This window comes from Pseudomonas chlororaphis subsp. chlororaphis (genome assembly GCF_003945765.1).
Lineage (GTDB): Bacteria > Pseudomonadota > Gammaproteobacteria > Pseudomonadales > Pseudomonadaceae > Aquipseudomonas > Aquipseudomonas chlororaphis.
Window position 1 is genome coordinate 5,413,611 of record NZ_CP027712.1, and the last position, 56,685, is coordinate 5,470,295.

Genomic DNA, 56,685 nt, shown 5'->3' on the forward strand with positions numbered 1-56,685 from the left:
GCGGCCAGGTGCAGGCCCGACAGACCGTCCTGGGCGCAGTCCACGGTGTAGCCTTTAAGCCCCAGGTAGTCGGCCAGGTTGGCCAGAATATCGCGGTTGTCTTCAACCAGTAGAATTCGCATGGGCACTCTCTCCGCACACAGTTACGGCCGTCTTGGCTCGCGCAGCTTAAGGCCAAGCGTGGCTGACGGCTAGGGTTGTTCAAGCCCCCGCGGCGAATGCCGTCGCAGGGTTCCAGGGCCTTGACGAGTTTTTCACCCAGGGTTCACACGCTGACGACAAGGGCCGCTCCAGACTCCGCGGGAACCCGCGACCGCAACGCTTCCCTCGAAGGACTTTCCATGGCTTTGACCCTCGCCCGCCCCGCCTCCAGAGCGCTGAACTGGTGGATCTGCCTGGGCATACCCGCCCTGGCTGCCGTCATCCTGCTGCTGCTTGAACTGACCACCCTGGACATGGACCTGGCCCGGTACTTTTATGACCCCGCCGCTGGCGGTTTCATCGGCGGCCATAGTTATTTCCTGGAAAATATCCTGCATGACCGGGCCAAGCAGCTGGTCATCGTCTTTTCAGTGCTGGCCATTGTCGGCTTCATCGGCGCCTTCTTCGTCCAGCGTCTCAAGCCGTTCAAGCGCGAGCTGGGTTGCCTGGTGCTGTCCCTGGGCCTGGCCACCGCCTTTGTCACCCCGGTCAAGGCGGTCACCGCCGTGCAGTGCCCGTGGAGTCTGAAAGAGTTCGGCGGCAAGGAAACCTACAGCGAACTGCTCAGCCCCCGGCCAGCGACCGACAAGCCTGGTCGCTGCTGGCCAGGCGGCCATGCCGCCACCGGTTTCACCCTGTTCGCGCTGTTTTTTGTCCTGCGTGATCGCCGCCCGCGCCTGGCGCGCAAGGCGCTGGTGTTCGCCTTTGCCCTCGGCACGGTGTTCTCGGTCGGGCGCATGCTGCAGGGCGCGCACTTCTTCTCCCACAACGTCTGGACCGCGATCTTCTGCTGGCTGATCTGCCTGGGGGCGTACTACTTCATTCTCTATCGACCGGCAGCCAAGGCCGAGCCGGTGATGGAGACGGAAGCGGTGAAGGCCTGAGGTCTTTTCGCGAGCGAGCCCTCCCTACAAAACCACGCACACCTGTAGGAGCACGCTTGCTCGCGGCGATGGCCCAGGCAAAAACTCCCACCCATAAAAAAGCCCCGCCGGCTTTCGCCGGCGGGGCTTTTTCGTACAGGGGTAAGGCTGGCTTACATCATGCCGCCCATGCCACCCATGCCGCCCATGTCTGGCATGCCGCCAGCCGCAGGCTTGTCTTCAACGATTTCAGCAACAGCCGCTTCGGTGGTCAGGATCAGACCGCCGATGGAGGATGCCGCTTGCAGCGCCGAACGGGTCACCTTGGTTGGGTCCAAGATGCCCATTTCGATCATGTCGCCGTATTCGCTGGTAGCAGCGTTGTAACCGTAGTTACCTTCACCCTGCTTGACCTTGTCGACCACTACGCTTGGCTCGTCGCCGGAGTTGGCAACGATCTGGCGCAGAGGTGCTTCGACAGCGCGACGCAGAACAGCGATACCCACGTCCTGGTCGGCGTTGTCGCCTTTCAGGCCGCTGATCGATTGCAGGGCACGGATCAGGGCTACGCCACCGCCAGGTACCACGCCTTCTTCAACGGCTGCACGGGTAGCGTGCAGGGCGTCTTCAACGCGGGCTTTCTTCTCTTTCATTTCAACTTCGGAACCGGCGCCAACCTTGATCACCGCAACGCCGCCGGACAGCTTGGCCAGACGCTCTTGCAGTTTTTCACGGTCGTAGTCGGACGAAGTGTCGGCCACTTGTTGACGGATCTGGGTCACACGAGCCTGGATGTCCGCTTCAACGCCAGCACCGTCGATGATGGTGGTGTTTTCTTTGGACAGGATCACGCGCTTGGCGTTACCCAGGTGCTCCAGGGTGGTGCTTTCCAGGCTCAGGCCGATCTCTTCGGAGATGACGGTACCGCCGGTCAGGACGGCGATGTCCTGCAGCATGGCCTTGCGACGGTCGCCGAAGCCTGGTGCCTTGACGGCAGCGACTTTGACGATGCCACGCATGTTGTTCACAACCAGAGTCGCCAGGGCTTCGCCTTCAACGTCTTCAGCCACGATCAGCAGTGGGCGGCCGGCTTTGGCAACGGCTTCCAGCACTGGCAGCATTTCGCGGATGTTGGAGATCTTCTTGTCCACCAGCAGGATCAGCGGGCCGTCCAGCTCGGCGACCATGGTGTCCGGCTTGTTGATGAAGTAAGGGGACAGGTAGCCACGGTCGAACTGCATGCCTTCAACGACAGACAGTTCGTTTTCCAGGCCCGAGCCTTCTTCAACGGTGATCACGCCTTCTTTACCAACTTTTTCCATGGCTTCGGCAATGATGTCGCCGATGGAGTTGTCGGAGTTGGCGGAGATGGTGCCGACCTGAGCGATGGCCTTGGAATCGGCGCATGGCTTGGACAGACCTTTGAGCTCTTTGACGATGGCGATGGTCGCCTTGTCGATGCCGCGTTTCAGGTCCATCGGGTTCATGCCGGCAGCGACGGCTTTCAGGCCTTCGTTGACGATCGACTGAGCCAGTACGGTGGCGGTGGTGGTACCGTCGCCGGCGTCATCGTTGGCACGGGAAGCAACGTCTTTTACCAGCTGCGCGCCCATGTTTTCGAAGCGATCTTTCAGCTCGATTTCTTTGGCGACGGAAACGCCGTCCTTGGTGATGGTCGGAGCGCCGAAGCTCTTCTCGATGATCACGTTACGGCCTTTCGGGCCCAGGGTCGCTTTTACCGCGTCAGCCAGGACGTTAACGCCGGTGAGCATTTTCTTGCGGGCGGAGTCGCCGAATTTAACTTCTTTAGCAGCCATGATCGATATTCCTTAAATACTTTGTAGTAACGGGAAAATGAGCGGGTAATCAGCCTTCGATAACGGCGAGAATTTCGTTCTCAGCCATTACCAGCAGGTCTTCGCCGTCTACCTTCACAGTGTTGCTGCCGGAGTAAGGGCCGAACACAACCTTGTCACCCACTTTCACGGCCAGCGCACGTACTTCACCGTTTTCCAGAGCGCGGCCTGGACCTACAGCAAGAACTTCACCGGTGTTGGCTTTTTCAGCAGCCGAACCTGGCAGAACGATACCGCCAGCGGTTTTCTTCTCTTCTTCGCTGCGACGGATAACGACGCGGTCATGCAGAGGACGAAGCTTCATTGTCGATCTCTCCTAATTATGGTTTTCAGCGGCCGGTGTCGTTACCGGCGGGTTAACAAATCCGGCGTGGCCGGTTGCGGCTCGACGAGCGAGACGCGGAAGTCTGTCTGGTGTCGCCACCAGAAACCTTGCGGTGACCGATACATGTGGGCGCATATGCTTATTACAAGGGCTGCCCAGTGAATTTTTTTAGATTTTCAGTCGGGCAAAACGAACACGGCACCCGAAGGTGCCGTGTCGATCATTGAGAGACTCAGGAATCGCGGTGCTCGAACTCGCCTTCGATCACATTCGGCTCACGCCCCAAAGGGCGCTGCGGCGCGGGTCCGCCACGGGCGGCCTGCATGTCGTCGGCAAAGGCACGCTGACGAATGGCCTGTTCTTCGGCACGCTGGCGCATCTTGTTGGCCAGCAGGCGACGGGTGATCGGCAACAGCATGAAGAGGCCGAATACGTCACTGATGAAGCCAGGCAGGATCAACAGGCCGCCCGCCAGGGCCAGCATCAGGCCTTCGAGCATGGTCTGGGCCGGCAGCTCGCCGCGGTTCAGGCTTTCACGGGCACGCAATGCCGTGGCCAGCCCCGCGACGCGCAGGACCAGCACACCCAGCATCGAGCCCAGGATGATCAGCAGCAGTGCCGGGAAAAACCCGATCGCACCGCTGACTTTGACGAAGACGAACAGCTCTAGCACCGGGAACAGCAGAAAGAGCAACAGAAAAGGGCGCATCAAATGGTTTCCTCTACGGAAGAATGCCTTCCAGTAGACCCTAGATGACGTCGGCAATTCGTGAATTCAAGCCTCGGCCCCGGCATTTTTCGGCCATTGCTCGGCGTGAGCCAGAAAAACCAAGGCCTCGCGTACTTGTGTCGGCGTATTACAAGGGCTTGGGAACGGCAGCCAGTACACCCCCTGGCCGATCCGCAGGTGCATGCCTTCGGTATCGATGCCAGCCAGTTGCGCCGCAGCAGTTTTCGGCAGGCCGGCCAGGTCCACGTAATGGGCGATCGCCTTGGCGTGATCGCTGTTCATGTGCTCGACCATGCTCAGCTCGGCCTTGCCGGCGAACGGGTTGGCCAGCGTCACCTGGTCGATCCAGTGGATCGCGCCAAAGCCGCCGATGTAGCGATGACGTACCGGCTTGAGCCGCCAGAAATCGAAATCGTGGGCCTTGTGGTAGTTCTGCGACTCCGGGAAATAGCGGTAGTAACGTTCGGCCGCCGCCTCGATCGCCGCGGCGTCTTCGAGCTTTTCGGCTTCAGCCAGATAGGTCAGGCGCCCCACTGCCTGGACGTCCTCGGCTTCGCGCTCGCCCACCAGCAGCGAACACTTGGGATCCTTCTGCAGGTTATGGGTGTGCTGGGCAATGCGGCTGATCAGGATCAGCGGCTGCCCCTGCTCGTCCAGGCAATAGGGAACCACCGAGCCAAAGGGAAAACCCGGCATGGCCTTGGAGTGCGTCGACAGCACGCCACGGTATTCCTTGAGCAGTAATTCTCGTGCATGCTTCGCAGCTTCAACGCTCAATTTATGACTCCTTATATAGAATCCGTCTAAAACGGACGGGCGTCTGGAGCAAAGTTCCAGCGACGCCATCGGGGCAATTCTCAATCTGCAGCCAGGCCATGCCCGACGCACAAGAGAGGCGCCTTGAAAGACACCACTCCAGTTCTGCTTTCGGAGCATGCGAATGCAACTCAATGACAAAGTAATCATTATCACCGGCGGTTGCCAGGGTCTGGGCCGCTCCATGGCGGAGTATTTCGCCAGCAAAGGCGCCAGGCTGGCGCTGGTCGACCTGAACCAGGAAAAGCTCGACCAGGCCGTTGCCGCCTGCCAGGCCGCGGGAGTCGAAGCCCGCGCCTACCTGTGCAACGTTGCCAATGAAGAGCAGGTGGAACACATGGTCGCCCAGGTCGCCGAAGACTTCGGCGCCATTCACGGCCTGATCAACAACGCCGGCATCCTGCGCGACGGCCTGCTGCTCAAGGTCAAGGACGGCCAGATGAGCAAGATGAGCCTGGCCCAGTGGCAGTCGGTGATCGACGTCAACCTGACCGGCGTGTTCCTCTGCACCCGCGAAGTCGCGGCGAAGATGGTCGAGCTGAAAACCAGTGGCGCGATCATCAATATTTCCTCGATTTCCCGTGCCGGCAATATCGGCCAGACCAACTACTCCGCCGCCAAGGCCGGGGTCGCCGCGGCGACCGTGACCTGGGCCAAGGAGCTGGCGCGCTACGGCATTCGCGTGGCCGGCATCGCACCGGGCTTCATCGAAACCGAAATGACCCTGGGCATGAAACCCGAAGCCCTGGAGAAAATGACCTCCGGCATTCCGCTCAAGCGCATGGGCAAACCGGAAGAGATCGCTCATTCGGCGGCCTACATCTTCGAGAACGACTATTACACCGGCCGGATCCTCGAGCTGGACGGCGGCCTGCGGATCTGAAACCCGCCCATGAAATGCTCATAAAAAAGCCCGGTGCAGCGCACCGGGCTTTTTTGTTGGCCCAACCGGCTCAGTCGTCGCTGACGGTGATGTTCGGCATCGCCGGTGCCGCGGCTTCCTGCAGCACGATGCGCGCGCCGACATGGCGGGCCAGTTCCTGGTAGACCATGGCGATCTGGCTTTCCGGCTCGGCGATCACGGTCGGCTTGCCACCGTCGGCCTGCTCGCGAATCAGCATCGACAGCGGCAGCGAGGCCAGCAGCTCGACACCGTACTGGGTCGCCAGCTTCTCGCCACCGCCCTCGCCGAACAGATGCTCGGCATGGCCGCAATTGGAGCAGATATGCACGGCCATGTTTTCCACCACGCCCAGCACCGGGATGTTGACCTTGCGGAACATCTCCACGCCCTTGCGCGCGTCCAGCAACGCCAGGTCCTGCGGGGTGGTGACAATGACCGCGCCGGCCACCGGGACTTTCTGCGCCAGGGTCAGCTGGATATCGCCGGTGCCCGGCGGCATGTCGATCACCAGATAATCCAGGTCGCCCCAGGCGGTCTGGGTCACCAGTTGCAGCAGGGCGCCGGAGACCATCGGCCCGCGCCAGACCATCGGCGTGTTGTCGTCGGTCAGGAAGGCCATGGACATGACCTCGACACCGTGGGACTTGATCGGCACGAACCATTTCTGGTCCTTGACCTGCGGCCGGGTACCCTCGGCGATGCCGAACATGATGCCCTGGCTCGGGCCATAGATGTCGGCATCGAGAATCCCCACCTTGGCGCCTTCGCGGGCCAGGGCCAGGGCCAGGTTGGCCGCGGTGGTGGACTTGCCCACGCCGCCCTTGCCGGAGGCCACCGCCACCACGTTCTTGACGTTGGCCAGGCCCGGAATCTGCGCCTGGGCCTTGTGCGCGGCAATCACGCTGGTGACATTGACGCGAGCGATGACCACGCCGTCCATGTTTTCGATGGCCAGCTTCAGCAACTGGGCCCAGCCGCTCTTGAACAGACCGGCGGCATAACCGATCTCCAGTTCGACACGCACCTCGTCGCCCTGGATGTCGATGGAACGGACACAACCGGCGCTGACCGGGTCCTGGTTCAGGTAGGGGTCGGTGTATTGGCGAAGAACGGCTTCCACCGCTGCGCGATTGACGGCGCTCATGGGCAACTCCGATAACAAGACGGGAAAATCAGGCGGCTATCCTACCTGTTCCGTGGCGTGCGCGGGATGCCAAAGCATCACATAGCACGCCCGCCGATGGCTACGACGGCCGTGGAAAACCGGGCTCACGGGGTGAAATATATTTCTCGGCGCTTTATAGTGGCCGACCTCCGTTTCATCAAGTAGCCGAGCCCCATGTCCGAGCCACGCAAGATCCTCGTCACCAGCGCCCTGCCCTATGCCAATGGTTCCATCCATCTTGGCCATATGCTTGAGTACATCCAGACCGATATGTGGGTGCGCTTCCAGAAGCATCGCGGCAACCAATGCATCTATGTCTGCGCGGACGACGCTCACGGCTCGGCCATCATGCTGCGCGCGGAAAAGGAAGGCATCACCCCGGAACAACTGATCGCCAACGTCCAGGCCGAACACAGCGCCGACTTTGCCGACTTCCTGGTGGACTTCGACAATTTCCACTCGACCCACGCCGAAGAAAACCGTGAGCTGTCGAGCCAGATCTACCTGAAACTGCGCGACGCCGGGCACATCGCCACGCGCTCGATCACTCAGTATTTCGACCCGGAAAAACAAATGTTCCTGGCCGACCGCTTCATCAAGGGCACCTGCCCGAAATGCGGCACCGAGGACCAGTACGGCGACAACTGCGAAAAATGCGGTGCCACCTACGCGCCGACCGACCTGAAGGATCCGAAGTCGGCGATTTCCGGCGCCACCCCGGTGCTCAAGGATTCCCAGCACTTCTTCTTCAAGCTGCCGGACTTCCAGCAGATGCTGCAGCAATGGACCCGCAGCGGCACCCTGCAAGACGCCGTGGCGAACAAGATCGCCGAATGGCTGGATGTCGGCCTGCAGCAGTGGGATATCTCCCGCGATGCGCCGTATTTCGGCTTCGAGATCCCCGACGAGCCAGGCAAGTACTTCTACGTCTGGCTGGACGCGCCGATCGGCTACATGGCCAGCTTCAAGAACCTGTGCAACCGCGCGCCGGAGCTGGACTTCGATGCGTTCTGGGGCAAGGACTCGACCGCCGAGCTGTACCACTTCATCGGCAAGGACATCGTCAACTTCCACGCGCTGTTCTGGCCCGCCATGCTCGAAGGCGCCGGCTACCGCAAGCCGACCGGCATCAACGTGCACGGCTACCTGACCGTCAACGGCCAGAAGATGTCCAAGTCCCGCGGCACCTTCATCAAGGCCCGGACCTACCTCGACCACCTGTCGCCGGAATACCTGCGTTACTACTACGCGGCCAAGCTGGGCCGCGGCGTCGACGACCTGGACCTGAACCTCGAAGACTTCGTGCAGAAGGTCAACTCCGACCTGGTAGGCAAGGTGGTGAACATTGCCAGCCGTTGCGCCGGCTTCATCCACAAAGGCAACGCCGGCGTGCTGGTGGACCAGAACGCCGCGCCGGAGCTGACCGACGCCTTCCTGGCGGCCGCGCCGAGCATCGCCGACGCTTATGAGGCCCGTGACTTCGCCCGCGCCATGCGTGAAATCATGGCCCTGGCCGACCGCGCCAACGCCTGGATCGCCGACAAGGCGCCGTGGTCGTTGAACAAGCAGGAAGGCAAGCAGGATGAGGTCCAGGCCATCTGCGCCACCGGCGTCAACCTGTTCCGCCAGCTGGTGATTTTCCTCAAGCCGGTGCTGCCGCTGCTGGCCGCCGACGCCGAGGCGTTCCTCAATGTCGCCCCGCTGACCTGGAACGACCACCAGCACCTGCTGAGCAACCACCAGCTGAACGCATTCAAGCCGCTGATGACGCGGATCGACCCTGTGAAAGTACAAGCCATGACCGATGCCTCGAAAGAAGACCTGACTGTCAGCCAGACCGACACCGGTGAAGCCAAGCCTGCGGGCAACGGCGAGCTGGCCAAGGATCCGCTGTCGCCGGAAATCGACTTCGACACTTTTGCCGCCGTCGACCTGCGCGTGGCGTTGATCGTCAAGGCCGAGCATGTGGAAGGCGCCGACAAGCTGCTGCGCCTGACCCTGGATATCGGCGACGAGCAACGCAACGTGTTCTCTGGGATCAAGAGCGCTTACCCGGATCCGTCCAAGCTCGACGGTCGCCTGACCATGATGATCGCCAACCTCAAGCCACGGAAAATGAAATTCGGCATCTCCGAAGGCATGGTGATGGCGGCCGGCCCTGGCGGCGAAGAGATCTACCTGCTGAGCCCGGACAGCGGCGCCAAGCCGGGCCAGCGGATCAAGTAACTCCGCTTGCGGGATCGATCCCCCCGTCGCGCCGCTGCGTGGCGGGGGGATTTTCATATCTGGATGGGCCTGCGCCCTTGCCGGATAATTGCCTAGTCTTCAGGTATCCGCCCGCCCTCACCGGCCACGAACATGACCGAGATTGTCCTCAAGCTCATCAGCGCTGCCCTGATCAACAACTTCGTGTTGCAGTGGCCGCTGGGCGTCGATCCGCTGTTGCAGGCCAGTGCCGAGCCGCAGGTTGCGCGGCGGCGGATCCATGCCCTGGGGATCGCCACCAGTTGCCTGATGCTGCTCTGCAGCCTGCTGGGCTACGGGCTTTATCAGGCGCTGCTGGTGCCACTGGGCCTGACCTCGCTGCAACTGTTCGTATTCCTGCCGCTGGGCGTGCTGCTGATCGCACCGCTGCTCAAGCTGCTGACCCGGATGTTGCCCGGGCTGCCATTCGACGGCCTCTGGCCGCTGCTGCTGGGCAATGCCGGTGTACTCGGCGCGTTGCTACTGGCGGTCCAGGCCAATCGCGGGCTCGGTCATGGCCTCGCCCTGGGCCTGGGTGCGGGCCTCGGTTTCTGGCTGGTATTGAGCCTGTTCAGCGACCTGCGCCAGCGCATTATCAACAACGATGTGCCCCTGCCCTTTCGCGGCCTGCCGATCGACCTGATCAGCGCCGGCCTGATGGCGGTGGCATTTCTCGGTTTCAACGGACTGCTCAACCCATGAGTCTGATTCAACGCATCGACGCCCTGCTGCCGCAGACCCAATGCGGCAAGTGTGGCCACCCCGGATGCAAGCCCTACGCCGAAGGCATCGCCAACGGCGAGGCGATCAACAAGTGCCCGCCCGGCGGCGACGAAACCATTGCCGGCCTGGCCAGGCTGCTGAATGTCCCGGTCGTGGAACTGGACATCAGTCGCGGCCCGGCGCCGGCCCAGGTGGCCTTTATCCGCGAAGCCGAATGCATCGGCTGCACCAAGTGCATCCAGGCCTGCCCGGTGGATGCCATAGTCGGCGCGGCCAAGCAGATGCACACGGTGCTGATCGACGAATGCACCGGCTGCGATCTCTGCGTGGCGCCGTGCCCGGTGGACTGTATCGAGATGCATCCGCTGCCGCTGAATGACGTATTGCCGATCGTCGGCGGCCTGGCTACCGGTCCCGAAGAACTGCGCGCCCGGACCGCCAAGCGCGATCACGCGCGCCAGCGCTTCGAGCGCCGCAATGCCCGGCTGCAACGCGAAGAACAGCACAAGCAGGCCGAACGGGCCGCCCGCGTGCAACGTGCCGCGCAGCCCAGTGAAACCAGCCTGGACCCGGTGCAGGCGGCCATCGAGCGGGTGCGCGCACAAAAGGCGGCCGCCGCCGATGCCGCGGTGAAAAAAGCCAAGATCGAGCTGGCGATGAGCCGGGCCCAGTTGAACAAATCGCTGAAAGCTTTCGGCCATCCGCCGACCTTCGAGCAACAGTCGCAACTGATCGTCCTGCAGCGCCAGTTCGAGGCCGCCGAGCAAGCCCTCGCGCAGTTGGAAGGCGCTGTCGAAACCACCGTCGAAACCGTGGCCTCAGCGCCCCCGGCCAAAGACGCCGAGCTCAAGCGCGCGAAAATCCAGCTGGCGATGCGCCGCGCGGAACTGAAAAAGGCCCAGGCCAACCAGGCGCCTGCCGAGCAACTGGCCAGTCTGCAGCAGGCACTGAAAGACGCAGAACAGGCCTTGCACGCAACCGAAGAAGCCAGCGGGCAACCGGCGCCCAATCTGGTGCGAGTCGAAAAACGCCCGATCGACACCCGCCTGCGGCAACTGAAAACCGAACTGGCTTACGCGCGAGCAGAAGTCAGCAGGCTGGAGCGTCACAGCGACACCCCGCCGCCACTGTTGGCCAAGGCCCGCGAGCGACTGGCCAAAGCCGAGCGCCAGGTACAAGCCCATGACGCCCCTTGAGCAACCGGACGAACGCCTGCGACAAGCCATGCAGCGCGTACTTCTGGCGGCCCTGCCGGGGCTGCTGGCGCTCTTCTGGCTGTTTGGCTGGGGGATTCTGATCAACCTGCTGCTGGCCTGTGCCAGCGCTCTTGCCGTCGAAGCCGCGGTGCTGCGATTGCGCCAGTGGCCATTGCGTCCTTTCCTTGGCGATGGCAGTGCCCTGGTCAGCGCCACCTTGCTGGCCCTGGCCTTGCCACCGTATTGCCCGTGGTGGCTGACAGTCAGCGCGGCCGCTTGTGCCTTGCTGTTCGGCAAGCACCTGTATGGTGGCGTCGGCAAGAATCCGTTCAACCCGGCGATGCTCGGTTATGCCCTGGTGCTGGTCTCTTTCCCCCAGCAGATGACTCATTGGCCGGCCTCCCATGGCCTGGACCTGCTGGGCGGCCTGCAGCAGATCTTCGGCATAGCCCTCGACAGCACGGCGCCCGATGCCTGGGCCCAGGCCACGGCACTCGACAGCCTGCGCATCAACAAGAGCCTGACCATCGATGAACTGTTCGCCGGCAATGCCGCCTTCGGCCATTTCGGCGGCAAGGGCGTGGAATGGGTCAACCTGGCCTTTCTCGCCGGCGGCGCCTTTTTGCTGCAGCAACGGGTGTTCAGCTGGCACGCCCCGGCCGGCATGCTCGGCAGCCTGTTCGTCATCAGCCTGCTGTGCTGGAACGGTTCCGGGTCGGACTCCCACGGCTCGCCGTTTTTCCACCTGCTGAGCGGCGCGACCATGCTTGGCGCCTTTTTTATCGTCACCGAGCCGGTCTCCGGCCCGAGGAACACAAAGGCACGCCTGCTGTTCGGGGTCGGCGTCGGCCTGCTGACTTACCTGATCCGCACCTGGGGCGGTTACCCGGACGGTGTCGCCTTCGCCGTACTGCTGATGAACCTCGCCGTCCCCGCCCTGGAGCGCCTGGCTACTCCGCCTCCCGAGCCTTCCCTGCCATGAACCGCGCAACGAGTCTGGGAGTGTTGGCACTGCTGGCGGCTGTCGGCGCCACTGGCACTTTCTTCGTCCAGCAGACGACGGCTCCCCGCATCGAGCGCGAACAGCGCGCCATCCAGGCACGCAATCTGCTGGATCTCCTGCCCGTCGACAGCTACGACAATCAGCCGCTGGATCAGCCGCTGGCCATCGATAACATCCAGCTCAGCCACAGCACCCTGCTCGCCGGTTATCGCGCCACGCGCAACGGCCAACCCAGCGCTGTGCTGCTGCGCAGCCAGGTCAGCGGTTATGGCGGCCCGATCGAGCTGCTGATCGGCGTCGCCGCCAACGGCAAACTGCTGGGCAGCAAGGCTCTGCGGCATTCGGAAACGCCCGGGCTGGGCGCGCGCATCGCCGAGCGCCCGAATACCTGGCTGCCGGGTTTTATCGGCAAGTCACTGGGTGATCCGAGCGACGCCGGCTGGGCGCTGAAAAAAGACAATGGCCAATTCGACCAGATGGCCGGGGCCACCATCACCTCACGGGCGGTGGTCGAGGGGATTCACGACAGCCTGCGCTACTTCGACGAGCACCGCGAACAACTGCTGGGAAGTCCCGCCCATGAATAAATCCTCGACCCTGCAGAACGCCCTGATGCTCGCGCCACTGATCGGCGCCAGCGACTCATTGGTCAAGGCCCTCGGCCTGGCCTTGGTATTTCTCTGTGTGAGCGCGGTATTCGGCTTATGCATGAATGCCCTGCGCCCGCGCCTGGCTGGCCAGGGCCGCCTGGGCGCCAGTATCCTGCTCAGCGCCACGCTCACCAGTTGTGCCATGCTGGCCGCGCAAGCCTGGGCGTTCGAACTGCAACAACAGTTGGCCCTCTACCTGGGCCTGATTGCCGTGCAATGCGTAGTGCTGGAGTACCAGGATTTTTTCCAGCGTCCCGTGCGCTTGCGTTTCGCCGGCCTGTTCTGCCTGCTGCTGATTATCCTGGGTGCACTGCGCGAAGCCTTCGGCAGTGGCTCGATCGGCAATCATCTGCAATGGCTGCTGGGGACGAACGACGTCGACTGGCCAGGCTGGGTTCTGACCGCCCAGGGTGGCTTGCACCTGCTTACACTCGCACCTGGCGGTTTTATCCTGCTGGGGCTGTTGCTGGCCGCCAGGCAAGCCTGGGCCGCTTCTACGACCTCACACCGACCGCCTTCAAGGAAATGACTCACCCATGAATGCCGCAAAACGCCTGGAAATTTTCCGCAGGCTGCACGAAGACAATCCGGAACCGAAAACCGAACTGGCCTATTCGTCGCCCTTCGAGCTGCTGATTGCCGTGATCCTTTCGGCCCAGTCCACCGATGTCGGGGTCAACAAGGCGACGGCCAAGCTCTTCCCCGTGGCCAATACGCCGGCCGCCATCTATGCCCTGGGCGTCGAAGGCCTGTCCGAGTACATCAAGACCATCGGCCTGTACAACAGCAAGGCCAAAAACGTGATCGAGACCTGCCGCCTGCTGGTGGAACGGCACAACAGCGAAGTCCCGCAGACCCGCGAAGAGCTCGAAGCCCTGCCAGGCGTCGGCAGGAAGACCGCCAACGTGGTACTCAACACGGCTTTCCGCCAACTGACCATGGCCGTCGATACGCACATCTTCCGGGTCAGCAACCGCACAGGGCTGGCCCCTGGAAAGAATGTCGTGGAGGTCGAAAAGAAACTGATGAAATTCGTGCCCAAGGAGTATCTCCTCGACTCCCATCACTGGCTGATCCTCCATGGCCGCTATGTGTGCCTGGCCCGCAAGCCGCGCTGTGGAAGCTGCCGGATCGAGGACCTGTGCGAATACAAGCACAAGACCTCTGACGATTGAGCAATCATTGATTTTGATGATAGGTCGATTGAAAAAATCTTTTTTACCAGTCCCGAGAATATCGATATAAGGAGCGCCAATGGCAGTCTTAGCCTGGAGTTAACCTTATGAGTACTGGCAAAGAACAACTGGACGTAGAAGACGACTTCACCCCTGTTGAAACAGAAGATGCAGAGCCTGTGGTAGAGGTGGCCAAGACCAACTTGAGCAAACGTCGGACCATCGACAACCTTCTGGAAGAGCGGCGCTTGCAAAAGCAACTGGCCGATTACGACTTTGATCTTTAGTAACAAAAAGCCTCCTTTGACGGAGGCTTTTTTGTTACACAGCCAACATTTCAAGTCGCTTCTTTTCAAACCACGCCATGCGCGGCTGAGGGATCCAACATCGCCGACAGACCGGCAAGCCCGCAACGCAATGAACGCTCGCAAAAGCCGCTGTTTTTCCCTCCCGTGCCTTGTTGTAGCGCCTCAACCTTCATACCAGCTGATGGCGCTTGGCAAACTCGATCAGGTCCACCAGCGAGCGGGCGTTGAGTTTCCCCAACAGCCGCCTTTTGTAGGTGCTCACCGTTTTACTGCTCAAGCACAGGCCCTCGGCAATCTCCTTGTTGGTCTGCCCACCAGCGAGTTGCTTCAGGACCATCAACTCTCGACCCGACAGGCTGGACAACATCCCCTCCTCGCTGGCGATGCCCAGGCTTGAGCGCAGGGTATGCAAGGCTTCGTTGGGAAAATAACTGTAGCCGGCCAGGACTGCCCTGACGGCACTGATCAATTCAGTGATGTCCTGCTGCTTGCACACATAACCCGCCGCACCAGCCTGCATGCAGCGCATGGAGAAAGGGCCAGGTACTTGCAGGCTCAATACCAGCACTTTGGTCGACATGGCTTTTGACGAAAGTCTGGCGATAACTTCCAGGCCATCGAGTTTGGGAATACCAATATCAAGAATAAGGATGTCTGGAACATGTTCATAAGACAGTTTCAGGGCATCCATGCCATTGTCCGCCTCGGCAACTACTTCAAAGCCGTGCCGCTCCATCAGCATGCGCACAGCCAGACGAGTGACGGGATGATCATCTACGATCAAAACTTTCTTCATGGGTAAGTCCAGAGTCCGCTATTGGTTTTTCAAGCAAACACCATAACCCAGTCATTTGGCCCGTGGCATGGCCATGCCCTGGGCCAGCATCGCCCCGAGAAGTTCCTTACAAACAATACGGATTTGCCCTACAAGGAAAAATTGAACGTCGCCCCCTATATATAACTACTCCTGACTTTCCTACACTTCGTATTGAAAAGAACAGACTGAAAGATAGTCGAGATCCCATTGAAACAATGGCCAGTGGAAACTTTTAGTTATGGTCTCCAGACACCCACTTTGATCGATTAAAACATCAGGCATAAAAAAGCCCCGCTCATGGCGGGGCTCTTTTAAAACGACTCAAGGCATCAGAACAGAGTCCGCCCCTTGTTGGCCGCAATACGCATGCGCAGGGCATTGAGCTTGATGAAGCCAGCCGCATCCGCCTGGTTGTAGGCGCCGCCGTCTTCTTCGAAGGTCGCAATGTTGGCATCGAACAGCGACTCATCGGACTTGCGACCGGTGACGATCACATTGCCCTTGTACAGCTTCAGGCGAACCACGCCGTTCACGTGGGCCTGGGAGGCGTCGATCATCTGTTGCAGCATCAGACGCTCAGGGCTCCACCAGTAGCCGGTGTAGATCAGGCTGGCGTACTTGGGCATCAGCTCGTCTTTCAAGTGAGCGACTTCACGATCCAGGGTGATCGATTCGATCGCCCGGTGAGCGCGCAGCATGATGGTGCCGCCAGGGGTTTCGTAGCAGCCGCGGGACTTCATGCCGACATAGCGGTTTTCCACGATGTCCAGACGACCGATGCCGTTTTCACCGCCGATGCGGTTCAGGGTCGCCAGCACGGTGGCCGGGGTCATCTCGACGCCGTCGATCGCCACGATGTCGCCGTTGCGGTAGGTCAGCTCGATGTAGGTCGGGGTGTTGGGAGCCTTCTCCGGGGAGACGGTCCAGCGCCACATGTCTTCTTCGTGCTCGGTCCAGGTGTCTTCCAGCACGCCGCCTTCATAGGAGATGTGCAGCAGGTTGGCATCCATCGAGTACGGGGATTTCTTCTTGCCGTGACGTTCGATCGGGATCGCGTGCTTCTCGGCATAGTCCATCAGCTTCTCGCGGGACAGCAGGTCCCACTCACGCCAAGGAGCAATCACTTTCACCCCTGGTTTCAAAGCGTAGGCGCCCAGTTCGAAACGAACCTGGTCGTTGCCCTTGCCGGTAGCGCCGTGGGAAATGGCGTCGGCACCGGTTTCGTTGGCGATCTCGATCAGGCGCTTGGCGATCAACGGACGAGCGATGGAGGTACCCAGCAGGTACTCACCTTCGTAAACGGTGTTGGCGCGGAACATCGGGAAAACGAAATCGCGGACGAACTCTTCGCGCAGATCGTCGATGTAGATCTCTTTCACGCCCATGGCTTGCGCCTTGGCACGTGCAGGTTCGACCTCTTCGCCCTGACCCAGGTCAGCGGTGAACGTCACCACTTCACAGTTATAAGTATCCTGCAGCCACTTGAGGATCACCGAAGTGTCCAGGCCGCCGGAATACGCCAGAACGACCTTGTTTACGTCCGCCATGCCATCACTCCACGGGGTTCTACGGAAAGCCGTCAAGTCTACCGATCAACGCGGATAATTTACAGAGGCGCGACAGCTTATGACGACGAAGCGACAGATTATGTCGAGCGGGCGACGACGACAGCCGTTTCAGGAAGTCGCCGCGGCATTGGCGGGGGCAGCGGCCTGGGGTGCCGGTTTTTCCGCGACCGGGACACGTTGCAGCTGTACGTTGACCCGACGATTCTTGGCCCGGTTCGCCGCATTGGTGTTGGGCGCCAACGGGTAGCGCTCACCGTGGAAACGCATCTCGATCTGCGACTCGGGAATGCCATTGGCCTTGAAGAACTCCATCACCGCCAGCGCCCGGCGCCGCGACAGGTCACGGTTGGTCAAGCGGTTGCCGCTATTGTCCGAGTGGCCATCGAGCTGGATGTGATTGACCGTCGGATCGGCCTTGAGAAACTCGAGCATCACCTGCAGCCTGGCCTTGGCTTTGGCGTCCAGGTCGATGCCGCCCCCGGGGAAGCCGACCTCGGATTGCCTGACCTGATCGAAATTCTTCGGCAGCAACTTGGCGACACAGCGTTGGTAGTCGCCATACGCCTTGCTGAACTTGACCGGCAACAAGCGCACCTCGGACACCCCACCCTCGCGGGAGTAGTGGCGAACCACCGGGCTGCGCCCATCCATCAATCCACCGATCAGTCGCCCGGCCTGCAGTTGCGAGCTGTTGAACAGCACATCGCCGCTGCCGAGCCGTACCGAACCCAGGTTGATGTCGCCCCGTCCCGGCTGCCACGGCGCGGCCGCTGCGAGCAGCATGGCCGAACCGCCAGCGAGCATCGGGTTGTAGGCCTTGAGGCGAAAGGTCGCCTGCTCGCCGGCGCGACGCACGAACTCCCCGGAACCGAAATCGGTGATCGGCTGGCTCAGACGGCACTCGAATTTATCGCCTTCGACCGTCCACTCAATGCTCTCCAGACGGGTCTGGAAAGTCAGCGCCATCGCGGGAAGGCAGGCGAACACACTGAGCAAGGCTAGATAACGCTGGCGCACGGGAGGCTCCACTGACTTGTACATCACGAAAATCGAAATGCCTGTTTACGGCATACCTTCGGGATATCGGAAGCTTCACGCAAAACTTGATAGCGAGTGCCTGGAAGAGTCTTTTCCGGTAGCATTCACTGGAGTTTGACCCGCCTGGAATCCCCAATGTCCGACCGCCTGACCCTGCTGCGTCCCGACGACTGGCATATTCATCTTCGCGATGGTGCCGTGTTGACCAATACTGTCGCGGATGTCGCGCGCACCTTTGGCCGCGCCATCATCATGCCTAACCTGGTACCTCCAGTGCGCAACGCCGCTGAAGCCGATGCCTATCGCCAGCGCATTCTCGCTGCGCGGCCGGCCGGCAGCCGCTTCGAGCCGCTGATGGTGCTCTACCTTACCGATCGCACCCAGCCCGAAGAAATTCGCGCGGCCAAGGCCAGTGGTTTCGTCCATGCCGCCAAGCTCTACCCGGCCGGTGCGACCACCAACTCGGACTCGGGCGTCACCAGCATCGACAAGATCTTCCCGGCGCTGGAGGCCATGGCCGAAGTCGGCCTGCCGCTGCTGATCCACGGTGAAGTCACCCGCGGTGAAGTCGACGTGTTCGACCGCGAGAAGCTGTTCATCGACGAGCACATGCGCCGTGTCGTCGAGCGATTCCCGACGCTCAAGGTGGTGTTCGAACACATCACCACCCGTGACGCCGTGCAGTTCGTCAATGAGGCCTCGGCCAACGTTGGCGCGACCATCACCGCCCATCACCTGCTGTACAACCGCAACCACATGCTGGTTGGCGGCATTCGCCCGCACTTTTATTGCCTGCCGATTCTCAAGCGCAACGTGCACCAGGAAGCGCTGCTCGACGCCGCCGCCAGCGGCAGCCAGAAGTTCTTCCTTGGCACCGACTCCGCGCCCCACGCCCAGCATGCCAAAGAAGCGGCCTGCGGCTGTGCCGGCTGCTACACCGCCTATGCCGCGATCGAGTTGTACGCCGAAGCCTTCGAACAGCGCAACGTGCTGGACAAGCTGGAAGCCTTTGCCAGCCTCAACGGCCCACGCTTCTATGGCCTGCCGGCCAACACCGATCGCATCACCCTGGTTCGTGAAGAATGGACCGCCCCTGCCAGCCTGCCTTTCGGCGAGCTGACCGTCATCCCGCTGCGCGCCGGTGAAAAACTGCGCTGGCGCCTGCTGGAGGAACACGCGTGAGTGAAGACCATTTCGACGACGAGCAGGACGGTCACAACGGTGGTGGCTCGCGTCATCCAATGGCGGCACGCTTTCGTGGTTACCTGCCGGTAGTCGTCGACGTTGAAACCGGTGGTTTCAACTCGGCCACCGACGCCTTGCTGGAAATTGCCGCGACCATCATCGGCATGGACGAAAAGGGCTTCGTGTTCCCCGAACACACCCTGTTTTTCCGCGTAGAGCCTTTCGAAGGCGCCAACATCGAAGCCGCGGCGCTGGAGTTCACCGGGATCAAGCTCGACCATCCGCTGCGCATGGCCGTCAGTGAAGAAAGCGCGCTGAACGATATCTTCCGCAGCGTGCGCAAGGCCCTGAAGGCCAACGGCTGCAAGCGCGCGATCCTGGTCGGGCACAACAGCAGCTTCGACCTGGGCTTCCTCAACGCGGCTGTCGCGCGCCTGGACATGAAGCGCAACCCGTTTCATCCGTTCTCCAGCTTCGACACCGCGACGCTTGCCGGCCTGGCTTATGGCCAAACCGTGCTGGCCAAGGCGTGCCAGGCTGCCGATATCGACTTCGATGGCCGTGAGGCGCACTCCGCCCGCTACGACACCGAGAAGACTGCCGACCTGTTCTGCGGCATCGTCAATCGCTGGAAGGAAATGGGCGGCTGGCAAGACTTCAACGACTGATACCGTCACTGAACGACCGCGCATAAAAAAACCGGCCCTGGGGCCGGTTTTTTTATGAGTGAAGCGCGGCTTACAGCTTGCCGGCGTTCTCGCTCAGGTAAGCAGCAACGCCTTCTGGCGAAGCAGTCATACCCTTGTCGCCTTTCTTCCAGTTGGCCGGGCAGACTTCGCCGTGCTCTTCGTGGAACTGCAGAGCGTCGACCAGACGGATCAGCTCTTCCATGTTACGGCCCAGCGGCAGGTCGTTAACGATCTGCGAACGAACGACACCTTTGTCGTCGATCAGGAACGCGCCACGGAAAGCCACGCCGCCTTCGGACTCAACGTCGTAGGCCTTGGCGATGTCGTGCTTCATGTCGGCAGCCATGATGTACTGGACCTGACCGATGCCACCGGCATTGATCGGGGTATTGCGCCAGGCGTTGTGGGTGAAGTGCGAGTCGATCGAAACAGCGATCACTTCAACGTTGCGTGCCTTGAAGTCAGCCATGCGGTGGTCCAGGGCGATCAGCTCGGACGGGCAGACGAAGGTGAAGTCCAGCGGGTAGAAGAACACCAGGCCGTATTTGCCTTTGATGGCCGAGGACAGGGTGAAGCTGTCGACGATTTCGCCATTGCCGAGAACGGCGGGAACGGTGAAGTCAGGGGCTTGTTTGCCTACGAGTACGCTCATTGGATATCTCCTGGTGTGATCGAATGAAGAATGAGATCCAGCCCAGTTTGCCGCCGCCAAGCGACAGCCCTGTGACTCGATCCCGCTTCGTAAGGACCGCACATCATACACCGCGTTTTTGAGCTGTCCTTAGTGGTTTTTCCATCCCCTGGGTTCAGGCCGCAAAAAAGCCGCCCTGCTGGACAGCTCGTCACCCGTGCTAGAAAAAACCGTTCGTCTGCCAGATACGCATCTGGCAAAAAGCCCCAGGAAACCACTTTGACAATCATTCTCGTTAACATTAAGATCCGTCGCATTGAGCCATAACCAACGACGGTTCTCACCTTATGTATGTCTGCCTCTGCACTGGCGTCACCGACGGACAAATCCGCGATGCAATCTACGACGGTTGCTGCAGCTATCGTGAAGTACGCCAAGCGACCGGCGTGGCCAGTCAATGTGGCAAATGTGCCTGCCTCGCCAAGCAGGTGGTACGTGAAACCCTGACCGAACTGCAAAGCAGCCAGCCAGCGATTCCTTACCCAGTAGAATTTAATGTTGCGTAATTAACGCCATTTAAAAGAGCCGGACTTCATGTCCGGCTTTTTTATGCCTGTAATTCAATCGCTTAGCATCAAAACGCGGAACACAAACATTCTTATTCCGATTAATTTTCATATATTATTCAATAACTTAGGTTTGACACTAATCATCGTGCGGCTCAGACTCTGCCTTATATACCGCTAATTACAGGGCAGGACCCCATCATGAAAGGCGACGTCACAGTCATCCAGCATCTCAACAAGATCCTTGCCAATGAACTGGTCGCGATCAATCAGTACTTCCTGCACGCACGCATGTATGAAGACTGGGGCCTGAACAAGCTGGGCAAGCACGAATACCACGAGTCCATCGACGAGATGAAGCATGCGGACAAGCTGATCAAGCGCATCCTCTTCCTCGAAGGCCTGCCGAACGTCCAGGACCTGGGCAAGCTGCAGATCGGCGAACACACCAAGGAAATGCTCGAGTGCGACCTGCGCATCGAGCGTACCGGCCACGCCGACCTGAAAGCCGCCATCGCCCATTGCGAATCGGTTGGCGACTTCGGTAGCCGCGAGCTGCTGGAAGACATCCTGGAATCGGAAGAAGAACATATCGACTGGCTGGAAACCCAACTGGGCCTGATCGATAAAGTCGGCCTGGAGAACTACCTGCAATCGCAGATGGGCGACGAGTAACTCCCCTCAAGGTTCAGCCCATGAAAAAGCCCCGCCTCTCTCATGAGGGCGGGGCTTTTTATTGTGTGGACAAACCCACACAACTTGCAGGAGCGAACTTGTCGCTCCTGCAAGGGGCAAATCAGGCTTCGGTCTTGGCAGCAGCTTTTTCGGCGGCGGCCTTGATCAGGGTCTGCAACTCACCATTGGCAAACATCTCAGCCATGATGTCGCTGCCGCCGACCAGCTCGCCGGCTACCCACAGTTGCGGGAAAGTAGGCCAGTTGGCGTATTTAGGCAGGTTGGCGCGGATTTCCGGGTTCTGCAGGATGTCCACGTAAGCGAACTTCTCACCACACCCCATCACGGCCTGAGCGGCTTTCGCGGAGAAGCCACACTGCGGGGCATTCGGCGAGCCTTTCATGTAAAGCAGAATGGTGTTGTTGGCAATCTGCTCTTTAATAGTTTCGATGATATCCATGGAGCACCTCGGCTGAACTTTCCGACTCTGTTGTCGACACGGTGGCGCATTGTAACGGAAAGCCGAGCGCCATGCTCGGCCTCTCCGACAGACTCCTCAGGCCGCCTCCACCGTCACCGGCACGCCATTGAGCGCCGCATTGCCCGATAGCTCGTCCAACTGACGCTCGTCGGTCAGGTCATTGGCACTCGACCCGGGTTGGGCCGTGGCGATGCTCATCTGCACCCCCGGCCGACCATGCCCCCAGCCATGGGGCAGGCTGACCACCCCGGGCATCATCTCGCTGCTGGCAAGGACTTCCACCTCGATCGCCCCGACCCGCGAACTGACCCGCACGCGCTGTCCGTCAGTCAGCCCTCGCCGGGCCAGATCAGCGGGATTCATCAGCAACTGGTGTCGCGGCTTGCCCTTCACCAACCGATGGTAGTTGTGCATCCACGAATTATTACTGCGTACATGGCGCCGGCCGATCATCACCAGCTCATCCGCTGCCGGAGCCTGCAACGCGGCAAAGCGCTCGAGGTCCGCCATGATCGCCGCGGGAGCGGCCTGTACCCGACGGTTCTCGGTTTTCAGGCGTGCTGCCAGGTTGGGCTTGAGCGGCCCCAGGTCGATCCCGTGGGGGTGGTCGGCCAGCGTCGCCATCGACAGATTGAACCCGGACGCCTCGCCATACCGCCCCGCTCGTAGCCCCCTGTCGATCATCTGTGCCGGCGGCACGGTCGGCTTGAGCTCCTTGCCGGTCCGCGCGGCGAAGGCCCTGGCCAGGCCGACGAAGATTTCCCAGTCATGCAGCGCGCCTTCCGGCTTGGGCAGGATCGCCCGATTGAAGCGGCTGACATTGCGCACCGCGAACATATTGAACGTGGTGTCGTAGTGATCGTTCTCCAGGGCCGAGGTCGATGGCAGGATCAGGTCCGCATAACGGGTGGTTTCGTTGATGTACAGGTCGATACTGAGCATGAACTCCAGGCCCTCCAGCGCCTGCTCCAACTGCCGTCCATTGGGAGTGGAGAGCACCGGATTGCCGGCCACCGTGATCAGCGCCCGCACCTGCCCTTCGCCTGCGGTCAGCATTTCTTCGGCCAGGGCCGAGACCGGCAGTTCGCCGCCATATTCAGGGCGTCCGGAAACCCGGCTTTGCCAAGCATTGAAGTGCCCGCCCGAAGTCGCCGCCACCAGATCCACCGCCGGCTCGGTGCACAGAGCACCGCCGACCCGGTCGAGGTTGCCGGTCACCAGGTTGAGCAGTTGCACCAGCCAATGGCAGAGGGTACCGAACGACTGGGTGGACACGCCCATCCGGCCATAACACACCGCCCTGTCCGCTGCGGCGAAGTCGCGCGCCAACTGGCGGATCCGCTGCGCCGGCACCGAACACAAAGGACTCATGGCTTCGGCACTGAAACGGGAAATGGCCTCACGCACCTCGGCCAGGCCGTCCACCGGCAGATGGCTGTCACGCGTCAGCCCCTGCGCGAAAATCGTATGCAGCATACCGAATAGCAGCGCCACATCCCCGCCGGGACGGACAAACACATGCTGGTCGGCCATGACCGCCGTCTCGCTGCGCCGTGGGTCGACCACCACCACTTTGCCGCCTCGTGCCTGGATCGCCTTCAGGCGCTTCTCCACGTCCGGCACGGTCATGATGCTGCCGTTGGACGCCAGCGGGTTGCCGCCCAGGATCAGCATGAAATCGGTGTTATCGATATCCGGGATCGGCAGCAGCAACCCATGGCCATACATCAGGTAGCTGCTCAAGTGCTGCGGTAATTGGTCCACCGAGGTGGCGGAAAAGCGGTTCTGGGTTTTCAGCAGGCCGAGGAAATAGTTGCTGTGGGTCATCAACCCATAGTTGTGCACGCTGGGATTGCCCTGATAGACCGCCACTGCATTGTTGCCGTGCCGCTCCTGGATCGCCGCCAGGTGCTCGGCCACCAGCGTAAAGGCCTCGTCCCACTCGATCGCCTGCCAATCGCCGCCGACCCTGCGCATGGGCTGGCGCAGCCGATCCGGGTCGTTCTGGATGTCCTGCAGCGCCACCGCCTTGGGGCAGATATGGCCGCGGCTGAAACTGTCCTGGGCATCGCCCTTGATCGAGGTGATCTGCGGGCCGGCGCCGTCGACTTCAGTGGTTTCGATGGTCAAGCCGCAGATGGCTTCACACAGGTGGCAGGCACGGTGATGGAGAGTCTTGGTCATGGCCAGTCTCTATTTTATTCGGGGCGGCCAGCGTCAGGCCGCGGGAACAAAACTATGGTGCCAGACCGGCATCAGCACCAGAGACGTTCGTCTTGTGAATCGGCAAGCATCAAGCCAGCCGATGACTCAGTTGGAGGGCAGCCTCGGTGGATCGTCCTGTCGGGCGATCGGCGTCATGCCGTCCATCGGCGCCTCACCGCCCTGCACCCCGCTGAATTCGGCAAGCAGCCGCCAATGCTCATCGAGATTGCTGCTGATGGTCAGCATGCGCTCGATCATCTGTCGCGCGGCGTTGCGCGTGGTGCTGTCCTCGCTGCGTAGCAACTCGAATGACATCGAGGTGATCGATGCCGTCAGGTCGGTCAGGGTTCGCGTCGTCAACCCCAACAGTGTCTTCAGTTGCTGTTCTTTCGAATCCATTCCAAGCACTTCCCTGTTGCCGGTGCGCATTTATAACCCCAGCCCTTTGCCTGAGGAAATATTTCTGCCGAGATCCCCTGCCGCGAACCTTTCCATTTCCCGCCCGGCTCGAAGTACCCAAGAGCCAGGTAGAGAAAAACCCAGCCCGCGCCAGCCATATGCCTGATAGCGGCATGCGCCACGAGGCGCGTTGCAAAGCGGCCAAGGCGCAGTGTACAAATGCTGCTGCGGACCTATGCAAAGTGGATTGACTCCACATCCGACTGGGCCCATCTGAACATGCTGTAAAACGTCACGAATGGCCCACTTTTTGGCCCAGGCCACTCGCTGCAAGTGGTGAAAGCCTTAGAAACCAAGCCTGCTATTGGTAAGACGCGACATTTAATTATAAGATCGCGCCTTCCCCTATTTCGTCGCCCCGTGCGGCTTTCGCCGCAGGTCTCGCCCGTTTCTCGATAAGACAAGGCTTTGAGTATCTGCGGTCTGTTGCAAAAAGGTAGTTAATGATGAGCGCAAGGCACTTTCTCTCCCTGATGGATTGCACGCCCGAAGAGCTGGTCAGCGTGATTCGTCGAGGCATCGAGCTGAAGGACCTGCGTAACCGCGGCGTACTCTTCGAGCCCCTGAAAAACCGCGTTCTCGGGATGATTTTCGAGAAGTCGTCTACCCGCACCCGCCTGTCCTTCGAAGCCGGCATGATCCAGCTCGGCGGCCAGGCAATCTTCCTGTCCCCGCGCGACACCCAACTGGGTCGCGGCGAGCCGATCAGCGACTGCGCCATCGTCATGTCGCGCATGCTCGACGCGGTGATGATCCGTACCTTTGCCCACAGCACCCTGACCGAGTTCGCGGCCAACTCCCGCGTACCGGTGATCAACGGCCTGTCCGACGACCTGCACCCGTGCCAGTTACTGGCCGACATGCAAACCTTCCTCGAGCACCGCGGCTCGATCCAGGGCAAGACCGTGGCCTGGATCGGCGACGGCAACAACATGTGCAACAGCTATATAGAAGCGGCGATCCAGTTCGACTTCCAGCTGCGCATCGCCTGCCCCGAAGGCTACGACCCCAACCCTGAATTCGTCGCCCGCGCCGGCGACCGGGTGAGCATCGTGCGCGATCCGCAAGACGCGGTGATCGGCGCCCATCTGGTGAGCACCGATGTCTGGACCTCCATGGGCCAGGAAGAAGAAACCGCCCTGCGTCTCAAGCTGTTCGCGCCGTTCCAGGTCAATCGCGCGCTGCTCGACCTGGCCGCCGAAGACGTGCTGTTCATGCACTGCCTGCCCGCCCACCGCGGCGAAGAAATCAGCCTCGACCTGCTGGACGACCCGCGCTCCGTGGCGTGGGACCAGGCAGAAAACCGTCTCCACGCACAAAAGGCCCTGCTCGAGTTTCTGGTCGAGCCGGCGTACCACCACGCATGAGCCAGCCATTACTGCTTAACCTGCGCAATCTCGCCTGCGGCTACCAGGACCAACGGGTCGTGCAGAACCTCAACCTGCACCTCAACGCCGGCGATATCGGTTGCCTGCTCGGTTCCTCCGGCTGCGGCAAGACCACCACCCTGCGCGCGATTGCCGGTTTCGAGCCGGTGCACGAAGGTGAAATCCAGCTGGCCGGCGAAACCATCTCCAGCGCCGGCTTCACCCTGGCGCCGGAGCGCCGGCGGATCGGCATGGTGTTCCAGGACTACGCCCTGTTCCCGCACCTGAGCGTGGCGGACAACATTGCCTTCGGCATCCGCAAGCACCCGCAGAAGAACCGGGTGGTCGAGGAACTGCTGGAACTGGTCAACTTGAAGAACCTCGGCAAGCGTTTCCCTCATGAGCTGTCCGGCGGCCAGCAACAGCGCGTCGCACTGGCCCGGGCCCTGGCGCCGGAGCCGCAGTTGCTGCTGCTCGACGAACCCTTCTCCAACCTCGATGGCGAACTGCGGCGCAAGCTCAGTCACGAAGTGCGCGACATCCTCAAGGCGCGGGGCACCAGTGCGATCCTGGTGACCCACGACCAGGAAGAAGCCTTCGCCGTCAGCGATCACGTAGGCGTGTTCAAGGAAGGTCGCCTGGAGCAATGGGACACGCCGTACAACCTCTATCACGAACCGCTGACACCGTTCGTGGCGAGCTTTATCGGCCAGGGCTATTTCATCCGTGGCCAGCTGGACAGCCCGGAATCGGTGCAGACCGAACTCGGTGTACTGCGCGGCAACCGTGCCTACACCTGGCCCCCTGGCGGCGCGGTGGATGTACTGCTACGCCCGGACGACATCGTTTATGCACCAGACAGCGACCTCAAGGCGCGGATCGTCGGCAAGAGTTTCCAGGGCGCGTCGACCCTGTACCGCCTGCAACTGCCGACCGGCAGCCAGCTCGAGTCGATCTTCCCAAGCCATGCCGATCATCTGATAGGCGCTGACGTCGGAATCCGCGTCGCCGCCGAACACCTGGTGCTGTTCCAGGCCTCCGGCAGCACCGCGGCGCAACTGCCACAGTCTGAATCGGGCGTCCGCCGCTACAGCAGCGCCCACTGATCCAGCGGATACCGCAGGCGCCGCTCAACCGGCGCCTGCGGTTTCAATCCAGGAACAGCTTGCCACTGGCCACCAGCGTCGCCTGGCCGCCAATCTTCACCCGCGCCCCTTCCAGCCGACAGAACAACGCCCCTCCGCGCTTCGAGCATTGATAGGCCGTCAGGCTCGTCTTATCCAAGCGTTCGGCCCAGTACGGAATCAGGGCGCAGTGGGTTGACCCGGTGACCGGGTCTTCGTTGACGCCAATGGCCGGCGCGAAATAGCGCGAGACAAAATCATGCTGGCTGCCCTGCGCGGTCACGATCGCGCCAGGCCAGGGCAGCTTGGCCAGCGCCGCCATGTCCGGCTGACAGTCGAGCACCGCCTGCTCGGACTCCAGCACCGCGAACAACTCGTTGGCCCCCAGTAACGCCACGACCCTCGTGCCCAAAACGCGCTCCAGCTGTTCGCGGCCGTCGATCGCGCGCGGTGCGCGAACCGGGAAATCCAGCCAAATCTGCGCATCTTCGCGACTGACGCTCAAGGGGCCTGACTGGCAGACGAAGTCGATACGCGGCCCCGGCTCGCCATATACCTCGAACAGCACATGGGCGCTGGCAAGGGTGGCATGGCCGCACAAGGCGATTTCAGTGGTCGGGGTAAACCAGCGGATACGCCAGTCTTGAGGCTCGCGCACGACAAAAGCGGTCTCCGCCAGGTTGTGCTCGGCGGCAATGTTCTGCATCAACTCATCGGCCGGCCAGGCCGGCAGTCGATAGACCATCGCCGGGTTGCCGCTGAACGGACGATCGCTGAACGCGTCGACCTGATGAAACTCAAGCTGCATAAACATTTCTCCTTGAACATGCCGCGCAAGCATGGGGCTGCCCGTCCAGGCGCCGACAGCCACAGAGAAAGTTATTTTTTGCCATACAGCGCCGATACTTATCGGCGCACTGGCGGTCAGTCGCGCCCGATATCGGCGAATGCCGCCTGGGTGTGCTCGGCCAGCACGGCGGCCGAGAGTTCGACCTCAAGCCCACGCCGACCGGCGCTGACGAAGATGCTGGGAAAAGGTTGCGCGCTGTTATCGATGAAGGTGCGCAAGCGCTTTTTCTGGCCCAAGGGGCTGATCCCGCCCAGCAGGTAACCGGTCGCTCGCTGCGCCGCAGCCGGGTCGGCCATCTCGGTTTTTTTCACCCCCGCCGCGTGCGCCAGGGCCTTGAGGTCGAGACTTCCGACGACCGGCACCACGGCCACCAGCAATTCGCCCTTTTCACTGCTGGCCAGCAGCGTCTTGAACACCTGAGCCGGGTCGAGGCCGAGCTTTTCCGCCGCCTCCAGACCATAGGAGGCCGCCTTCGGGTCGTGTTCATAACTGTGCACCCGATGTTCGGCGCGAACTTTTTTCAGCAGATCCAGTGCAGGGGTCATGGCAACTCCATAGGCAGGGAAAAGAACACCGGCGATTCTAGGATATCCACTAATAAAAGGCTCTATTCCAAGGCCCATCCCCCAGCACAAGCAGCCGCCGGCACCAGGCTGGCCGCGCCTTTTGCGCAAAACCCATGCGCTTCCCGCAGGATCATTCACACGACTGATAGTTATAAAATGACTAACGGTTCACTTTCGACCTTTGACAGTAATGTTTCTTGTCTATATTTTTTCGTTTGCGAATATCATGTGGTAGATCCAACAGCCGTACCCAGCAGTAAGCCGCGTCCAGGATGGGGATCCTGCCGACGGTGAAAATCGCGCTCGGCGCCCTTCACGCCAGTGCCAGACAACAACAAAAACCGAGGTTTTCCATGACAACTGCGTTACAACAACCGTCACTCTCCGGCCAGTGCATGGCCGAGTTCCTGGGTACAGCCTTGTTGATCTTCTTCGGCACCGGTTGCGTCGCCGCGCTCAAGGTCGCGGGTGCCAGCTTCGGCCTGTGGGAAATCAGCGTCATCTGGGGGATCGGCGTGAGCATGGCGATCTATCTCACCGCCGGCGTTTCCGGCGCGCACCTCAACCCCGCGGTCAGCATCGCGCTGTGCATCTTTGCCGACTTCGAGAAACGCAAACTGCCGTTCTACATCGTCTCCCAGATCGCCGGCGCCTTCTGCGCGGCGCTGCTGGTCTACACGCTGTACAGCAACCTGTTCTTCGATTACGAACAAGCCCACCAGATGGTCCGCGGCTCCCAGGCCAGCCTTGAACTGGCGTCGGTATTCTCCACCTATCCCAACCCGGCGCTGTCCACCGCCCAGGCGTTCCTGGTCGAAGTGGTGATTACCGCGATCCTGATGGGCGTGATCATGTCCCTGACTGACGACAACAACGGCTTGCCGCGCGGCCCGATGGCGCCACTGCTGATCGGCCTGCTGATCGCCGTGATCGGCAGCGCGATGGGGCCGCTGACTGGTTTCGCGATGAACCCGGCGCGGGATTTTGGCCCTAAACTGATGACATTCTTCATGGGTTGGGGCGAGGTTTCCTTTACCGGCGGCCGCGACATTCCGTACTTCCTGGTTCCGATCTTCGCGCCGATTATCGGTGCCTGCCTCGGCGCCGTGGCTTACCGCGGGCTGATTGCCCGCCACCTGCCAACCGTCGCCCCAGCTCCAACGGATGCCGAAAAAGCCATTGACGGCAAAGTAAGAACTTCTTGAAACCGGCGGCGCAAGGTCCTGCCCAACCCCGACCTGCGCCTCTTGCCCACTTCCTTATTTTTGTCCAAGGCAATCGACATGACCGACATTCAGAATAAGAACTACATCATTGCCCTCGATCAGGGTACGACCAGCTCGCGCGCGATCATTTTCGATCGCGACGCCAACGTCGTGTGCACCGCCCAGCGCGAATTCGTCCAGCATTACCCGCAAGCCGGCTGGGTCGAACACGACCCGATGGAAATCTTCGCCACCCAGAGCGCGGTGATGGTCGAGGCCCTGGCGCAAGCCGGCCTGCACCATGACCAGGTCGCCGCCATCGGCATCACCAACCAGCGTGAAACCACCGTGGTCTGGGACAAGACCACCGGCCGGCCGATCTACAACGCCATCGTCTGGCAGTGCCGCCGCAGTACCGAGATCTGCCAGCAGCTCAAGCGTGACGGCCTGGAAGAGTACATCCGCGACACCACCGGCCTGGTCACCGACCCGTATTTCTCCGGCACCAAACTGAAGTGGATCCTCGACAACGTCGAAGGCAGCCGCGAACGCGCGCGCAACGGCGAACTGCTGTTCGGCACCGTCGACAGCTGGCTGATCTGGAAATTCACCGGCGGCAAGACCCACGTCACCGACTACACCAACGCCTCGCGCACCATGCTCTTCAACATCCACACCCTGGAGTGGGATGCGAAGATGCTGGAAGTGCTGGATATCCCGCGGGAAATGCTGCCGCAAGTGAAGTCGTCCTCGGAAATCTACGGCCGCACCAAAAGCGGCATCGCCATCGGCGGTATCGCCGGCGACCAGCAGGCGGCGCTGTTCGGCCAGATGTGCGTCGAGCCGGGCCAGGCGAAGAACACCTACGGCACTGGCTGCTTCCTGCTGATGAACACCGGCGACAAGGCGGTCAAGTCCAAGCACGGCATGCTCACCACCATCGCCTGCGGCCCTCGCGGCGAAGTGGCTTATGCCCTGGAAGGCGCGGTGTTCAACGGCGGTTCCACCGTGCAGTGGCTGCGGGACGAACTGAAGATCATCAACGACGCCCACGACACCGAATACTTCGCCAGCAAGGTCAAGGACAGCAACGGCGTGTACCTGGTCCCGGCCTTCACCGGCCTGGGCGCTCCGTACTGGGACCCCTACGCCCGTGGCGCGCTGTTCGGCCTGACCCGTGGCGTGCGCGTGGACCACATCATCCGCGCCGCGCTGGAGTCGATCGCCTACCAGACCCGCGACGTCCTCGACGCCATGCAGCAGGACTCCGGCGAACGCCTCAAGGCCCTGCGCGTGGACGGCGGTGCGGTGGCCAACAACTTCCTCATGCAGTTCCAGGCCGACATCCTCGGCACCCAGGTCGAGCGCCCGCAAATGCGCGAAACCACGGCCCTGGGCGCGGCCTACCTGGCAGGCCTGGCCTGCGGTTTCTGGGGCAGTCTGGAAGAGCTGCGCGGCAAGGCGGTGATCGAGCGCGAGTTCGAACCACAGCTGGCCGAAACCGAGAAGGAAAAGCTCTACGCCGGCTGGAAAAAAGCCGTCAGCCGCACCCGCGACTGGGAACCGCACGAAGGCGCTGAATAAGCCAAGTCGCGGATTCGTATCGGGTTGTAACTGGTCGGGAGCGGATTCCTGCGGCATCATGGGCAAATTTTGCATGGCAGCCCAAAGGAAGCCCCATGAATCTGCCTCCCCGTCAGCAGCAAATCCTCGAACTGGTCCGCGAACGCGGCTATGTCAGCATCGAGGAAATGGCCCAGCTGTTCGTCGTTACACCGCAAACCATCCGCCGCGATATCAACCAACTGGCGGAAGTGAACCTGTTGCGCCGCTACCATGGCGGCGCAGCCTACGACTCCAGTGTCGAAAACACCGCCTACGCCATGCGCGCCGACCAGATGCGCGATGAGAAACAACGCATCGGCGAAGCCATCGCCGCGCAGATCCCCGATCACGCCTCGCTGTTCATCAATATCGGTACCACCACCGAATCCATTGCCCGGGCGCTGCTCAATCACAGCCACCTGAAGATCATCACCAACAACCTGCACGTGGCTTCCATGCTCAGCGCCAAGGACGACTTCGACGTGCTGCTGACCGGCGGCAACGTGCGTCGCGATGGCGGTGTGGTCGGCCAGGCCAGCGTCGACTTCATCAACCAGTTCAAGGTCGACTTTGCCCTGGTCGGCATCAGCGGTATCGACGAAGACGGCAGCCTGCTGGACTTCGACTACCAGGAAGTGCGGGTGTCCCAGGCGATCATCGCCAATGCCCGGCAGGTGATCCTGGCCGCCGACTCCAGCAAGTTCGGGCGCAATGCCATGATCCGCCTCGGCCCCATCAGCCTGATCGATTGCCTGGTCACCGACCAGCAGCCGGTTCCGGCGCTGACCCAGTTGCTGCAACAGCACAAGATTCGCCTGGAAGTTGTCTGATCCCTCCCCTGTAGCCGCTGCCGCAGGCTGCGATAAGGCCGAAGGCCTTCAGCGAACTGGAGATCCTGCGCCCCCTTCGGGCGCGATCGCAGCCTTCGGTAGCGGCTACAGATCCCCCTTACGCAAGCCGCGGACACCTCGCGTCCGACAATGTTCGTAAATTTTCCTTTCCCTGCCTTTCGATGAGTTTTTTCAATCGAATCCCGCTGGCTGTCGGCGTGTTTCTGCGCTAGTATTTTCGCAAATGAACATTAATGTTCGATTTCAAATACCAGAAGAACACGAGGCCAGTCGATGCCCACTTCCACCTTGCCCGCGCCCCCTCTCGCCGAGATTTATGACATTGCCGTGATCGGTGGTGGGATCAATGGTGTCGGCATCGCCGCCGATGCCGCCGGGCGTGGCCTGTCCGTGTTCCTTTGCGAAAAAGACGACCTGGCCAGCCATACCTCCTCGGCCAGCAGCAAGCTGATCCACGGTGGCCTGCGCTACCTCGAACATTACGAATTCCGTCTGGTGCGCGAAGCCCTGGCCGAACGCGAAGTGCTGCTGGCCAAGGCCCCGCATATCGTCAAGCCCATGCGTTTCGTCCTGCCGCACCGCCCGCACCTGCGTCCGGCGTGGATGATCCGCGCCGGCCTGTTCCTTTATGACCACCTGGGCAAGCGGGAAAAACTCGCCGGTTCCAAGAGCCTCAAGTTCGGTGCCGACAGCCCGCTGAAAGCCGAGATCACCAAAGGCTTCGAATACTCCGACTGCTGGGTCGACGACGCCCGCCTGGTGGTGTTGAACGCCATGGCCGCCCGCGAAAAAGGCGCCCACGTGCACACCCAGACCCGCTGCATCAGCGCCCGCCGCAGCAAGGGCATGTGGCACCTGCACCTGGAGCGCGCCGACGGCAGCCTGTTCTCGATTCAAGCCAAGGCCCTGGTGAACGCCGCCGGCCCATGGGTCGCCAAGTTCATCAAGGACGACCTGAAGCTGGATTCGCCTTACGGCATCCGCCTGATCCAGGGCAGCCACCTGATCGTGCCGAAGCTGTACGAAGGCGAACATGCGCACATCCTGCAGAACGAAGACCAGCGCATCGTCTTCACCATTCCGTACCTGAACCACTTCACCCTGATCGGCACCACCGACCGCGAGTACACCGGTGACCCGGCGAAGGTGGCGATTACCGAAGGCGAAACCGACTACATCCTGAAAGTGGTCAACGCCCATTTCAAGAAGCAGCTGAGCCGCCAGGACATCGTGCACACCTACTCCGGCGTGCGCCCGCTGTGCAACGACGAATCCGACAACCCGTCGGCCGTGACCCGCGACTACACCCTGGCGCTGTCCGGTAATGCCGACGAAGCGCCGCTGCTGTCGGTGTTCGGCGGCAAGCTGACCACCTACCGCAAGCTGGCCGAATCGGCCATGGCCCAGCTGACGCCGTTCTTCAAGGGCATCAAGCCGAGCTGGACCGCCCACTCGACCCTGCCCGGCGGCGAAGACATGACCACCCCGCAGGCACTGGCCGAAGCGATTCGCCAGAAGTTCGACTGGGTACCCAGCGAAATCGCCCGCCGCTGGGCCACCAGCTACGGCAGCCGCACCTGGCGCCTGCTGGAAGGCGTACACAGCCTGAGCGACCTGGGCGAGCACCTGGGTGGAGGCCTGTACACCCGTGAAGTCGATTACCTGTGCAGCGAAGAATGGGCGGTCAATGCCCAGGACATCCTGTGGCGCCGCAGCAAGCTGGGGCTGTTCACGACCCCGGCAGAGCAGGAAAAACTGCAGCACTACCTGCAGAAGGTCGAGCAGAACCGGGCGAAGATCGAGGCCGCCTGATCGCCCGTCCTATAAAGAAGCCCCCGCGCCACACGGCCCGGGGGCTTTTTCATGGCCGCGGCGTCTGTAGGAGCAAGGCTTGCCCGCGATCCGCGCAACGCGGTGCAACAGGATCAGCGCGGTGATGCCATCGTGGGCAAGCCTCGCTCCTACGGGGATGAGCCCGGCCCTGCAGGGCATTCGGTTTTCCGAACGCGACTTTCGGGTCAATTCGGATAACCGGATAAAGACCGCCGACAATATCCACCATAAATATTTAATAGCCTTTCAAATCAAGGTCTTGATACGGATCAGCTGGCCTGGCACGACTCATGCTCTACACTCTTCGACGAATGCCTGATGGGCCAACACACATCAGGAGCCGTCAAGGCATTCGCTGTATAAGAGAGCCGTCGAACTGGCTTCATAAAAAAAACAAATGTCGAGGAAATATTGATGCGCATCGTTCCCCATCTGTTGGGCGCAGCCATTGCTGCTGCTCTGATTAGCACTCCAGTGGTCGCCGCCGAACTCACCGGCACGCTGAAGAAAATCAAAGACTCCGGCACCATCACCCTCGGACATCGCGACGCTTCCATTCCGTTCTCCTACATCGCGGATGCATCCGGCGTTCCAGTCGGCTACTCCCACGACATCCAGCTGAAAATCGTCGAAGCCATCAAGAAAGACCTCGACATGCCGGATCTCAAGGTCAAATACAACCTGGTTACCTCGCAGACCCGTATCCCGCTGGTGCAGAACGGCACCGTGGACGTCGAGTGCGGTTCCACCACCAACAACGTCGAGCGTCAGCAGCAGGTCGACTTCTCCGTCGGCATCTTCGAGATCGGCACCCGCCTGCTGTCCAAGAAGGATTCGCCTTACAAGGACTTCGCCGACCTGAAGGGCAAGAACGTCGTGACCACCGCCGGCACCACGTCCGAGCGCATCCTCAAGGCGATGAACGCCGACAAGCAGATGGGCATGAACGTGATCTCGGCCAAGGACCATGGCGAGTCCTTCAACATGCTCGAAGGCGGCCGCGCCGTGGCCTTCATGATGGACGACGCGCTGCTGGCCGGTGAAATGGCCAAGGCTCGCAAACCGACCGACTGGGCCGTGACCGGTACCGCGCAATCCTACGAAATCTACGGCTGCATGGTCCGCAAGGGCGACGCCCCGTTCAAGAAGGCCGTGGACGACGCCATCGTCGCCACCTTCAAGTCGGGCGAGATCAACAAGATCTACGACAAATGGTTCCAGTCGCCGATTCCACCAAAAGGCCTGAACCTGATGTTCCCGATGAGCGACGAGCTCAAGGCCCTGATCGCCAACCCGACCGACAAAGCGGCTGACGATAAAAAGTCCTGATTCCTGACTAACCTTGTCTCCTGAAAGGGCGCGGCCCTTTCAGGAGCCTGTCACTACCTGCTGGCTTTTTTTGGAAACACTCGAACCGGTGGTTGTCGAGCCGATCGCGTGTGCCTGGGCGTCATCCAGGCGGGAACGGATTTCCCCAAGCGGGTGCTTGTACATCGATCGATCAGAGGGGAGACCCTAATGAATTACAACTGGGACTGGGGCGTGTTCTTCAAGTCCACCGGCGTGGGCAGCGAGACCTATCTCGACTGGTACATCGCGGGCCTGGGCTGGACCATCGCCATCGCCGTGGTGGCCTGGATCGTCGCGCTGCTGCTGGGCTCGATCCTGGGCGTCATGCGTACCGTGCCGAACCGCCTGGTGTCGGGCATCGCCACCGTCTACGTGGAGATTTTCCGTAACGTACCGCTGCTGGTTCAGCTGTTCATCTGGTACTTCCTGGTGCCGGACCTGCTGCCGCAAAACCTGCAGGACTGGTACAAGCAGGACCTCAACCCGACCACCTCGGCCTACCTGAGCGTCGTCGTGTGCCTGGGCCTGTTCACCGCCGCCCGTGTCTGCGAACAGGTGCGCACCGGCATCCAGGCGCTGCCACGCGGCCAGGAATCCGCGGCCCGCGCCATGGGCTTCAAGCTGCCGCAGATCTACTGGAACGTGCTGCTGCCCCAGGCCTACCGGATCATCATTCCGCCGCTTACCTCGGAATTCCTCAACGTCTTCAAGAACTCCTCCGTGGCCTCGCTGATCGGCCTGATGGAGTTGCTGGCGCAGACCAAGCAGACCGCCGAATTCTCGGCCAACCTGTTTGAAGCCTTCACCCTGGCCACGCTGATCTACTTCACCCTGAACATGAGCCTGATGTTGCTGATGCGCATGGTCGAGAAGAAAGTCGCGGTGCCCGGCCTGATCTCCGTGGGGGGCAAATAATGGAATTCGATTTCACTGGCGTCGTCCCGGCCATTCCCGGCCTGTGGAACGGCATGCTGATGACCCTCAAGCTGATGGCCCTGGGCGTCGTCGGCGGGATCGTCCTCGGCACCATCCTGGCGCTGATGCGCTTGTCCCACAGCAAGCTGCTGTCGAACATCGCCGGCGTCTACGTCAACTACTTCCGCTCCATCCCACTGCTGCTGGTGATCACCTGGTTCTACCTGGCGGTGCCCTTCGTGCTGCGCTGGATCACCGGCGAAGACACCCCGATCGGCGCGTTCGGCTCGTGCATCGTGGCCTTCATGATGTTCGAAGCGGCGTACTTCTGTGAAATCGTCCGCGCCGGCGTGCAGTCGATCCCCAAGGGCCAGATGGGCGCCGCCCAGGCACTGGGCATGAGCTATGGCCAGATGATGCGCCTGATCATCCTGCCCCAGGCGTTCCGCAAGATGACCCCGCTGCTGCTGCAGCAGAGCATCATCCTGTTCCAGGACACCTCGCTGGTGTACACCGTGGGCCTGGTGGACTTCCTCAATGCTTCGCGCTCCAGCGGCGACATCATCGGCCGCTCCAATGAGTTCCTGATCGTTGCCGGTCTGGTGTATTTCACAATCAGCTTTGCCGCCTCGCTGCTGGTCAAGCGTCTGCAAAAAAGGTTTGCCGTATGATCTCTATCAAGAACATCAACAAGTGGTATGGGGACTTCCAGGTGCTGACCGATTGCAGCACCGAGGTCAAGAAAGGCGAAGTGATCGTGGTGTGCGGACCGTCCGGCTCCGGCAAATCCACCCTGATCAAATGCGTCAACGCCCTCGAGCCGTTCCAGAAAGGTGACATCGTGGTCGACGGCACCTCCATCGCCGACCCGAAGACCAACCTGCCGAAACTGCGCTCGCGCGTGGGCATGGTGTTCCAGCACTTCGAGCTGTTCCCACACCTGACCATCACCGAAAACCTGACCATCGCGCAGATCAAGGTGCTGGGCCGCAGCAAGGAAGAAGCCACCAAGAAAGGCCTGCAGTTGCTGGAGCGCGTCGGCTTGTCCGCCCACGCCCACAAGCACCCGGGCCAGTTGTCCGGCGGCCAGCAGCAGCGTGTGGCGATCGCCCGCGCGCTGGCGATGGACCCGATCGTCATGCTGTTCGACGAACCGACTTCCGCGCTCGACCCGGAAATGGTCAACGAAGTGCTGGACGTGATGGTGCAACTGGCTCACGAAGGCATGACCATGATGTGCGTGACCCACGAAATGGGCTTCGCCCGCAAGGTCGCGGACCGGGTGATCTTCATGGACGCCGGCAAAATCATCGAAGACTGCCCGAAAGAGGAATTCTTCGGCGACATCAACGCCCGCTCCGAGCGTGCGCAGCATTTCCTCGAGAAAATCCTGCAGCACTAAAGCACAGCCTGTAGCCGCTGCCGCAGGCTGCGATCGGCTCCGAAGGAGACGTGCTCTTCGGATCCGAAGAAGGTCCTGCGGACCTTATCGCAGCCCACGGCAGCGGCTACAGGAATCGTGCAGTGGTTGACCCAAGGCATCTGTGATGAAATGCGACCCCACTCTCTATCGCGCCGCGCCGCCATCACTCGCCGTGAAACCCCGTCTGATCCGCCACCTGTTCCTGCCGCCACTGGTCATCGCGCTGATGATCGGCCTGGGCTACATCGGCTTCTGGATCAGCGAGCACTACGGCATCCGCAGCCTCAGCGAGAACGGCGAACGCCAGCTGGAACTGCACGCCCACGCGGTCGAAAGCGAGATCAGCAAATACACCTACCTGCCCAGCCTGCTGGAACTCGAATCCAGTGTGTCGCTGCTGCTCAACGACCCGACGCCGGAGCACCGGCAGACCGTCAACAATTACCTCGAAGGCCTGAACCGGCGCAGCCGCAGTCGGGCCATTTACGTGATGGACACCACCGGTCGCGTGCTGGCCACCAGCAACTGGCGCGACGTCGACAGCTACCTGGGTGAAGACCTGTCGTTCCGGGCCTATTTCCAGAATGCCGTGCGCGGCCAGCCCGGGCGCTTCTACGGCATCGGCAGCACCAACGGCGAACCCGGCTACTACCTGGCCCACGGCCTGGAAGAACAGGGCAAGATCATCGGCGTGGCGGTGGTCAAGGTACGCCTGGAGGCCCTGGAAGAACGCTGGCAACGCGCCCGCCTGGAAGGCTTCGTCAGCGACGAGAACGGCATCATCATCCTCTCCAGCGACCCGGCCCGGCGCCTCCGCTCGGTACGCCCGCTGAGCGACGACACCAAGGAACGCCTGGCGCGCAGCCTGCAATATTACTGGTTCACCCTCAACGAACTGGAGCCGCTGGCCCGCGAACGCCTGGCCGAAGGCGTGGAGAAGCTGACCTTCCCGGCCAACACCGAGCTGGTGTCCGACGACAAGGAAATCAGCTACCTGTCCCAGACCCGGCCCCTGAGCGATACGCCCTGGAACTTCACCCTGCTGACCCCGCTCAAGGACCTGCGCCGCGAAGCCATCAACCAGGGCATCCTGGTGGCCGTGGCCTTCGCCCTGGTGGCTTTCCTGCTGATTGCCTGGAACGAGCGGCGCAAGGTCATCGCCACCCGCCTCGCCGCCCGCGAAGCCCTGCAGGAAGCCAACAACCAGCTGGAACGGCGGATCGCCGAACGCACCAGCGACCTGCGCGCCAGCAACGAACGGCTCAAGGGCCAGATCCGCGAACGCCGCCAGGCCGAGGAAACCCTGCGCCGCGCCCAGGACGAACTGGTCCAGGCCGGCAAGCTCGCCGCCATCGGCCAGATGTCCACCAGCATCGCCCATGAACTGAACCAGCCGCTGGCCGCCCTGCGCACCCTGTCCGGCAACACCGTGCGTTTCCTCGAGCGCGGCGCCCTGGATACCGCCAGCACCAACCTCAAGACCATCAACGAACTGATCGACCGCATGGGCCGCATCACCGCCAGCCTGCGTTCCTTCGCCCGTCGTGGCGAGGACCAGGGCGAAGCCAGCCTCGGCAAGGCCGTGGACGCCGCCCTGCAGCTGCTCAACGCGCGCCTGGAAAACCTGCCGCTGCAATTGCACCGCGACTTCAGCGAAGTCCAGGTACGGATCGACCAGACCCGACTGGAGCAGATCCTGGTCAACCTGATCGGCAACGCCCTGGACGCCATGCAGGCCCAGCCGCGACCGGAGCTGTGGCTGGAAGGCGAAAGCGTCGAAGGCAAATACCGCCTGCGGGTGCGCGACAACGGCCATGGCATCGACGCCGAGGCGCGCAAGCATCTGTTCGAACCCTTCTTCACCACCAAACCCGGCGAGCAGGGCCTGGGCCTCGGCCTGACCCTGTCCGCCAGCCTGGCCGCCGCCACGGGTGGCAACCTGGGCGTCGAGCACCCGGCCGACGGCGGTACCGCCTTCGTCCTCAGCCTGCCCCTGGTCAGCCCTACACAAGCCGAGCTGCTATGAACAACGACCTTACCGTCCTGATCGTCGAAGACGACCCCCATGTCCTGCTCGGCTGCCAGCAGGCCCTGGCCCTGGAAGACATTCCCTGCGTCGGCGTCGGCAGCGCCGAAGAAGCCCTGGAGCGGGTCGGCGACAACTTCGCCGGGATCGTCATCAGCGATATCCGCCTGCCGGGCATCGACGGCCTGGAGCTGCTGACCCGCCTCAAGGCCCGTGATCGCAGCCTGCCGGTGGTGCTGATCACCGGCCACGGCGATATCTCCATGGCCGTCGGCGCGATGCAGAAAGGCGCCTATGACTTCATGGAAAAGCCCTTCTCCCCCGAGCGCCTGGTGGACGTCGCCCGGCGCGCCCTGGAGCAGCGCGGGCTGGCCCGGGAAGTGTCGTCGCTGCGCCGCCAGCTGGCCGAGCGCGATTCCCTCGAAGGACGGATCATCGGCCGTTCGCCGGCCATGCAGCACCTGCGGGAGCTGATCGCCAACGTCGCCGACACCTCGGCCAACGTGCTGATCGAAGGCGAGACCGGTACCGGCAAGGAACTGGTCGCCCGTTGCCTGCATGATTTCAGCCGCCGGCACACCCACCAGTTCGTCGCCCTCAACTGCGGCGGCCTGCCGGAAAACCTGTTCGAAAGCGAGATCTTCGGCCACGAGGCCAACGCCTTCACCGGCGCCGGCAAGCGGCGCATCGGCAAGATCGAGCACGCCCACGAAGGCACGCTGTTCCTCGACGAAGTGGAAAGCATGCCGATGAACCTGCAGATCAAACTGCTGCGGGTGTTGCAGGAGCGCACCCTGGAGCGCCTCGGTTCGAACCAGAGCGTGGCGGTGGATTGCCGGGTGATCGCGGCGACCAAGTCCGACCTCGACGAACTGGGGCGCGCCAACCAGTTCCGCAGCGACCTGTATTACCGCCTGAACGTGGTGACCCTGGAGCTGCCACCGTTGCGCGAACGTCGCGAGGACATCCTGCAGCTGTTCGAACACTTCCTGCAGCAATCGTCCCTGCGCTTCGACCGCGCCGCGCCGGAGCTGGACAACCAGACCCTGTCGAACCTGATGAGCCATGACTGGCCAGGCAACGTGCGCGAGTTGCGCAACGTCGCCGAACGTTTTGCCCTGGGCCTGCCGGCGTTCAAGAAGTCCAGCGGCAACGCTGCGCAGGGCCTGGGCTTTGCCGAGGCGGTCGAGGCCTTCGAGCGCAACCTGCTGGGCGACGCCTTGCAACGCAGCGGCGGCAACCTGACCCAGGCCAGCCAGGAACTGGGCATGGCCAAGACCACGCTGTTCGACAAGGTCAAGAAATACGGCCTGAGCCACTAACCAGACTGCGAGAAGTACCGTGGATTTATTGCTCAAAGCCTGCCTGGGCGCCGCCGTGGTGGTGATCCTCGCCGCCCTGGCCAAGACCCGGAATTACTACATCGCCGGCCTGGTGCCGCTGTTCCCGACCTTCGCCCTGATCGCCCACTACATCGTCGGCAAGGGCCGCTCCATCGACGACCTGAAGACCACAATCCTGTTCGGCATGTGGTCGATCATTCCCTACTTCGTGTACCTGGCGACCCTCTACGTGGTGGTCGACCGCCTGCGCCTGGAAACCTCCCTGGCAGTGGCCGCGGTGGCCTGGCTGATGGCCGCCACCGTGCTGGTCAGCGTCTGGGTCCGCGTCCACGCCTGACTCCCCTGTAGCCGCTGCCGCGGGCGGCGATAAGGCCGAAGGTCTTCAGCGATCTCAAGACCTCTGCGGCCCCTGCGGGGGCGATCGCAGCCTCGCGGGCTCGGCAGCGGCTACAGGTGCCGTTCAGCGCCCTGGCCCGTCCCTTGCATTTACCCTGTAAAGCCCGCTCTGCCTGCGTCCGCAACCTGTGACGCAGGCTTTTCCGAGGGGCGCTGCCATGGGTAAATCCTGCTTTGAACATTCTCGATCTCGACCACAGCCTGACCGCCCAGGAGCCTGTCCAGCGCCGGCTGCGCAGCGGCCAGGCGCGACGCCTGGACCTGCTGGACCTGGGCCCGAAACTGCGGCTCTGGTCCACCGAACGCACCTACCGCCACTTCACCGAGCGCCTGCGGCAAAGGCCCGCCCACAGCGGCCCGCAGCCGGAAATCTTCTTTGTCGGCTCCGGTGACTACCACCACCTGACCCCGGCCTTCCTCGCCGACCTGCAACAGCCGGTCAGCCTGATCCACTTCGACAACCACCCCGACTGGGTGCGCTTCGCGCCGCGCCGCCACTGCGGTTCCTGGGTCAACCGGGCGCTGCAGCTGCCGCACATCCAGCGCATCGTCACCCTCGGGCCGTGCAGCGACGACCTGCACAACCCGCAGCTGCGCGGCGGCAACCTCGGCGCGCTGCGCCACGGCAAGCTGCAGCTGTTTCCCTGGGAGCACGCGCCCTCCAAGGTCTGGGGCCGGGTCGGCGACGGCGCCGGGCACCAGCAGCAGGAAAACCACCTGCACTGGCGCAACCTGGCCGGGCTCGACTGGCCAGCCTTCCTCGACCAGTTGATCGCCAGCCTGCCCACCCAGGCGATCTGGATCACCATCGACAAGGACGTGCTGGCCAGCGCCGACGCCGCGACCAACTGGGACCAGGGCGGCATGCGCCTGAGCCACCTGCTGCAGGCCCTGCGCAGCCTGGCGGCGGGCAAGCGCATCCTCGGTATCGACATCTGCGGCGAGTTCGCCGCGCCGGCCTTCAGCAATGCCTTCAAGCGCTGGGAAGCACGCTCCGACCAACCGCCGGCCGAACGCTGGAGCGCGGCCGACCTGCTGCGCAATTCGACCACCAACGAAGCCCTGATGGCGCTGTTCGAGGAGCTGTTCCCGTGACCCTGACCGTTGTCTTGCTGGTGGCGTTTTCCATTGTCCTGGACGTGATCGGCCAGCTCTGTTTCAAGCTCGGCCTGGACCGCCTGCCGGAGCTGGAAGGCGGTTTTCGCCTGAATGCCTTCTGGGGCCAGGTGTTCAACGCGCCGCTGCTGTGGTGCGGCATCGGCGCCTATGTGATCGAGTTTTTCGTCTGGCTCGAAGCCCTGTCCCGCGCGCCGCTGAGCCTGCTGTTTCCGGCGGCGGCCCTGGCCTATTGCGGCGTGGTCCTGGCCGGCAAGCTGATTCTCGGCGAGCACGTCAGCCGCCGACGCTGGCTGGGCACCCTGGTCATCACCCTCGGCGTGATGCTGGTGTGCGTCGCCAGCACCTGAGCCCCCTCAACGCTTCACAAGGAAAGATTTCATGACTGCACAGACTCACGGCTGGCTCCACGGGCGCCTTGGCACCCTGGTGCTCTGGGCCCTGCTGATCGGCTTCGAAAGCGCCGGCCAGATCGCCACCAAGGTCGGCGGCGACCAGCTGGGCCAGATGGATTTCAACCTGCAATGGCTGGCCGCGGTGGCGGTCAACCCGGGGGTACTGCTAGCGATTGCCTGCTACATCGGCGCGTTCTTCGTGTGGATGCTGATCCTGCGGCGCAGCAGCCTGTCCCTGGCCTTCCCCCTGAGCTCGCTGGTGTTCGTGGTGGTGTTGCTCGGCTCCTGGCTGGGCCTGGGCGAGCAGATCAGCCTGCTGCACTGGGTCGGCGTGCTGGTGATAGTCAGCGGGATCGCCCTGCTGGCCGAGGGCGAAGAAGCCTAGGATATGGGGGCGCATAACGCCCCTGTAGCCGCTGCCGAGCCCGCGAGGCTGCGATAAGGCCCGCAGGGCCTTGGTTCCCAATCTCCCGCCGAGCCTTTCGCGGTCTTCTGAACGCCACGACCGTACCGGTCGATCGCAGCCTGCGGCAGCGGCTACAGGTGCGCGGGTGTCAGCGCTTGGGGTGTTTCAGCAGAAAGCCCAGGCCATGGGCCAGCGGAATCACCTTCACCCCTGCCGCCCGCTGCTGTTCGCGGATCTCGCGGTGGAAGGCCTTGACCCGGGTCCAGTGCATCTTCGGCCGGTAGTGGTGTTCGGCGTGGTAGCCGTTGTTCATCCAGATCAGGTTGTAGAGCCAGCTGTAGGAACTCACGCCCCAGGCGATCGGCAGGTCCGGGTTGCCGCCCAGGTGTTCGTAATAGCCGTTGAGCGAGGACAGCGACTGTCCCAGGTACCAGAACGGCAGCAGCACCAGCAGCGCATGCCAGTCGTATAGCGCCAGCGCCACGTAGGCCAATACCGTCACGCCGATTTCCACCTTGACCCAACGTGCGTCCGCCGGGCGCTTGCGCTGCATTTCCTGGTAGATGGCCTTGGGGTCGTCGCGGAAAAAACTCAGGAAGGTATAGGCCCAGACATTGTCCGGCTGGCCGTTGCGGCCATGCAGGTAGATCGACAGCGGGTCGATCGTGGTGCTGTCCGGCCCGGGCCGATCCGAGTTGCCACGGTGATGGCGGTTGTGGATATCGCGGTACAGGGTCTGGGAAAAACCGATGGTCACCGACAGCAGCAGATCGAATCCGCGGTTCAGCCACGGCAGGCTGAAATAGGCGTTGTGGATCTGGTTGTGGGAAATGCTGTTGATGCTCCACGACAGGCTGAGCGCATACAACGACGCCGCCGGCAGGATCACCCACCAGGACAGGCTGTGAAAGGCCAGCACCAGCCACAGGACGAAGGAAAAATGCGCCAGGGCCATCAGGATCGGGACGATGTCCCACAGCGAATGGGCGAGCAGGCGATAAGCGGGACGAGCCATGAAGAACTTCCTGAAAAGTGGGTTCATGGCGGTGATTGCAAAGGCCGGACCAGCCTTGCTTTGTGTAGCCGCTGCCGCAGGCTGCGATAAGGCCCGAAGGGCCTTCGGAGGCCCTCAAGAGCACCCCCTGCTGCGTCGGAGTGCCGCCCAAGTCGATCGCAGCCTCCGGCAGCGGCTACAGGGGCGACGGATTCAACAGGGCCGGCCTCAGAACTGGTAGCTGAGGGCGGTCTGGACCTGGCCCTGGTTCACTTCGCCGCGCTCGCGCACCAGGGTGCTGTCGGCCGCCGAGCCTGTCAGGTGAATCCAGCTGGCGCTGGTCATCCACGACCAGTTGCCGCCCAGGGGCACCTGCAGGTTCTGGGTCAGGGTCAGGTTCTGCAAACCGCCGCCGGCGCTGTAGCGGCCGATGCCCGTGGCCTGGGCCTCGGCGTCGCTGATGCCAAAGAAGGTCTGGGTCTGCCGGGCGTCGGCGAAATGCGCGGTGAGGTTGCTGCTGCCGATGATCCCCAGGCCCAGGGGATAACCGATTTCGCCGCCGACCTTGCCCAGCAGGCCGCCCTGGCCCTCGCCCGCGGCCACCGCGCTGCCGAGGGAGGCGAACAGGCGCCAGAAGTCGTCCGGCGCGTATTGGATGTAGCCGCCGACATCGGCCATGTTCGGCACATCCCGCAGGCCGCGCAGCGAGCCGTTGGCGTTGCGTCCCGGCAAGTAGTTGATATAGGGCCCGGCGCTGAAACCCTTGGCCTTGAAGGCGTCCCAGGTCAGGCCGTCGTCGGTGTCGAGGCTGACATCGCCCCACTCCAGATCGACATAGGGCAAGGGCACGGTGTCATGCCGGCTGCCGCTGGGGTCATGGGGCTGGTAACCGATGCCCAGGCCCAGCGCGCCGCTCAGACCATCCTGGCCTCCGTCCTCGGCGAAAGCCCCGCAGACAGCCCCCAGAGACAGCAGGGCGGCGAGCAGGGTGGAGCGTGTGAAGCTGAACATGGCGCGGGGTTCCTTAAGTGAAGATGCGCGCATCAATCACCACCGTGCCCCCTCCCTGCAAGCACTGATGTTGTTTGTAGCGAGCTACAAAATTTGTAGCTCCAACCCGCCCATCCAACGCCTTGTTCCCGCGCAAAGCCCGGCCCGCCTGGGCTTGAGCCACTTGGCACAGTCCCTGCTCCAGTACCTGGCATGCGCAAAGTGCGCTCCTCTACAACAGGTAACTGCAGATGATGCACTGGCATATCGTGTGTGACTTCGACGGGACCATCACCCGCACCGACGTGATCGACAACGTCCTCCAACGCTTCGCCGACCCGAGCTGGGAAGACATCGAGCAGCAATGGCTGGACGGCCATATCGGCTCCCGGGAATGCCTCAGCCGCCAACTGGCGCTGGTCAAGGCCTCGCCCGCCGAATTGCTGGCCTGCTTCGACAGCGTCGAGATCGATCCCGACTTCCCCGACTTCGTCGATCACGTGATCGGCCTGGGCGCGTCCCTGGAAGTGGTCAGCGACGGCATCGAGCAAGGCATCGCGCGAATCCTCGCGCGCCACTACGTGAGCCTGCTGCCGATCCTCGCCAACCGTCTGCGCCAGGTCGACCAACGCAGCTGGCGCATCGACTTCCCGCATTCCAGCGACGCCTGCCGCGCCGCGTCCGGCAACTGCAAATGCAAATCCACGCCCAAGGGCAAGCGGGTGCTGGTGATCGGCGACGGCCAGTCCGACATGTGCGTGGCCGCCAGCGCCGACTTCGTGTTCGCCAAGGGCCGCCTGGCCGAGTACTGCCAACGCCACGCCATTCCCCACGCAACCTTCGACTCCTTCGCCGAACTGCCGGCACTGCTGGCGCTGTTGCCCAACGAAGCGGCCAACGCCGGCACCTTCACCCTCGACAACACCACCGAACACTCCGTACACACTCAGGAACTCTTCCACCATGTCTGACATTCGTATCGCGACCGCAGAAGACCAGGTGCTTCTGGAAAAAGAAGCCAAGTACTGCTCCTACGGCGACACCGTCCACTACATCGAACCGCCACGGATCTTCAGCCGCTGCGAGGGCTCCTACGTCTGGGACACCAGCGACCAGGCTTACCTCGACCTGCAGATGTGGTACTCGGCGGTGAACTTCGGTTATGCCAACCCACGCCTGAACAATGCTCTCAAGCAACAGATCGACAGCCTGCCGCAGATCGCCAGCCAGTACCTGCACAAGGGCAAGATCGAGCTCTCGGAAATGATCGCGGTCGATGCCAAGAAGAAATTCGGCCTCGACGGCCGCGTGCACTTCAACGTCGGCGGCTCGCAGTCCATCGAGGACTCGCTGAAAGTCGTGCGCAACGCCACCAACGGCAAGAGCCTGATGTTCGCCTTCGAGGGCGGCTACCACGGCCGCACCCTCGGTGCCTCGTCGATCACCTCCAGCTACCGCTACCGTCGCCGCTACGGCCACTTCGGCGAGCGCGCCAACTTCATTCCCTTCCCCTACCACTTCCGCGGCCCCAAGGGCATGACCAAGGAAGAGTACGGCAGCCACTGCGTGCAGCAGTTCGCCCGACTGTTCGAGACCGAATACAACGGCGTGTGGGACCCGAAAGTCGGCCAGAGCGAATACGCCGCCTTCTACGTCGAGCCGATCCAGGGCACCGGCGGCTACGTGATCCCGCCGATGAACTTCTACAGCGAGCTCAAGCATGTGCTCGACCAGCACGGCATCCTGATGGTGGTCGACGAGATCCAGATGGGCTTCTACCGCACCGGCAAGCTGTGGTCGATCGAGCACTTCGACGTCAAGCCGGACGTGATCGTCTTCGGCAAGGCCCTGACCAACGGCCTCAATCCCCTAGGCGGCATCTGGGCCCGCGAAGAACTGATCAACCCCAAGGTGTTCCCGCCGGGTTCGACCCACTCGACCTTCGCCTCCAACCCGCTGGGTACCGCGGTGGGCCTGGAAATGTTCAAGATGACCAGCGAGACCGACTACGGCGCCATGGTCATGGAGAAGGGCAAGTACTTCCTGGAAGGCCTCAAGGACCTGCAGAAGCGCTACCCGATCATCGGCGACGTCGACGGCCTGGGCCTGGCGCTGCGCTGCGAGATCTGCACCAGCGACGGTTTCACGCCGGACAAGGCGACCCTGGACTACATGGTCGAGGAAGGCATGAAGGGCGACATCGAAATCAACGGCCAGCGCCTGGGGCTGATTCTCGATGTGGGCGGCTACTACAAGAACGTCATCACCCTGGCCCCCTCGCTGGAAATCAGCTACGCGGAGATCGACCTCGGCATCGCCCTGCTCGACCGTCTGCTGGACCGGGCCATGAAGCGATGAGCGCACCGATCGATCTGGACGAAGGCATCGACCTGGGCCAGGGCGATGCCGGGTTCGTGCTCGGCAGTGGCGAGGTCGCGGTGTTGTTGATCCACGGCCTCACCGGCACCCCGACGGAACTGCGTCGGGTGGCCGTCGGCCTGGCCAACGCGGGGTGCACGGTGTACGTGCCGACCCTGGCCGGACACTGCGGCAACAACGCCGACCTGCAGGCCACCGGCTGGCAGGACTGGTACGAGGGCGTGCGCCGGACCTTCGTCGGCATCCGTCGCCGCCACCGGCAGGTGTTCGTCGGCGGCCTGTCGATGGGCGCCGTCATGTCCATGTACCTGGCCTCGGAACACCCGGGCCAGGTCAGCGGCCTGCTGATGTATTCGACCACCCTCAAGTACGACGGCTGGAGCATCAACAAGCTGGCGTTCCTCACCCCGCTGCTGATGAAGATTCCGTTCGGCGTGCACATCTGCAGCTTCGAGGAGAAGCCGCCGTACGGCATCAAGAACGAGCGCCTGCGGGCGGTGGTCGAGCGGCAGATGAAGGCCGGCGAAAGCAGCAGTGCCGGCCTGCTGACCATGGAAGGGGTGACCGTGCGCGAGCTGCACCGGATGAACGCGGTGGTGAAAAAACGCATGCCGTCGATCACCACCCCGGCCCTGGTGCTGCACTCCATCGAGGACGACATCACCAGCCGCTGGAACGCCGACTATGTCGAGCGCAAGCTCGGCGGCCCGGTGGTCAAGGTGCTGCTGGACAACTGCTACCACATGATCACCGTCGACCTGCAGTACCGCCGGGTGGTGGAGTTGAGCGCGGACTTCATCGAAAGGCAGACAGGCCCGCGGCCCGTGGCGTACGACGACCTGCGCCAGTTCGCCTGACTCAAGGACCGCACGTGATCACCAGCCAAGTCTTTTCGAGCATCCAGGCCATCGACCGCAACGCCTGGAACGACTGTTTTCCCGGCGCCCTGGAAGATTGGGATTATTACCTGGCGGTACAGAACGCCGGCATCGAGGGCTTCAGCTGGCGCTACCTGGCGGTGTTCGAAGATTCGAAGCTGGTGGCCGTCGCTCCGGCCTTCACCACCTGCTATCGCCTGGACACCACCGTCTCGGGCCCGGCCAAGCGCCTGAGCGAACGCCTGCAACGCTGGTGGCCGGGGCTGCTGCAACTGCGCCTGTACGCCATCGGTTCGCCGGTGGCCGAACAGTGCCACGCCGGCACCGCCAGCCATATTCCCGCGGTGCGCCGCCAGGCCCTGCTGGAGCAACTGCTGCACCTGGCCCGGCGCGACGCCGACGCCCAGGGCATCGGCCTGCTGGCGGTCAAGGATGCCGCCAGCCAGGATCGGCAATGGGCCGCCAGTTGCCAGGCGTTCGGCCTGCAAGCCATGCCCAGCCTGCCCAGCGCCCTGTTGCCGGTGCCCTTCGGTTCGCTGGATGCCTACCTCGGCACCCTGGGCAAGTCCACGCGCAAGGACCTGCGCCGCAAGTTGCGCGCGCCCGGGCTGCGAATCGAATGGCGACACAACATCGACGATGTGCTGCCCGAGGTCATGCGCCTGTACGAAGCCACCCTGCGGCGCAGCGAACTGCAATTCGAACGCTTACCCGCGCCCTATTTCACCGGTATCCTCCAGCAGTTGGGGGAACGGGCCGCCTGCGTGCTGTACTGGGTCGACGACCAACTGGTGGCCTTCAACCTGGTGCTGCTGGACGAGCACCGACTGATCGACAAATTCTTCGCCCACGACCTGGATATCAGTCGTGAGCACAACCTGTATTTGCGCAGCTGGATGGCCAATGTCGACTACTGTATCCAGCACCGGATCGCGCTCTACGAATGTGGCCAGGCCGGTTATGCCAGCAAGCTGCGCCTGGGCTGTACCTTCACCGGCAACAGCCTGTTTTTCCAGCATCGCAACCCGCTGCTCGACACCCTGCTCAAAGGGCTGAAATATGTTCTCCGGCCGGATCGCACCGACCCCGCCATGGCTGCTGCACTAAGCGAAAGTTCATGACCAGAAAAGACCGCCGCGCCCCTCGCCCTTTCGCCATCTCCCGCTGGAGCCTGCAGCGCAAGCTGGTGCTGGCGTTCTGGATGGTCAGCGTGATCCCCACCATGATCGCCGCGGAGCTGGCGGCCACTACCTTGTCGCAGATCTTCGACAGCAACGTGCGCATCTGGCTGCAGGAGTCGACCAAGATCGTCGAGGACGAAATCACCGAGACCCTGCGCGACAACGCGCGCATCGCCCAGCTGTTCCTGCGTTATGCCAGGCCGCCCACCGACCGCAACGCGGCCAGGCACGACAAGCTCACCGCCGACATCGCCGACTCCATGGGCATCGATGTGGTGGCGCTGATCCGCAAGCGCGACCAGCAGGTAGTGTTCAGCACCGCCGCCGACGACATCGTCGGGCAGGTCAGCCTGGCCCACAACGCCGTGCTGCAGACCCTGCAGGTTGGCGGCGTGGCCACGGGAGCGGTGGTCTCGACCTTCCAGACCACCCTCGACGGCATCGACTACCAGCTGCTGATCGCCACCTACCTGGACGCCAGCTTCCTCACCAGCGTGGCCGATGTGCATTCCCTCGACCTGCGCCTGTACCTGGCCAAGGCCAACGACTTCGCCGAGATCTTCGCCACCCAGCGCTTCGAGGACCACCCGACCCAGGTACCGGAAAAGATCGAGAACATCCTGCGCGACACCCGCCAACCCACCGAGCAGTTCACCAGCCGCTACAGCGGGCTGTACCGGCCGATCTTCAACGACAGCGGCGAGCTGGTGGGGGTGATTTTCAGCGGCCTGCTGCGCCACAGCAGCCTGGTGGGGCTGGTCAACCAGAGCAACCTGTTCATCCTGATCTTCCTGCTCAGCTCGGCGGCGTCGCTGGCCGTCGGCTGGCTGGTGTCGAAACGCCTGACCATGCCCCTGCGCGGCTTGTCCAAGGGGGTCCAGGCGGTGATCGCCGGCGACTACCGGCAACGCGTGCCGGTGATTGGAGGCGACGAGCTGGCGGAGCTGAGCAGCACCTTCAACCATATGAGCGAACGCCTGGGCGAACTGCAGCACCTGGAAGCCCAGCTGCGCCGTCGCGACCGCCTGCACGCCCTGGGCGAAGTGGCCATGGGCCTGGCCCACGAAATCCGCAACCCTTTGGGCATCATCAAGACCGCCACCCAATTGCTGCACCGCCGCGCGGACCTGCCCGAAGGCGACAAGCGCCACCTGGAATACGTGATCAGCGAAGTCAGCCGGATCAACGACCTGATCACCGATTTCCTCGACTTCGCCAAACCCAGCGCGCCGATCCGCTCGACCCTGCTGGCGCGGCCGCTGGTGGAGGAACTGATCGGCTTCTGCGAGCCGGAACTGGCCAGCCACAAGATCGACGCCCGGATCGACGACCAGGCGCCGGGCGCGACCCTGTACGCCGACGCCCGCCAGCTCAAGCAGGCCTGCCTGAACCTGATCCTCAACGCCATCGACGCCATGCCCGCCGGCGGGCGCCTGACCCTGGGCATCGCCCAGGACGCCGAGCACACCATCCTGCGGGTCGCCGACACCGGCCAGGGCATCGAGCCGGACATGCTCGAACGCATCTTCACCCCCTTCGTCACCACCAAGGCCTCGGGCACCGGGCTGGGCCTGGCCAAGGTGTTCTCAATCATGGAAAACCATGACGGGCACATCGAATGCAGCAGCGAAATAGATGCCGGCGCCACCTTCAGCCTGTACATTCCGGCCAAAGGTGAGGACGACGAAGATGATCAAGACGAGCAAAAGGCCCAGCCATGACGCATAACCTGCTGGTGGTCGACGACGAGCCCAAGCTTTGCGACCTGCTGTCTTCGGCGCTGAGCCAGGACGGCATCCAGGTGTTCACCGCCGGCAATGGCCTGCATGCGCTCAAGGTGCTGGAACAGGAAGAGATCGACCTGGTGATCAGCGACTGGCGCATGCCCGGCATGGACGGCCCGCAGCTGCTGGCCGAGGTCAAGCAGCGCTACCCGCAGATCCCGGTGATCGTCATGACCGCCTACAGCACGGTGAAAAACGCCGTGCAGTCGATGCGCAACGGCGCCTACGACTACATCGCCAAACCCTTCGACATCGACGAGCTGGACATCACCGTCAGCAAGGCCCTGCAGTTTCGCGACATCCTCAAGGACAACCAGCGCATGCGCGCCGAGCTCGACGAGCACCGGCAGATCGACAGCCTGGTGGGCGACAGCCCGACCTTCCGCCGGGTCCTGCAAGCGGTGGACTCGGTGCGCGAAAGCAACGCCACCATCCTGCTGACCGGCGAAAGCGGCACCGGCAAGGAGATGGTCGCCCGGGCCATCCACCAGCACGGCAACCGCGCCAACAAACCCTTTGTCGCGGTCAACTGCGCGGCGATCCCCGAAGGCCTGCTGGAAAGCGAAATGTTCGGCCATCGCAAGGGCGCCTTCACCGGCGCCGTGGCCGACCGGGTCGGGCGCTTTCAGCAGGCGGACAAAGGCACGCTGTTCCTCGATGAGGTCGGCGACATGCCCCTGGCCCTGCAGGCGAAGATCCTGCGCGCCTTGCAGGAGCGGGTGATCGAGCCGGTGGGCGACCCGCGCGAGCGCAAGGTCGATGTGCGGGTGATCGCCGCCACCAACAAGAACCTGCTGGAAGCAGTGGCCAACAAGGAGTTTCGCGAAGACCTGTATTACCGCCTCAACGTCTTCCCGATCCCCCTGCCCGCCCTGCGCGAGCGGGTCGAGGATATCGCGCCCCTGGCCCGGCACTTCGCCCACACCCTGGGCGCCACCGCCGGCAAACGCATCACCGGCTTCAGCCCGCAGGCCCTGCAGGCGATGGCCAATTATTCCTGGCCGGGCAATATCCGCGAACTGCAGAACTGCGTCGAACGCGCGACCATCGTTGCTGCGGGCGCGGTGATCGAGGAAAGCGACCTGCCGGGCTATCTGTTCAGCTCACCTCCCGTGAACACCGGGGCCTGCGCCCTGCCCGGCGACAGCCTCAACGTGCCCAGCGACCTGGACGCGGCCCTGGCCGAAGTGGAGAAAGCCTACATCCTCGCCGCCCTGCAACAGAGCAACGGCGTGCAGGCCGCCGCCGCGCAGCTGATCGGCATTTCCGAGCGCAGCTTCTGGTACCGCCTGAAGAAACTCGGGATCCAGGTCGACAAGATCGTTCGCTGAAGCGCCAAAGCCTGTTGCCCGCGATGGCGATACTTCAGACTCACCGCGTTGCCTCCATCGCCGGCAAGCCTGGCTCCTACAGAAGCCAAGCTCGCCACCGGCCTGTAGGAGCGAAGCTTGCTCGCGATTCGGACGCTGCGGTCCACCAGTAGACCGCGTTATCGTTCATCGCGAGCAAGCTTCGCTCCGACATGAGCATCAGCTCAAAGAAGATTCGGCGCAGGCAGCGGGTCGATCTGTGCCCAGTGCGAAGTGTCTTCGCGATGGCGTTGCAGGTACGGCAACACCGCCGCCAGCAACGGTGCCTTGAAGGCTTCCTGGAAACGATGGGCCAGGCCCGGAATCAGCTTCAATTGGCTGCACTGGATATGCGCCGCCAGGTGCACGCCGTGCATCACCGGCAGCAGCGGATCGGCGGTGCCATGCACCACCAGGGTCGGCACGCGCAGCTGGTTGAGCAGGGCCACCCGGCTCGGTTCGGCGAGAATCGCCATGATCTGGCGCTTCACCCCTTCCGGATTGAAGGCCCGGTCATAGGCCTCCGCCGCCTGATGCAGCAGCGCCTGCCGATCGTCGGTGACCTGCGGGCTGCCGAGGGCGGCCAGCAGGTCGGCCTGTTGCTCCAGCGCCACCTCACGGTTCGGCGCACCGCGCCGCGACAACAGTTGCACCAGCGCCGCATTGGGCGCCGGCAGGCCTTCGGCGCCGGAGCTGGTCATGATCAGGGTCAGGCTCTCGACCCGTTGCGGCGCCATGGCCGCCAGGTGCTGGGCGATCATCCCGCCCATGCTCGCGCCCAGGACATGGAACTGCTCGACCTGCAGGGCATTCATCAGGCCCAGGGCGTCGTCGGCCATGTCGGTCAGGCTGTAGGGCGCGGCCACCGGCAGACCGAGCTTGTAGCGCAGCACCTCGAACGTCAGGTTGGCGCTGACCGGCGCCTGGCGCCAGGTGGACAGGCCGACGTCGCGGTTGTCGTAACGGATCACCCGAAAACCCTGCTGGCACAGGGCAACGACCACTTCGTCCGGCCAGTGGATCAGTTGCCCGCCCAGGCCCATCACCAGCAACAGGGCCGGATCTGAGGCACGGCCGATACTCTGGTAGGCCAGGCTCACCTGCTCCAGTTCGACCCTTTGGGTCGGTACGTTGACATCGCAGCGAGACGCCGCCTGAGACGGCAGGCCGAGCAGCAGCGCGGCCAGGAAAACAGTCGTTGAAAAAAATCTTGCCCACATGAAGAAACACCGAAACGCAGAAGCCCAGTAGAGCGCGAGTCTGATGAACTTTGATCGAGCGCGCTGCCACAGTTACGTGACAGTTTGATGAAGATTGCCCAGCGGTCGTTTTCATGGGGATTCCTGTAGCCGCTGCCGCAGGCTGCGATCGGCCCGAAGGGGCGCAGCGATCTTGAATCCGCTGAAGGCCCTTCGGTCCTTTTTGCAGCCTTCGGCAGCGGCTACAGGGGCTATGGGTGCATTCAGGCCTGCTGGTTACGCAACTGACGGGCGGCGGCGACCATATTGACCAGCGCGGCTTCGGTTTCCGGCCAGGCGCGGGTCTTCAGGCCGCAGTCCGGGTTGACCCACAAGCGCTCGGCGGGAATGCGTTTGACCGCCTTGCTCATCAGCTTGACCATCTCGGCAGTGTCCGGCACCCGCGGCGAGTGGATGTCATACACCCCCGGGCCGATATCGTTCGGGTAATCGAAGGCTTCGAAGGCCTCCAGCAACTCCATGTCCGAACGCGATGTCTCGATGGTGATCACGTCGGCATCCATGGCCGCGATGGCCTGGATCACGTCGTTGAACTCGCTGTAGCACATGTGGGTGTGGATCTGGGTGTCGTCGCGCACTCCAGAGGCGGTCAGGCGGAAGGCTTCCACCGCCCAGTCCAGGTACGGCTGCCAGTCCGCCCGGCGCAGCGGCAGGCCCTCGCGGAACGCCGCCTCGTCGATCTGCACGATCTTGATCCCGGCCTTTTCCAGGTCCACCACCTCATCGCGCAGGGCCAGCGCCAGTTGCCGCGCCTGTACTTCACGCGGCACGTCCTCGCGAGGGAAGGACCACATCAGCATGGTCACCGGCCCGGTGAGCATGCCCTTCATCACCTTGTCGGTCAGGCTCTGGGCGTAGGTGATCCAATCAACGGTCATGGCCCGCGGACGGCTCAGGTCGCCGTAGATCACCGCCGGTTTCACGCAGCGCGAACCGTAGCTCTGCACCCAGCCGAAGCGGGTGAACAGGTAGCCGTCCAGTTGCTCGGCGAAGTATTCGACCATGTCGTTGCGTTCGGCCTCACCGTGCACCAGCACGTCCAGCCCCAGGCGCTCCTGGACCTGCACCGCATGGCGGATTTCGCAGCGCATGGCATCGGTGTAATCGTTGTTCGACAGCTTGCCTTGCTTGAACGCCTGGCGGGCCAGGCGGATCGAGGCGGTCTGCGGGAACGAACCGATGGTGGTGGTCGGGAACACCGGCAGCTTCAAGCGGGCATGCTGCCGGGCAATGCGCTGGGCAAAGGGCGAATGACGCTGGCTGTCGGCGGCGCTGACCGCCTTGAGCCGCGCCTGGACCTCGGCCTTGTGGATGCGCGGCGACCGCGCACGGCTGGCCTGCACCTGGCGGCTTGCGGCCAGGGCCGCTTGCACCGCCGGGGCCTGGGGATCGTTCAGGGCGTCACGCAGCACCGAGATCTCGCCGCATTTCTGCACGGCAAAGGCCAGCCAGCTTTTCAGCTCGGCATCCAGCTGGTCTTCCCGGGACAGGTCCACCGGGCTGTGCAACAGGGAGCAGGAACTGCTGACCCACAGGTTGTCGCCAAAACGCTCCTGCGCCGCTTGCAGTTGCTGCAGCGCCTGCTCCAGCTCGCAACGCCAGACGTTGCGACCGTTGACCAGGCCCACGGACAAAATCTTGTAGGTCGGCAGGCGGTCGAGCACCTGGGTCAGTTGCTCCGGCGCACGCACGGCGTCGATGTGCAGGCCGTCCACCGGCAGGCCGACGGCCAGCCCGAGGTTGTCCTGCAGGCCGCTGAAGTAGGTGGCCACCAGCTTTTTCAGCGGCGAGTACTGGAGGATGTGGTAGGCACGCTCGAAGGCGCTCTTCCAGTCCTGCGGCAGGTCGAGGGTCAGGATCGGTTCGTCGATCTGCACCCACTCCACGCCCTGGGCCTTGAGGCGGTTGAGGATTTCACCGTAGACCGGCAGCAGGCGTTCCAGCAGCTCGAGCTTGTTGAAATCGTTGCCCTTGGCCTTGCCCAGCCACAGGTAGGTCAGCGGGCCGATGATCACCGGCTTGACCCGGTGCCCCAGGGCGTGAGCTTCATCGACCTCGTCGAACAGTTGTTCCCAGCTCAGCTTGAACGACTGGTCGGCGCTGAATTCCGGGACCAGGTAGTGGTAGTTGGTGTCGAACCACTTGGTCAGTTCCTGGGCGTACTGGGTCTTGGCGTGATCGCCGCCACAGCAGCCCGCCGAGGCACCGCGGGCCATGGCGAACAGGGTGTCGAGGGTCGGCTGGCCCTGGGCGTCCTGGCTGCCGTCGAAGCGCTCGGGAACCACGCCGAAGGTCAGCGAGTGAGTCAGCACTTGGTCGTACCAGGCGAAGTCACCCACCGGCAGCAGGTCGATGCCGGCGTCCTTTTGCAGCTGCCAGTGCCGGGCCCGCAGCTGGCGTCCGACGTCTTGCAGCGCCTGCCGGTCAAGGTCGCCCTTCCAGTAGGACTCGAGGGCTTTTTTCAGTTCGCGGTCGGCGCCGATGCGCGGAAAACCAAGGGTGTGGGCCAAGGCCATGAGTGGGTTCCTCCCGGTAAAAGATGGCGCTATTGTCGACAGCCAAGCCAACATGAGACAAACTCAACCTTTTCGTGTTGATCACAAAATTTACTCATGGAGACCCTGGTG

Annotated in this window: 56 protein-coding genes (2 of these 56 running past the window's edge); 37 read left to right on the top strand and 19 right to left on the bottom strand. The window is 62.6% G+C overall.

The window, feature by feature from the left end; all coding sequences use genetic code 11:
- On the bottom strand, positions 1-122 hold the 5' portion of the coding sequence (colR, locus tag C4K27_RS24420) for a two-component system response regulator ColR (RefSeq protein WP_009050537.1). Its footprint begins 562 nt before the window's first position; only the first 122 of its 684 coding nucleotides appear in the window; its start codon is at positions 120-122; its stop codon lies off the left edge, out of view.
- 219 nt (positions 123-341) lie between these two features.
- Here colR and C4K27_RS24425 point away from each other — a divergent pair, with 219 nt between their 5' ends.
- Positions 342-1,085: a phosphatase PAP2 family protein gene (locus C4K27_RS24425; protein ID WP_053262438.1), complete on the top strand. Its 744-nt coding sequence runs from the start codon at positions 342-344 to the stop codon at positions 1,083-1,085.
- A gap of 152 nt (positions 1,086-1,237) precedes the next feature.
- On the opposite strand, the gene groL is transcribed toward C4K27_RS24425, so the two are convergent.
- The 4 genes from groL to C4K27_RS24450 all read right to left on the bottom strand — a co-directional run bounded on the left by groL (position 1,238) and on the right by C4K27_RS24450 (position 4,752).
- A complete protein-coding gene (groL, locus tag C4K27_RS24430) occupies positions 1,238-2,881 on the bottom strand; it encodes a chaperonin GroEL (protein WP_007932705.1) in 1,644 nt (547 codons plus the stop codon).
- A gap of 49 nt (positions 2,882-2,930) precedes the next feature.
- Complete coding sequence (locus tag C4K27_RS24435; RefSeq protein ID WP_007932704.1) at positions 2,931-3,224, bottom strand: co-chaperone GroES; 294 nt, start codon at positions 3,222-3,224, stop codon at positions 2,931-2,933.
- A 253-nt stretch (positions 3,225-3,477) separates the two neighbouring features.
- Positions 3,478-3,954: an FxsA family protein gene (locus tag C4K27_RS24445; RefSeq protein ID WP_007932702.1), complete on the bottom strand. Its 477-nt coding sequence runs from the start codon at positions 3,952-3,954 to the stop codon at positions 3,478-3,480.
- Between the two features lie 66 nt (positions 3,955-4,020).
- On the bottom strand, positions 4,021-4,752 hold the full coding sequence (locus C4K27_RS24450) for a HugZ family pyridoxamine 5'-phosphate oxidase (RefSeq protein WP_053262439.1): 732 nt from the start codon (positions 4,750-4,752) through the stop codon (positions 4,021-4,023).
- A 163-nt stretch (positions 4,753-4,915) separates the two neighbouring features.
- On the opposite strand from C4K27_RS24450, the gene C4K27_RS24455 reads away from it, so the two are divergent.
- Positions 4,916-5,674 (top strand): SDR family oxidoreductase, encoded by a 759-nt coding sequence (locus C4K27_RS24455; RefSeq protein WP_053262440.1) that lies wholly within the window; start codon positions 4,916-4,918, stop codon positions 5,672-5,674.
- A gap of 70 nt (positions 5,675-5,744) precedes the next feature.
- On the opposite strand, the gene apbC is transcribed toward C4K27_RS24455, so the two are convergent.
- Complete coding sequence (gene apbC, locus C4K27_RS24460) at positions 5,745-6,839, bottom strand: iron-sulfur cluster carrier protein ApbC (protein ID WP_009045357.1); 1,095 nt, start codon at positions 6,837-6,839, stop codon at positions 5,745-5,747.
- A 195-nt stretch (positions 6,840-7,034) separates the two neighbouring features.
- Between apbC and metG the strand changes: the two genes are divergently transcribed.
- From metG to C4K27_RS24500, 8 genes are all read left to right on the top strand, one after another.
- Positions 7,035-9,086 carry a methionine--tRNA ligase gene (metG, locus tag C4K27_RS24465; protein ID WP_053262441.1) on the top strand — a complete coding sequence of 684 codons (2,052 nt, stop codon included), beginning with the start codon at positions 7,035-7,037 and terminating at the stop codon, positions 9,084-9,086.
- Between the two features lie 132 nt (positions 9,087-9,218).
- The gene (locus C4K27_RS24470) at positions 9,219-9,806 is read left to right on the top strand and encodes an Rnf-Nqr domain containing protein (protein WP_053262442.1); all 588 of its coding nucleotides are present in this window, start codon (positions 9,219-9,221) and stop codon (positions 9,804-9,806) included.
- Complete coding sequence (gene rsxB / locus C4K27_RS24475) at positions 9,803-11,023, top strand: electron transport complex subunit RsxB (RefSeq protein ID WP_053262443.1); 1,221 nt, start codon at positions 9,803-9,805, stop codon at positions 11,021-11,023. The genes C4K27_RS24470 and rsxB overlap by 4 nt, the downstream gene beginning before the upstream one ends.
- Positions 11,010-12,005, top strand: coding sequence for an RnfABCDGE type electron transport complex subunit D (locus C4K27_RS24480; RefSeq protein WP_053262444.1), 996 nt, complete (start codon positions 11,010-11,012; stop codon positions 12,003-12,005). The genes rsxB and C4K27_RS24480 overlap by 14 nt, the downstream gene beginning before the upstream one ends.
- Positions 12,002-12,613 (top strand): RnfABCDGE type electron transport complex subunit G, encoded by a 612-nt coding sequence (locus tag C4K27_RS24485; protein ID WP_053262445.1) that lies wholly within the window; start codon positions 12,002-12,004, stop codon positions 12,611-12,613. The genes C4K27_RS24480 and C4K27_RS24485 overlap by 4 nt, the downstream gene beginning before the upstream one ends.
- Positions 12,606-13,205, top strand: a complete 600-nt coding sequence (locus C4K27_RS24490; RefSeq protein WP_053262446.1) for an Rnf-Nqr domain containing protein — start codon at positions 12,606-12,608, stop codon at positions 13,203-13,205. Before C4K27_RS24485 ends, C4K27_RS24490 begins: the two co-directional genes overlap by 8 nt.
- A gap of 7 nt (positions 13,206-13,212) precedes the next feature.
- On the top strand, positions 13,213-13,851 hold the full coding sequence (nth, locus tag C4K27_RS24495) for an endonuclease III (RefSeq protein WP_007922445.1): 639 nt from the start codon (positions 13,213-13,215) through the stop codon (positions 13,849-13,851).
- Between the two features lie 107 nt (positions 13,852-13,958).
- Positions 13,959-14,138 (top strand): PA3496 family putative envelope integrity protein, encoded by a 180-nt coding sequence (locus tag C4K27_RS24500; protein WP_007922443.1) that lies wholly within the window; start codon positions 13,959-13,961, stop codon positions 14,136-14,138.
- A gap of 190 nt (positions 14,139-14,328) precedes the next feature.
- Here C4K27_RS24500 and C4K27_RS24505 read toward each other — a convergent pair whose 3' ends face one another.
- From C4K27_RS24505 to C4K27_RS24515, 3 genes are all read right to left on the bottom strand, one after another.
- Positions 14,329-14,955, bottom strand: coding sequence for a response regulator transcription factor (locus tag C4K27_RS24505; RefSeq protein ID WP_007922442.1), 627 nt, complete (start codon positions 14,953-14,955; stop codon positions 14,329-14,331).
- A gap of 350 nt (positions 14,956-15,305) precedes the next feature.
- Positions 15,306-16,523 (bottom strand): argininosuccinate synthase, encoded by a 1,218-nt coding sequence (locus tag C4K27_RS24510; protein WP_009045364.1) that lies wholly within the window; start codon positions 16,521-16,523, stop codon positions 15,306-15,308.
- Positions 16,524-16,652: 129 nt separating this feature from the next.
- Positions 16,653-17,561 carry a flagellar protein MotY gene (locus C4K27_RS24515; protein ID WP_053262447.1) on the bottom strand — a complete coding sequence of 303 codons (909 nt, stop codon included), beginning with the start codon at positions 17,559-17,561 and terminating at the stop codon, positions 16,653-16,655.
- A 156-nt stretch (positions 17,562-17,717) separates the two neighbouring features.
- Here C4K27_RS24515 and pyrC point away from each other — a divergent pair, with 156 nt between their 5' ends.
- Together pyrC and rnt are read left to right on the top strand one after the other, a co-directional pair.
- On the top strand, positions 17,718-18,764 hold the full coding sequence (pyrC, locus tag C4K27_RS24520; protein ID WP_053262448.1) for a dihydroorotase: 1,047 nt from the start codon (positions 17,718-17,720) through the stop codon (positions 18,762-18,764).
- A complete protein-coding gene (rnt, locus tag C4K27_RS24525) occupies positions 18,761-19,435 on the top strand; it encodes a ribonuclease T (RefSeq protein WP_053262449.1) in 675 nt (224 codons plus the stop codon). Before pyrC ends, rnt begins: the two co-directional genes overlap by 4 nt.
- 70 nt (positions 19,436-19,505) lie before the next feature.
- On the opposite strand, the gene C4K27_RS24530 is transcribed toward rnt, so the two are convergent.
- Positions 19,506-20,108, bottom strand: a complete 603-nt coding sequence (locus C4K27_RS24530; RefSeq protein WP_007922432.1) for a peroxiredoxin — start codon at positions 20,106-20,108, stop codon at positions 19,506-19,508.
- A gap of 326 nt (positions 20,109-20,434) precedes the next feature.
- Between C4K27_RS24530 and C4K27_RS24535 the strand changes: the two genes are divergently transcribed.
- Together C4K27_RS24535 and bfr are read left to right on the top strand one after the other, a co-directional pair.
- Positions 20,435-20,653, top strand: coding sequence for a bacterioferritin-associated ferredoxin (locus tag C4K27_RS24535; RefSeq protein WP_007922430.1), 219 nt, complete (start codon positions 20,435-20,437; stop codon positions 20,651-20,653).
- 201 nt (positions 20,654-20,854) lie between these two features.
- Positions 20,855-21,328, top strand: a complete 474-nt coding sequence (gene bfr / locus C4K27_RS24540) for a bacterioferritin (RefSeq protein WP_053262450.1) — start codon at positions 20,855-20,857, stop codon at positions 21,326-21,328.
- Positions 21,329-21,449: 121 nt separating this feature from the next.
- On the opposite strand, the gene grxD is transcribed toward bfr, so the two are convergent.
- The 3 genes from grxD to C4K27_RS24555 all read right to left on the bottom strand — a co-directional run bounded on the left by grxD (position 21,450) and on the right by C4K27_RS24555 (position 24,413).
- Positions 21,450-21,788 (bottom strand): Grx4 family monothiol glutaredoxin, encoded by a 339-nt coding sequence (gene grxD, locus C4K27_RS24545; RefSeq protein ID WP_007922425.1) that lies wholly within the window; start codon positions 21,786-21,788, stop codon positions 21,450-21,452.
- A 96-nt stretch (positions 21,789-21,884) separates the two neighbouring features.
- Positions 21,885-23,993 (bottom strand): molybdopterin oxidoreductase family protein, encoded by a 2,109-nt coding sequence (locus C4K27_RS24550; RefSeq protein ID WP_053262451.1) that lies wholly within the window; start codon positions 23,991-23,993, stop codon positions 21,885-21,887.
- A 126-nt stretch (positions 23,994-24,119) separates the two neighbouring features.
- Positions 24,120-24,413 (bottom strand): PlzR type 4 pili assembly inhibitor, encoded by a 294-nt coding sequence (locus tag C4K27_RS24555; RefSeq protein WP_007922422.1) that lies wholly within the window; start codon positions 24,411-24,413, stop codon positions 24,120-24,122.
- 506 nt (positions 24,414-24,919) lie between these two features.
- Here C4K27_RS24555 and argF point away from each other — a divergent pair.
- Positions 24,920-25,840 carry an ornithine carbamoyltransferase gene (argF, locus tag C4K27_RS24560; protein WP_009045370.1) on the top strand — a complete coding sequence of 307 codons (921 nt, stop codon included), beginning with the start codon at positions 24,920-24,922 and terminating at the stop codon, positions 25,838-25,840.
- Positions 25,837-26,946 (top strand): ABC transporter ATP-binding protein, encoded by a 1,110-nt coding sequence (locus C4K27_RS24565; protein WP_053262452.1) that lies wholly within the window; start codon positions 25,837-25,839, stop codon positions 26,944-26,946. The genes argF and C4K27_RS24565 overlap by 4 nt, the downstream gene beginning before the upstream one ends.
- Positions 26,947-26,989: 43 nt before the next feature.
- Here C4K27_RS24565 and C4K27_RS24570 read toward each other — a convergent pair whose 3' ends face one another.
- Together C4K27_RS24570 and ybaK are read right to left on the bottom strand one after the other, a co-directional pair.
- On the bottom strand, positions 26,990-27,772 hold the full coding sequence (locus tag C4K27_RS24570) for a PhzF family phenazine biosynthesis protein (RefSeq protein ID WP_053262453.1): 783 nt from the start codon (positions 27,770-27,772) through the stop codon (positions 26,990-26,992).
- Between the two features lie 116 nt (positions 27,773-27,888).
- Entirely contained in the window at positions 27,889-28,359 is a 471-nt protein-coding gene (gene ybaK / locus C4K27_RS24575; protein ID WP_053262454.1) for a Cys-tRNA(Pro) deacylase, read from the bottom strand.
- Between the two features lie 374 nt (positions 28,360-28,733).
- On the opposite strand from ybaK, the gene C4K27_RS24580 reads away from it, so the two are divergent.
- From C4K27_RS24580 to C4K27_RS24645, 14 genes are all read left to right on the top strand, one after another.
- Positions 28,734-29,585 carry an MIP/aquaporin family protein gene (locus C4K27_RS24580; RefSeq protein WP_007922415.1) on the top strand — a complete coding sequence of 284 codons (852 nt, stop codon included), beginning with the start codon at positions 28,734-28,736 and terminating at the stop codon, positions 29,583-29,585.
- 78 nt (positions 29,586-29,663) lie between these two features.
- Entirely contained in the window at positions 29,664-31,169 is a 1,506-nt protein-coding gene (gene glpK / locus C4K27_RS24585) for a glycerol kinase GlpK (RefSeq protein WP_009045375.1), read from the top strand.
- Positions 31,170-31,264: 95 nt separating this feature from the next.
- A complete protein-coding gene (locus C4K27_RS24590) occupies positions 31,265-32,020 on the top strand; it encodes a DeoR/GlpR family transcriptional regulator (RefSeq protein ID WP_007922413.1) in 756 nt (251 codons plus the stop codon).
- Positions 32,021-32,314: 294 nt separating this feature from the next.
- Positions 32,315-33,853: a glycerol-3-phosphate dehydrogenase gene (glpD, locus tag C4K27_RS24595; RefSeq protein ID WP_053262455.1), complete on the top strand. Its 1,539-nt coding sequence runs from the start codon at positions 32,315-32,317 to the stop codon at positions 33,851-33,853.
- Positions 33,854-34,288: 435 nt separating this feature from the next.
- Positions 34,289-35,203: a glutamate/aspartate ABC transporter substrate-binding protein gene (locus C4K27_RS24600; protein WP_009045377.1), complete on the top strand. Its 915-nt coding sequence runs from the start codon at positions 34,289-34,291 to the stop codon at positions 35,201-35,203.
- Positions 35,204-35,392: 189 nt separating this feature from the next.
- Positions 35,393-36,139, top strand: coding sequence for an amino acid ABC transporter permease (locus tag C4K27_RS24605; RefSeq protein WP_007927137.1), 747 nt, complete (start codon positions 35,393-35,395; stop codon positions 36,137-36,139).
- Positions 36,139-36,810: an amino acid ABC transporter permease gene (locus C4K27_RS24610; RefSeq protein ID WP_007927139.1), complete on the top strand. Its 672-nt coding sequence runs from the start codon at positions 36,139-36,141 to the stop codon at positions 36,808-36,810. Before C4K27_RS24605 ends, C4K27_RS24610 begins: the two co-directional genes overlap by 1 nt.
- Complete coding sequence (locus C4K27_RS24615; protein WP_007927141.1) at positions 36,807-37,541, top strand: amino acid ABC transporter ATP-binding protein; 735 nt, start codon at positions 36,807-36,809, stop codon at positions 37,539-37,541. The genes C4K27_RS24610 and C4K27_RS24615 overlap by 4 nt, the downstream gene beginning before the upstream one ends.
- 145 nt (positions 37,542-37,686) lie before the next feature.
- Positions 37,687-39,588, top strand: coding sequence for a two-component sensor histidine kinase AauS (aauS, locus tag C4K27_RS24620; protein WP_053262456.1), 1,902 nt, complete (start codon positions 37,687-37,689; stop codon positions 39,586-39,588).
- A complete protein-coding gene (aauR, locus tag C4K27_RS24625) occupies positions 39,585-40,910 on the top strand; it encodes a two-component response regulator AauR (RefSeq protein WP_053262457.1) in 1,326 nt (441 codons plus the stop codon). Before aauS ends, aauR begins: the two co-directional genes overlap by 4 nt.
- 28 nt (positions 40,911-40,938) lie before the next feature.
- Positions 40,939-41,268 carry a GlpM family protein gene (locus tag C4K27_RS24630; protein ID WP_162235143.1) on the top strand — a complete coding sequence of 110 codons (330 nt, stop codon included), beginning with the start codon at positions 40,939-40,941 and terminating at the stop codon, positions 41,266-41,268.
- A 233-nt stretch (positions 41,269-41,501) separates the two neighbouring features.
- Positions 41,502-42,422: an arginase family protein gene (locus C4K27_RS24635; protein ID WP_007927145.1), complete on the top strand. Its 921-nt coding sequence runs from the start codon at positions 41,502-41,504 to the stop codon at positions 42,420-42,422.
- Positions 42,419-42,793, top strand: coding sequence for a DMT family transporter (locus C4K27_RS24640; RefSeq protein ID WP_053262459.1), 375 nt, complete (start codon positions 42,419-42,421; stop codon positions 42,791-42,793). The genes C4K27_RS24635 and C4K27_RS24640 overlap by 4 nt, the downstream gene beginning before the upstream one ends.
- Positions 42,794-42,824: 31 nt before the next feature.
- The gene (locus C4K27_RS24645; RefSeq protein ID WP_053262460.1) at positions 42,825-43,223 is read left to right on the top strand and encodes a DMT family transporter; all 399 of its coding nucleotides are present in this window, start codon (positions 42,825-42,827) and stop codon (positions 43,221-43,223) included.
- 169 nt (positions 43,224-43,392) lie between these two features.
- On the opposite strand, the gene C4K27_RS24650 is transcribed toward C4K27_RS24645, so the two are convergent.
- The gene (locus C4K27_RS24650; protein ID WP_053262461.1) at positions 43,393-44,259 is read right to left on the bottom strand and encodes a fatty acid desaturase family protein; all 867 of its coding nucleotides are present in this window, start codon (positions 44,257-44,259) and stop codon (positions 43,393-43,395) included.
- 207 nt (positions 44,260-44,466) lie between these two features.
- Positions 44,467-45,249, bottom strand: coding sequence for a MipA/OmpV family protein (locus tag C4K27_RS24655; RefSeq protein ID WP_053262462.1), 783 nt, complete (start codon positions 45,247-45,249; stop codon positions 44,467-44,469).
- A 230-nt stretch (positions 45,250-45,479) separates the two neighbouring features.
- On the opposite strand from C4K27_RS24655, the gene C4K27_RS24660 reads away from it, so the two are divergent.
- The 6 genes from C4K27_RS24660 to C4K27_RS24685 are packed head-to-tail and all read left to right on the top strand — an operon-like array spanning position 45,480 to position 52,781.
- Entirely contained in the window at positions 45,480-46,199 is a 720-nt protein-coding gene (locus C4K27_RS24660; RefSeq protein ID WP_053262463.1) for an MtnX-like HAD-IB family phosphatase, read from the top strand.
- A complete protein-coding gene (locus tag C4K27_RS24665) occupies positions 46,192-47,586 on the top strand; it encodes an aspartate aminotransferase family protein (protein WP_053262464.1) in 1,395 nt (464 codons plus the stop codon). Before C4K27_RS24660 ends, C4K27_RS24665 begins: the two co-directional genes overlap by 8 nt.
- The gene (locus tag C4K27_RS24670) at positions 47,583-48,464 is read left to right on the top strand and encodes an alpha/beta hydrolase (RefSeq protein WP_053262465.1); all 882 of its coding nucleotides are present in this window, start codon (positions 47,583-47,585) and stop codon (positions 48,462-48,464) included. Before C4K27_RS24665 ends, C4K27_RS24670 begins: the two co-directional genes overlap by 4 nt.
- A 14-nt stretch (positions 48,465-48,478) precedes the next feature.
- Positions 48,479-49,606 (top strand): GNAT family N-acetyltransferase, encoded by a 1,128-nt coding sequence (locus tag C4K27_RS24675; RefSeq protein ID WP_053262466.1) that lies wholly within the window; start codon positions 48,479-48,481, stop codon positions 49,604-49,606.
- Complete coding sequence (locus C4K27_RS24680) at positions 49,603-51,387, top strand: sensor histidine kinase (protein WP_053262467.1); 1,785 nt, start codon at positions 49,603-49,605, stop codon at positions 51,385-51,387. The genes C4K27_RS24675 and C4K27_RS24680 overlap by 4 nt, the downstream gene beginning before the upstream one ends.
- A complete protein-coding gene (locus tag C4K27_RS24685) occupies positions 51,384-52,781 on the top strand; it encodes a sigma-54-dependent transcriptional regulator (protein ID WP_053262468.1) in 1,398 nt (465 codons plus the stop codon). Before C4K27_RS24680 ends, C4K27_RS24685 begins: the two co-directional genes overlap by 4 nt.
- 203 nt (positions 52,782-52,984) lie before the next feature.
- Here C4K27_RS24685 and C4K27_RS24690 read toward each other — a convergent pair whose 3' ends face one another.
- Positions 52,985-54,019, bottom strand: coding sequence for an alpha/beta fold hydrolase (locus tag C4K27_RS24690; RefSeq protein WP_053262469.1), 1,035 nt, complete (start codon positions 54,017-54,019; stop codon positions 52,985-52,987).
- A gap of 242 nt (positions 54,020-54,261) precedes the next feature.
- Positions 54,262-56,574, bottom strand: a complete 2,313-nt coding sequence (metE, locus tag C4K27_RS24695) for a 5-methyltetrahydropteroyltriglutamate--homocysteine S-methyltransferase (protein WP_053262470.1) — start codon at positions 56,572-56,574, stop codon at positions 54,262-54,264.
- A gap of 108 nt (positions 56,575-56,682) precedes the next feature.
- Between metE and metR the strand changes: the two genes are divergently transcribed.
- A protein-coding gene (gene metR / locus C4K27_RS24700) for a transcriptional regulator MetR (protein ID WP_007930536.1) crosses the window boundary here: on the top strand, positions 56,683-56,685 show its 5' portion. Its footprint extends 915 nt past the window's final position; 3 of the gene's 918 nt are visible here — the first part of the coding sequence; the start codon lies at positions 56,683-56,685; its stop codon lies beyond the right edge, outside the window.

Coding starts and splice junctions, on each gene's coding strand:
- C4K27_RS24425 (WP_053262438.1), top strand. CDS start 342: ATGGCTTTGACCCTCGCCCGCCCCGCCTCCAGAGCGCTGAACTGGTGG.
- groL (WP_007932705.1), bottom strand. CDS start 2,881: ATGGCTGCTAAAGAAGTTAAATTCGGCGACTCCGCCCGCAAGAAAATG.
- C4K27_RS24435 (WP_007932704.1), bottom strand. CDS start 3,224: ATGAAGCTTCGTCCTCTGCATGACCGCGTCGTTATCCGTCGCAGCGAA.
- C4K27_RS24445 (WP_007932702.1), bottom strand. CDS start 3,954: ATGCGCCCTTTTCTGTTGCTCTTTCTGCTGTTCCCGGTGCTAGAGCTG.
- C4K27_RS24455 (WP_053262440.1), top strand. CDS start 4,916: ATGCAACTCAATGACAAAGTAATCATTATCACCGGCGGTTGCCAGGGT.
- apbC (WP_009045357.1), bottom strand. CDS start 6,839: ATGAGCGCCGTCAATCGCGCAGCGGTGGAAGCCGTTCTTCGCCAATAC.
- metG (WP_053262441.1), top strand. CDS start 7,035: ATGTCCGAGCCACGCAAGATCCTCGTCACCAGCGCCCTGCCCTATGCC.
- C4K27_RS24470 (WP_053262442.1), top strand. CDS start 9,219: ATGACCGAGATTGTCCTCAAGCTCATCAGCGCTGCCCTGATCAACAAC.
- rsxB (WP_053262443.1), top strand. CDS start 9,803: ATGAGTCTGATTCAACGCATCGACGCCCTGCTGCCGCAGACCCAATGC.
- C4K27_RS24480 (WP_053262444.1), top strand. CDS start 11,010: ATGACGCCCCTTGAGCAACCGGACGAACGCCTGCGACAAGCCATGCAG.
- C4K27_RS24485 (WP_053262445.1), top strand. CDS start 12,002: ATGAACCGCGCAACGAGTCTGGGAGTGTTGGCACTGCTGGCGGCTGTC.
- C4K27_RS24490 (WP_053262446.1), top strand. CDS start 12,606: ATGAATAAATCCTCGACCCTGCAGAACGCCCTGATGCTCGCGCCACTG.
- nth (WP_007922445.1), top strand. CDS start 13,213: ATGAATGCCGCAAAACGCCTGGAAATTTTCCGCAGGCTGCACGAAGAC.
- C4K27_RS24500 (WP_007922443.1), top strand. CDS start 13,959: ATGAGTACTGGCAAAGAACAACTGGACGTAGAAGACGACTTCACCCCT.
- C4K27_RS24505 (WP_007922442.1), bottom strand. CDS start 14,955: ATGAAGAAAGTTTTGATCGTAGATGATCATCCCGTCACTCGTCTGGCT.
- C4K27_RS24510 (WP_009045364.1), bottom strand. CDS start 16,523: ATGGCGGACGTAAACAAGGTCGTTCTGGCGTATTCCGGCGGCCTGGAC.
- pyrC (WP_053262448.1), top strand. CDS start 17,718: ATGTCCGACCGCCTGACCCTGCTGCGTCCCGACGACTGGCATATTCAT.
- C4K27_RS24530 (WP_007922432.1), bottom strand. CDS start 20,108: ATGAGCGTACTCGTAGGCAAACAAGCCCCTGACTTCACCGTTCCCGCC.
- C4K27_RS24535 (WP_007922430.1), top strand. CDS start 20,435: ATGTATGTCTGCCTCTGCACTGGCGTCACCGACGGACAAATCCGCGAT.
- bfr (WP_053262450.1), top strand. CDS start 20,855: ATGAAAGGCGACGTCACAGTCATCCAGCATCTCAACAAGATCCTTGCC.
- grxD (WP_007922425.1), bottom strand. CDS start 21,788: ATGGATATCATCGAAACTATTAAAGAGCAGATTGCCAACAACACCATT.
- C4K27_RS24550 (WP_053262451.1), bottom strand. CDS start 23,993: ATGACCAAGACTCTCCATCACCGTGCCTGCCACCTGTGTGAAGCCATC.
- C4K27_RS24555 (WP_007922422.1), bottom strand. CDS start 24,413: ATGGATTCGAAAGAACAGCAACTGAAGACACTGTTGGGGTTGACGACG.
- argF (WP_009045370.1), top strand. CDS start 24,920: ATGAGCGCAAGGCACTTTCTCTCCCTGATGGATTGCACGCCCGAAGAG.
- C4K27_RS24565 (WP_053262452.1), top strand. CDS start 25,837: ATGAGCCAGCCATTACTGCTTAACCTGCGCAATCTCGCCTGCGGCTAC.
- C4K27_RS24570 (WP_053262453.1), bottom strand. CDS start 27,772: ATGCAGCTTGAGTTTCATCAGGTCGACGCGTTCAGCGATCGTCCGTTC.
- ybaK (WP_053262454.1), bottom strand. CDS start 28,359: ATGACCCCTGCACTGGATCTGCTGAAAAAAGTTCGCGCCGAACATCGG.
- C4K27_RS24580 (WP_007922415.1), top strand. CDS start 28,734: ATGACAACTGCGTTACAACAACCGTCACTCTCCGGCCAGTGCATGGCC.
- glpK (WP_009045375.1), top strand. CDS start 29,664: ATGACCGACATTCAGAATAAGAACTACATCATTGCCCTCGATCAGGGT.
- C4K27_RS24590 (WP_007922413.1), top strand. CDS start 31,265: ATGAATCTGCCTCCCCGTCAGCAGCAAATCCTCGAACTGGTCCGCGAA.
- glpD (WP_053262455.1), top strand. CDS start 32,315: ATGCCCACTTCCACCTTGCCCGCGCCCCCTCTCGCCGAGATTTATGAC.
- C4K27_RS24600 (WP_009045377.1), top strand. CDS start 34,289: ATGCGCATCGTTCCCCATCTGTTGGGCGCAGCCATTGCTGCTGCTCTG.
- C4K27_RS24605 (WP_007927137.1), top strand. CDS start 35,393: ATGAATTACAACTGGGACTGGGGCGTGTTCTTCAAGTCCACCGGCGTG.
- C4K27_RS24610 (WP_007927139.1), top strand. CDS start 36,139: ATGGAATTCGATTTCACTGGCGTCGTCCCGGCCATTCCCGGCCTGTGG.
- C4K27_RS24615 (WP_007927141.1), top strand. CDS start 36,807: ATGATCTCTATCAAGAACATCAACAAGTGGTATGGGGACTTCCAGGTG.
- aauS (WP_053262456.1), top strand. CDS start 37,687: ATGAAATGCGACCCCACTCTCTATCGCGCCGCGCCGCCATCACTCGCC.
- aauR (WP_053262457.1), top strand. CDS start 39,585: ATGAACAACGACCTTACCGTCCTGATCGTCGAAGACGACCCCCATGTC.
- C4K27_RS24645 (WP_053262460.1), top strand. CDS start 42,825: ATGACTGCACAGACTCACGGCTGGCTCCACGGGCGCCTTGGCACCCTG.
- C4K27_RS24650 (WP_053262461.1), bottom strand. CDS start 44,259: ATGGCTCGTCCCGCTTATCGCCTGCTCGCCCATTCGCTGTGGGACATC.
- C4K27_RS24655 (WP_053262462.1), bottom strand. CDS start 45,249: ATGTTCAGCTTCACACGCTCCACCCTGCTCGCCGCCCTGCTGTCTCTG.
- C4K27_RS24660 (WP_053262463.1), top strand. CDS start 45,480: ATGATGCACTGGCATATCGTGTGTGACTTCGACGGGACCATCACCCGC.
- C4K27_RS24665 (WP_053262464.1), top strand. CDS start 46,192: ATGTCTGACATTCGTATCGCGACCGCAGAAGACCAGGTGCTTCTGGAA.
- C4K27_RS24670 (WP_053262465.1), top strand. CDS start 47,583: ATGAGCGCACCGATCGATCTGGACGAAGGCATCGACCTGGGCCAGGGC.
- C4K27_RS24680 (WP_053262467.1), top strand. CDS start 49,603: ATGACCAGAAAAGACCGCCGCGCCCCTCGCCCTTTCGCCATCTCCCGC.
- C4K27_RS24685 (WP_053262468.1), top strand. CDS start 51,384: ATGACGCATAACCTGCTGGTGGTCGACGACGAGCCCAAGCTTTGCGAC.
- C4K27_RS24690 (WP_053262469.1), bottom strand. CDS start 54,019: ATGTGGGCAAGATTTTTTTCAACGACTGTTTTCCTGGCCGCGCTGCTG.
- metE (WP_053262470.1), bottom strand. CDS start 56,574: ATGGCCTTGGCCCACACCCTTGGTTTTCCGCGCATCGGCGCCGACCGC.